52 protein-coding genes (2 of these 52 running past the window's edge) are annotated in these 55,423 nt (G+C 66.1%); 29 read left to right on the top strand and 23 right to left on the bottom strand.

Features of this window, described 5'->3' with window-relative positions:
* Together ccoN and ubiM are read right to left on the bottom strand one after the other, a co-directional pair.
* Positions 1-348, bottom strand: the 5' end (the start) of a protein-coding gene (gene ccoN / locus JLK41_RS17555) for a cytochrome-c oxidase, cbb3-type subunit I (RefSeq protein ID WP_210389466.1). Its footprint begins 1,086 nt before the window's first position; only the first 348 of its 1,434 coding nucleotides appear in the window; the start codon lies at positions 346-348; its stop codon lies off the left edge, out of view.
* 157 nt (positions 349-505) lie between these two features.
* A complete protein-coding gene (ubiM, locus tag JLK41_RS17550) occupies positions 506-1,678 on the bottom strand; it encodes a 5-demethoxyubiquinol-8 5-hydroxylase UbiM (protein WP_210389465.1) in 1,173 nt (390 codons plus the stop codon).
* Between the two features lie 353 nt (positions 1,679-2,031).
* On the opposite strand from ubiM, the gene JLK41_RS17545 reads away from it, so the two are divergent.
* From JLK41_RS17545 to JLK41_RS17505, 9 genes are all read left to right on the top strand, one after another.
* A complete protein-coding gene (locus JLK41_RS17545; RefSeq protein ID WP_210389464.1) occupies positions 2,032-2,994 on the top strand; it encodes a glucokinase in 963 nt (320 codons plus the stop codon).
* 41 nt (positions 2,995-3,035) lie between these two features.
* Entirely contained in the window at positions 3,036-3,770 is a 735-nt protein-coding gene (locus JLK41_RS17540) for a response regulator (RefSeq protein ID WP_037053646.1), read from the top strand.
* Positions 3,760-5,217 (top strand): ATP-binding protein, encoded by a 1,458-nt coding sequence (locus JLK41_RS17535; protein ID WP_280527654.1) that lies wholly within the window; start codon positions 3,760-3,762, stop codon positions 5,215-5,217. The genes JLK41_RS17540 and JLK41_RS17535 overlap by 11 nt, the downstream gene beginning before the upstream one ends.
* Before the next feature lie 254 nt (positions 5,218-5,471).
* Positions 5,472-6,716, top strand: coding sequence for a D-mannose isomerase (locus JLK41_RS17530; RefSeq protein WP_210389463.1), 1,245 nt, complete (start codon positions 5,472-5,474; stop codon positions 6,714-6,716).
* Positions 6,717-6,820: 104 nt separating this feature from the next.
* The gene (locus JLK41_RS17525; protein WP_210389462.1) at positions 6,821-8,089 is read left to right on the top strand and encodes an ABC transporter substrate-binding protein; all 1,269 of its coding nucleotides are present in this window, start codon (positions 6,821-6,823) and stop codon (positions 8,087-8,089) included.
* 117 nt (positions 8,090-8,206) lie between these two features.
* Entirely contained in the window at positions 8,207-9,115 is a 909-nt protein-coding gene (locus JLK41_RS17520; RefSeq protein WP_037053654.1) for a carbohydrate ABC transporter permease, read from the top strand.
* Positions 9,108-9,998, top strand: a complete 891-nt coding sequence (locus JLK41_RS17515; RefSeq protein WP_244976438.1) for a carbohydrate ABC transporter permease — start codon at positions 9,108-9,110, stop codon at positions 9,996-9,998. The genes JLK41_RS17520 and JLK41_RS17515 overlap by 8 nt, the downstream gene beginning before the upstream one ends.
* 24 nt (positions 9,999-10,022) lie before the next feature.
* Positions 10,023-11,189: an ABC transporter ATP-binding protein gene (locus JLK41_RS17510; protein ID WP_210389461.1), complete on the top strand. Its 1,167-nt coding sequence runs from the start codon at positions 10,023-10,025 to the stop codon at positions 11,187-11,189.
* 135 nt (positions 11,190-11,324) lie between these two features.
* The gene (locus JLK41_RS17505) at positions 11,325-12,563 is read left to right on the top strand and encodes a maltoporin (protein ID WP_037053659.1); all 1,239 of its coding nucleotides are present in this window, start codon (positions 11,325-11,327) and stop codon (positions 12,561-12,563) included.
* Between the two features lie 370 nt (positions 12,564-12,933).
* Here the strand turns inward: JLK41_RS17505 and mapR are convergent, their stop codons facing one another.
* Positions 12,934-14,346, bottom strand: a complete 1,413-nt coding sequence (gene mapR, locus JLK41_RS17500) for a GntR family transcriptional regulator MpaR (RefSeq protein ID WP_037053662.1) — start codon at positions 14,344-14,346, stop codon at positions 12,934-12,936.
* A gap of 213 nt (positions 14,347-14,559) precedes the next feature.
* Positions 14,560-15,963 carry a cytochrome c oxidase accessory protein CcoG gene (gene ccoG, locus JLK41_RS17495; RefSeq protein ID WP_210389460.1) on the bottom strand — a complete coding sequence of 468 codons (1,404 nt, stop codon included), beginning with the start codon at positions 15,961-15,963 and terminating at the stop codon, positions 14,560-14,562.
* A 341-nt stretch (positions 15,964-16,304) separates the two neighbouring features.
* Here ccoG and JLK41_RS17490 point away from each other — a divergent pair, with 341 nt between their 5' ends.
* From JLK41_RS17490 to JLK41_RS17475, 4 genes are read left to right on the top strand one after another with little or no spacing between them, the layout of a single operon-like run.
* Positions 16,305-17,972, top strand: a complete 1,668-nt coding sequence (locus JLK41_RS17490; RefSeq protein WP_210389459.1) for a nitrite/sulfite reductase — start codon at positions 16,305-16,307, stop codon at positions 17,970-17,972.
* On the top strand, positions 17,969-18,496 hold the full coding sequence (locus tag JLK41_RS17485; RefSeq protein WP_152489238.1) for a DUF934 domain-containing protein: 528 nt from the start codon (positions 17,969-17,971) through the stop codon (positions 18,494-18,496). The genes JLK41_RS17490 and JLK41_RS17485 overlap by 4 nt, the downstream gene beginning before the upstream one ends.
* The gene (locus tag JLK41_RS17480) at positions 18,493-18,846 is read left to right on the top strand and encodes a CidA/LrgA family protein (RefSeq protein WP_037053670.1); all 354 of its coding nucleotides are present in this window, start codon (positions 18,493-18,495) and stop codon (positions 18,844-18,846) included. The genes JLK41_RS17485 and JLK41_RS17480 overlap by 4 nt, the downstream gene beginning before the upstream one ends.
* Positions 18,843-19,526, top strand: coding sequence for an LrgB family protein (locus JLK41_RS17475; RefSeq protein WP_210389458.1), 684 nt, complete (start codon positions 18,843-18,845; stop codon positions 19,524-19,526). The genes JLK41_RS17480 and JLK41_RS17475 overlap by 4 nt, the downstream gene beginning before the upstream one ends.
* A 203-nt stretch (positions 19,527-19,729) precedes the next feature.
* Here JLK41_RS17475 and JLK41_RS17470 read toward each other — a convergent pair whose 3' ends face one another.
* The 3 genes from JLK41_RS17470 to JLK41_RS17460 all read right to left on the bottom strand — a co-directional run bounded on the left by JLK41_RS17470 (position 19,730) and on the right by JLK41_RS17460 (position 24,246).
* Positions 19,730-20,455, bottom strand: a complete 726-nt coding sequence (locus JLK41_RS17470; protein ID WP_037053673.1) for a S1 family peptidase — start codon at positions 20,453-20,455, stop codon at positions 19,730-19,732.
* A 135-nt stretch (positions 20,456-20,590) separates the two neighbouring features.
* Entirely contained in the window at positions 20,591-23,074 is a 2,484-nt protein-coding gene (gene plsB / locus JLK41_RS17465) for a glycerol-3-phosphate 1-O-acyltransferase PlsB (protein WP_210389457.1), read from the bottom strand.
* A 329-nt stretch (positions 23,075-23,403) separates the two neighbouring features.
* Positions 23,404-24,246: an EamA family transporter gene (locus JLK41_RS17460; protein ID WP_210389456.1), complete on the bottom strand. Its 843-nt coding sequence runs from the start codon at positions 24,244-24,246 to the stop codon at positions 23,404-23,406.
* A 263-nt stretch (positions 24,247-24,509) separates the two neighbouring features.
* Between JLK41_RS17460 and JLK41_RS17455 the strand changes: the two genes are divergently transcribed.
* The gene (locus JLK41_RS17455) at positions 24,510-26,414 is read left to right on the top strand and encodes a sensor domain-containing diguanylate cyclase (protein ID WP_244976437.1); all 1,905 of its coding nucleotides are present in this window, start codon (positions 24,510-24,512) and stop codon (positions 26,412-26,414) included.
* Positions 26,415-26,418: 4 nt separating this feature from the next.
* On the opposite strand, the gene JLK41_RS17450 is transcribed toward JLK41_RS17455, so the two are convergent.
* From JLK41_RS17450 to JLK41_RS17425, 6 genes are all read right to left on the bottom strand, one after another.
* A complete protein-coding gene (locus JLK41_RS17450) occupies positions 26,419-26,829 on the bottom strand; it encodes a hypothetical protein (protein ID WP_210389455.1) in 411 nt (136 codons plus the stop codon).
* Between the two features lie 19 nt (positions 26,830-26,848).
* Positions 26,849-27,481 carry a LysE family translocator gene (locus JLK41_RS17445; protein ID WP_210389454.1) on the bottom strand — a complete coding sequence of 211 codons (633 nt, stop codon included), beginning with the start codon at positions 27,479-27,481 and terminating at the stop codon, positions 26,849-26,851.
* Positions 27,482-27,570: 89 nt separating this feature from the next.
* Entirely contained in the window at positions 27,571-27,924 is a 354-nt protein-coding gene (locus JLK41_RS17440; protein ID WP_175254549.1) for a hypothetical protein, read from the bottom strand.
* Positions 27,925-27,961: 37 nt separating this feature from the next.
* Complete coding sequence (locus tag JLK41_RS17435) at positions 27,962-28,312, bottom strand: VOC family protein (protein WP_150605856.1); 351 nt, start codon at positions 28,310-28,312, stop codon at positions 27,962-27,964.
* Between the two features lie 82 nt (positions 28,313-28,394).
* Positions 28,395-28,649: a 30S ribosomal protein S21 gene (rpsU, locus tag JLK41_RS17430; protein ID WP_134677454.1), complete on the bottom strand. Its 255-nt coding sequence runs from the start codon at positions 28,647-28,649 to the stop codon at positions 28,395-28,397.
* A gap of 111 nt (positions 28,650-28,760) precedes the next feature.
* Complete coding sequence (locus tag JLK41_RS17425; RefSeq protein WP_134677455.1) at positions 28,761-29,036, bottom strand: hypothetical protein; 276 nt, start codon at positions 29,034-29,036, stop codon at positions 28,761-28,763.
* A gap of 347 nt (positions 29,037-29,383) precedes the next feature.
* Here JLK41_RS17425 and JLK41_RS17420 point away from each other — a divergent pair, with 347 nt between their 5' ends.
* The 7 genes from JLK41_RS17420 to JLK41_RS17390 all read left to right on the top strand — a co-directional run bounded on the left by JLK41_RS17420 (position 29,384) and on the right by JLK41_RS17390 (position 35,663).
* A complete protein-coding gene (locus JLK41_RS17420) occupies positions 29,384-30,307 on the top strand; it encodes an ABC transporter ATP-binding protein (RefSeq protein ID WP_037053680.1) in 924 nt (307 codons plus the stop codon).
* Positions 30,304-31,035 (top strand): ABC transporter permease subunit, encoded by a 732-nt coding sequence (locus tag JLK41_RS17415; protein ID WP_210389453.1) that lies wholly within the window; start codon positions 30,304-30,306, stop codon positions 31,033-31,035. The genes JLK41_RS17420 and JLK41_RS17415 overlap by 4 nt, the downstream gene beginning before the upstream one ends.
* 9 nt (positions 31,036-31,044) lie before the next feature.
* Positions 31,045-32,877 carry a GldG family protein gene (locus tag JLK41_RS17410; protein ID WP_210389452.1) on the top strand — a complete coding sequence of 611 codons (1,833 nt, stop codon included), beginning with the start codon at positions 31,045-31,047 and terminating at the stop codon, positions 32,875-32,877.
* A 497-nt stretch (positions 32,878-33,374) separates the two neighbouring features.
* A complete protein-coding gene (locus JLK41_RS17405) occupies positions 33,375-34,364 on the top strand; it encodes a DUF4340 domain-containing protein (RefSeq protein WP_210389451.1) in 990 nt (329 codons plus the stop codon).
* A gap of 234 nt (positions 34,365-34,598) precedes the next feature.
* A complete protein-coding gene (locus JLK41_RS17400; protein WP_024308925.1) occupies positions 34,599-34,808 on the top strand; it encodes a cold-shock protein in 210 nt (69 codons plus the stop codon).
* Positions 34,809-35,110: 302 nt separating this feature from the next.
* Positions 35,111-35,383 (top strand): type II toxin-antitoxin system Phd/YefM family antitoxin, encoded by a 273-nt coding sequence (locus tag JLK41_RS17395; protein WP_210389450.1) that lies wholly within the window; start codon positions 35,111-35,113, stop codon positions 35,381-35,383.
* Positions 35,349-35,663, top strand: coding sequence for a type II toxin-antitoxin system RelE family toxin (locus JLK41_RS17390; RefSeq protein ID WP_134677458.1), 315 nt, complete (start codon positions 35,349-35,351; stop codon positions 35,661-35,663). The genes JLK41_RS17395 and JLK41_RS17390 overlap by 35 nt, the downstream gene beginning before the upstream one ends.
* Positions 35,664-36,009: 346 nt before the next feature.
* On the opposite strand, the gene JLK41_RS17385 is transcribed toward JLK41_RS17390, so the two are convergent.
* Genes JLK41_RS17385 through dapE form a run of 3 tightly spaced genes read right to left on the bottom strand, consistent with a single transcriptional unit; the run spans position 36,010 to position 38,350 of the window.
* Positions 36,010-36,381: a hypothetical protein gene (locus tag JLK41_RS17385; protein ID WP_047592131.1), complete on the bottom strand. Its 372-nt coding sequence runs from the start codon at positions 36,379-36,381 to the stop codon at positions 36,010-36,012.
* Positions 36,382-36,386: 5 nt separating this feature from the next.
* Positions 36,387-37,211, bottom strand: coding sequence for a putative RNA methyltransferase (locus JLK41_RS17380; RefSeq protein ID WP_037053699.1), 825 nt, complete (start codon positions 37,209-37,211; stop codon positions 36,387-36,389).
* Positions 37,205-38,350, bottom strand: coding sequence for a succinyl-diaminopimelate desuccinylase (gene dapE / locus JLK41_RS17375; RefSeq protein WP_210389449.1), 1,146 nt, complete (start codon positions 38,348-38,350; stop codon positions 37,205-37,207). The genes JLK41_RS17380 and dapE overlap by 7 nt, the downstream gene beginning before the upstream one ends.
* A gap of 195 nt (positions 38,351-38,545) precedes the next feature.
* Here dapE and tcdA point away from each other — a divergent pair, with 195 nt between their 5' ends.
* The 3 genes from tcdA to JLK41_RS17360 all read left to right on the top strand — a co-directional run bounded on the left by tcdA (position 38,546) and on the right by JLK41_RS17360 (position 40,801).
* Positions 38,546-39,355 (top strand): tRNA cyclic N6-threonylcarbamoyladenosine(37) synthase TcdA, encoded by an 810-nt coding sequence (tcdA, locus tag JLK41_RS17370; RefSeq protein WP_037053705.1) that lies wholly within the window; start codon positions 38,546-38,548, stop codon positions 39,353-39,355.
* Positions 39,356-39,505: 150 nt separating this feature from the next.
* Complete coding sequence (locus JLK41_RS17365; RefSeq protein ID WP_179554644.1) at positions 39,506-40,300, top strand: substrate-binding periplasmic protein; 795 nt, start codon at positions 39,506-39,508, stop codon at positions 40,298-40,300.
* A gap of 33 nt (positions 40,301-40,333) precedes the next feature.
* Positions 40,334-40,801 (top strand): YehS family protein, encoded by a 468-nt coding sequence (locus JLK41_RS17360; RefSeq protein WP_210389448.1) that lies wholly within the window; start codon positions 40,334-40,336, stop codon positions 40,799-40,801.
* Between the two features lie 63 nt (positions 40,802-40,864).
* Here JLK41_RS17360 and JLK41_RS17355 read toward each other — a convergent pair whose 3' ends face one another.
* The 4 genes from JLK41_RS17355 to JLK41_RS17340 form a co-directional block, all read right to left on the bottom strand.
* A complete protein-coding gene (locus JLK41_RS17355) occupies positions 40,865-41,269 on the bottom strand; it encodes a SufE family protein (RefSeq protein ID WP_210389447.1) in 405 nt (134 codons plus the stop codon).
* Between the two features lie 97 nt (positions 41,270-41,366).
* Entirely contained in the window at positions 41,367-42,572 is a 1,206-nt protein-coding gene (locus JLK41_RS17350) for an aminotransferase class V-fold PLP-dependent enzyme (RefSeq protein WP_210389446.1), read from the bottom strand.
* Between the two features lie 168 nt (positions 42,573-42,740).
* Entirely contained in the window at positions 42,741-43,775 is a 1,035-nt protein-coding gene (dapD, locus tag JLK41_RS17345; RefSeq protein WP_210389445.1) for a 2,3,4,5-tetrahydropyridine-2,6-dicarboxylate N-succinyltransferase, read from the bottom strand.
* A gap of 35 nt (positions 43,776-43,810) precedes the next feature.
* Positions 43,811-44,158 carry an ArsC family reductase gene (locus JLK41_RS17340; RefSeq protein WP_037053721.1) on the bottom strand — a complete coding sequence of 116 codons (348 nt, stop codon included), beginning with the start codon at positions 44,156-44,158 and terminating at the stop codon, positions 43,811-43,813.
* Between the two features lie 152 nt (positions 44,159-44,310).
* On the opposite strand from JLK41_RS17340, the gene JLK41_RS17335 reads away from it, so the two are divergent.
* Positions 44,311-45,945 carry a Na+/H+ antiporter gene (locus JLK41_RS17335; protein WP_210389444.1) on the top strand — a complete coding sequence of 545 codons (1,635 nt, stop codon included), beginning with the start codon at positions 44,311-44,313 and terminating at the stop codon, positions 45,943-45,945.
* A gap of 138 nt (positions 45,946-46,083) precedes the next feature.
* Here the strand turns inward: JLK41_RS17335 and dapC are convergent, their stop codons facing one another.
* Complete coding sequence (dapC, locus tag JLK41_RS17330; protein WP_134677464.1) at positions 46,084-47,280, bottom strand: succinyldiaminopimelate transaminase; 1,197 nt, start codon at positions 47,278-47,280, stop codon at positions 46,084-46,086.
* A gap of 204 nt (positions 47,281-47,484) precedes the next feature.
* Here dapC and JLK41_RS17325 point away from each other — a divergent pair, with 204 nt between their 5' ends.
* Positions 47,485-49,377, top strand: a complete 1,893-nt coding sequence (locus tag JLK41_RS17325) for a methyl-accepting chemotaxis protein (RefSeq protein WP_210389443.1) — start codon at positions 47,485-47,487, stop codon at positions 49,375-49,377.
* 45 nt (positions 49,378-49,422) lie between these two features.
* Here JLK41_RS17325 and JLK41_RS17320 read toward each other — a convergent pair whose 3' ends face one another.
* Both JLK41_RS17320 and map read right to left on the bottom strand, forming a co-directional pair.
* On the bottom strand, positions 49,423-52,119 hold the full coding sequence (locus JLK41_RS17320) for a [protein-PII] uridylyltransferase (protein WP_037053731.1): 2,697 nt from the start codon (positions 52,117-52,119) through the stop codon (positions 49,423-49,425).
* Between the two features lie 70 nt (positions 52,120-52,189).
* Positions 52,190-52,972 (bottom strand): type I methionyl aminopeptidase, encoded by a 783-nt coding sequence (map, locus tag JLK41_RS17315; RefSeq protein WP_037053733.1) that lies wholly within the window; start codon positions 52,970-52,972, stop codon positions 52,190-52,192.
* A 250-nt stretch (positions 52,973-53,222) separates the two neighbouring features.
* On the opposite strand from map, the gene rpsB reads away from it, so the two are divergent.
* The 3 genes from rpsB to pyrH all read left to right on the top strand — a co-directional run.
* On the top strand, positions 53,223-53,963 hold the full coding sequence (gene rpsB, locus JLK41_RS17310) for a 30S ribosomal protein S2 (protein WP_024308911.1): 741 nt from the start codon (positions 53,223-53,225) through the stop codon (positions 53,961-53,963).
* A 129-nt stretch (positions 53,964-54,092) separates the two neighbouring features.
* Positions 54,093-54,956 carry a translation elongation factor Ts gene (tsf, locus tag JLK41_RS17305; protein ID WP_037053740.1) on the top strand — a complete coding sequence of 288 codons (864 nt, stop codon included), beginning with the start codon at positions 54,093-54,095 and terminating at the stop codon, positions 54,954-54,956.
* Positions 54,957-55,138: 182 nt separating this feature from the next.
* A protein-coding gene (pyrH, locus tag JLK41_RS17300) for a UMP kinase (protein WP_037053743.1) crosses the window boundary here: on the top strand, positions 55,139-55,423 show its 5' end (the start). The gene runs 459 nt beyond the window's last position; 285 of the gene's 744 nt are visible here — the first part of the coding sequence; the start codon lies at positions 55,139-55,141; the stop codon falls past the right edge of the window.

Below are 55,423 nucleotides of genomic sequence, written 5' to 3'. Positions count from 1 at the left end.
CATGGGCAGCGTCACCAGCATGATCAGGATGGTCAGCTGCCAGCCCCAGAAGGTGAAGGCGGCGAGGCCGTCGGAGAACAGGCGCGTCTGGCAGGTGCGCTGCAGCGCGTAGTAGCTGGCGGCGAACTGTGCGCTACCGGCGAAGCCGAAGATCACCAGGCTGGTGTGCAGGGGGCGCAGGCGGCCGAAGCTGAGCCAGGGGGTGTCGAAGTTGAGTTCCGGCCACACCAGTTGGGCGGCGATGAGCACGCCGGTGCACATGCCCACGACACCCCAGACGATGGTCATCAGGGTGAACTGGCGGACGACCTTGTAGTTGTAGGCCGGGTGGGAAGCAGCAGATTGCATCGCGGTAACCTTCCATACAGTAATGCGCGCGCAGCCGCGCGAATGGCGAAACTGTAGGGAGGCCGGGTAAAACAAAACAGACTCAGAAAGTGCTGTCTGATGCGTATCAGATGAGCCGGTCGAGGGCGCGCCGGGTGCGCCGCGCCCGCGGGGCGGCTCAGGCGCGGGCCGTGAGATGGCGGGCGATGCCCTTCTTCAGCGGCAGCAGGCCCTGGGCCATGCGCAGGCCGGCCCCACGCAGCAGGCGGGCGGGCAGATGGTCGTTGGTGTACAGCTCCACCAGCAGGTTGGTGGCCTGGTACAGCGGCCAGGTGGCCAGGCGCAACTGGCGCTCGTAACGGCTCAGCGTGGCTGGTGCAGCGATGTCCTGGTGCCTGGCGTGGGCCGCCAGCAGGGCCTCGCTCAGCAGCTGCACGCCGATCAGGCCGAAGTTGAAACCATGCGCGGTGACCGGGTGCATGCCCACCGCGGCATCGCCGAGCAGCGCGCAGCGCTTGCCGACCATGCGCCGCGCGTAGGCCCCCACCAGCGGGTAGGCATGGCGGCTGCCGAGCAGCTGCATGGCGCCCAGGCGGCGGTCGAAGCGCTGCTCCATCTCGCGGGCGAAGGTGGACTCGTCGAGCGCCAGCAGGCGTTCGATCTCGCGTGGCGGCAAGGTCAGCACCGTCGACGATTGCCGCCCGTTGAGTGGCAGCAGGGCGAGGGTCTGGCCGTAGCCGAACCACTCCCAGGCCACCTGCTGGTGCTCCAGATCGTGCTGCATGCGGCACACCAGCATGCTCTTGCCGAAGTCCTTGAGTTGCGCACCGATGCCGAGCTGACGCCGGGTGTCCGAGAAGCGGCTGTCGGCGGCGACCAGCAGGCGCGGCTGCAGCACCTGGCCGTCCTGCAGGACCAGCTTGATTTCGTGTTCGCCCGACTGGATGGCGCGCACCTGGGTGTCGCACAGCAGGTGCACGTCGCTGCATGCACGGACGGCCTCATAGGCGGCGCGGCGAATGGCCTGGTTGGCCACCAGGTGGCCGAGCCGTTCGGCGCCGGCCTGTTCGGCGCGGATCTTCAGGGCGAACAGCGAGGGGCCGTTGAACACCTGGGCATCGCGCAGCACGGCGACATCCTCGGCGGGCAGCCGCGACCACAATCCCAGACGGTCGAGCAGTGCCTGCGAGCCATGGGTGAGGGCGATCTCGCGGCCGTCGAAAGCGGGGGCGGCCAGGGCTTGCTCGGCCTGACGCTCCAGCAGCATGATCGACAGACCCTGCCCGGACAGGGCCCTGGCCAGGCACAGGCCGGCTGGGCCGGCGCCGACGATGACGATATCGGGTGACATGTTGCTTCTCCGTGCGGATTACCGGAAGGGCGGCGGATCGCGCCCGCCGTGCGCCCATGGACAGTGCGAGTCTAGGGGGCGGCCATGCCGCGGATATTGTCCGGGGTCATGCCGAGGCGTGAATGCGGCGGCGACCCGTCCGTTGCCGCAGGGGCTCGGGACGTGCGTCACGTGTTCTGTGAAATATTGTTGTTATCACTACTTTAATCCGATTGAAGGGCATGATTTTCCGGTTTACTGTGTCGTGCGTTGTCTGAACTACAAAAATAATTCCGCTTTGGAGTCGAAAGCATGCCCCCTCATGCCCCTGAGGTAGCCCTTCTGTGCAGCGCCCTGTTGCGGGAGTTGCGCCCGTGAAGCTGGCGCTGGTCGGTGATATCGGCGGCACCAACGCACGCTTCGCCCTGTGGCGTGACGAGCAACTGCAGGCGGTGCAGGTCCTGGCCACCGCCGATTTTCCCGGGCCCGAACAGGCCATTGCCGCTTACCTGCATGCCCAGGGCCTGCCCCTGGGCGCCGTGGATGCCGTGTGCCTGGCCTGTGCCGGGCCGGTCAGCGGTGATCTGTTCCGCTTCACCAACAATCACTGGCGCATCGAGCGAGCCGCCTTCTGCGCGGCGCTGCAGATCGAGCACCTGCTGATGATCAACGATTTCTCCGCCATGGCCCTGGGCATGACCCGCCTGCGTGACGGCGAGCGCCTCCAGGTCTGCCCCGGCGAAGCCCAGGCCGGACGTCCGGCGCTGGTGATCGGCGCTGGCACCGGGCTTGGCGTCGGCACCCTGCTGGGGCTGGAGGACGGTCGCTGGCTGGTGTTGCCGGGGGAGGGCGGCCATGTCGACCTGCCCATCGGCAGTCCGCGCGAGGCCGAGCTGTGGCAGGTCCTGCACCAGCAGCTGGGTCACGTGCGCGCCGAGGACGTGCTCAGCGGCAACGGCCTGCTGGCGCTGTACCGGGCGATCTGCACGCTGGACGGGCAGCCGCAGGTGCATTCGACGCCTGCCGCGATCAGCGTCGCCGGTCTGGCGGGCGAGCCGCTCGCCGGCCAGGTGCTGGAGCAGTTCAGCCGCTGGCTGGGACGGGTTGCCGGCAACAACGTGCTGACCCTTGGCGCGCGTGGCGGCGTGTACATCGCCGGCGGCGTCGTGCCGCGTTTCGCCGAGCGTTTTCTCGCCAGTGGATTTGCCAAGAGTTTCAGCGACAAGGGCTGCATGAGCCATTACCTTGACGGCATTCCGGTGTGGCTGGTGACGGCCGAGTACCCGGGGCTGACCGGTGCCGGCGTGGCCTTGCAGCAGGCGTACGGCGCCGACTAGCGCGGCGCGTGGCGGCATGAATACAACAAGGAGGGTGGACCATGAGCCAGCCCGGCAAGTCGATACTGCTGGTCGATGACGACCAGGAAATTCGCGAACTGCTCGAAACCTACCTGAGCCGTGTCGGCTTCGCGGTGCGCGCCGTGCCCGACGGCAGCGCATTCCGCCAGAGCCTGTGCGCGCAGCCGGCCGACCTGGTCATCTTCGACGTGATGCTGCCCGACGAGGACGGCTTCAGCCTGTGTCGCTGGGTGCGTGGCCACCAGCGCTTCGCCCAGGTGCCGATCATCATGCTGACCGCCAGCTCCGACGAGGCCGACCGCGTGATCGGCCTCGAACTGGGGGCGGACGACTACCTCGGCAAGCCGTTCAGCCCGCGCGAGCTGCTGGCGCGGATCAAGGCGCTGCTGCGTCGCGCGCAGTTCACCCAGGAGCGCAGCGGCGAGGTGCTGGCATTCGAGGACTGGCGCCTGGACATGGTCAGCCACCGGCTGTTCCACCGCGACGGCGAGGAGGTGATTCTCTCCGGTGCCGATTTCGCCCTGCTCAAGCTGTTCCTCGATCACCCGCAGCAGATTCTCGACCGCGACACCATCGGCAATGCCACCCGTGGCCGTGAGGTGATGCCGCTGGAGCGCATCGTCGACATGGCCGTCAGCCGCCTGCGTCAGCGCCTGCGTGATACCGACAAGCCGCCACGGCTGATCCGCACCGTGCGCGGCAGCGGCTATCAGCTGGCGGCGATGGTCAGCGTGCAGGCCGGCGATGGGCGCTGAGCCACGGCGCTGGTTGCCGCTGCCACGCTCGCTGCTGGGGCGCATGCTGCTGCTCACGCTGCTGGCGATACTCGCGGCGCAGACCTTGTCCAGCGTCATCTGGCTGTCGCAGTTGCGCGCCACCCAGCTCGAAGGGCTGGTCACCACGGCCCGCAGCCTGGGCCATTCGATGTCCGCCAGCGTGCGCTACTTCCGCTCGTTGCCGGTCGCCTACCGGCCACTGGTTCTCGACCAGCTGCGCAGCATGGGCGGCACGCGCTTCGTGGTCAGCCTCAACGACCGCCCCTTGCAGATGAAGCTGCTGCCGAACACGCCACGCACGCAGGCGGTGACCGAGGCGGTGACCGCGGTGCTGCACAAGTCCCTGGGTAGCACCGCGGACATCTCGGTGACCTTCGTCAGCCCGGAGGACCTGCGCATCTTCAATGGCGGCCTCAAGCTCGACGAACTGCCGCGCTCCTGGGCGCACTACGCCCTGACCCTGGAACCGGTCAATCCGCCAGTGCTGGTGACCCAGATCCAGCTGGCGCCGGGCGAGTGGCTGTACATCGCCTCGCTGCTGCCCGAGCCCTACACCAGCCTGGAAGAACCCATCCTGCCCGCGCAGCAGCTGTGGTTCATCCTGCTGACCAGCGTCTTCCTGCTGCTGTTCATCGGCTTGCTGGTGCACCTGCAGAGCCGTCCGCTCAAGCGCCTGGCCCGCACTGCGCGGCATATGTCGCTGGGCGCGGAGGTGGAGCCGGTGGCCGAAGGCGGCGGGCGCGAGGTGGTGGAAGTGGCCCGTGCGTTCAATGCCATGCGCGAGCGCATCAGCCGTTACCTGACCGAACGCAGCCAGCTGTTCAGCGCCATTTCCCATGACCTGCGCACGCCGATCACGCGCCTGCGCCTGCGTGTCGAACTGCTCGACGACGAGAGCCTGCAGACCAAGTTCGGCCGCGACCTGGACGACCTGGAGCTGCTGGTCAAAGGCGCGCTGCAATGCGTGAAGGACACCGACATTCACGAGAACATCGAGCCGGTGGATCTCAACCACCTGCTGCACTGCCTGGTGGAGCCCTACCTGGCGCCAGCGGGCAACGGCAGCGTGACCCTCGATGGCCAGGCCAGCAGCACTTATCCGGGCAAGCCTCTGGCGCTGCGGCGCTGCATCGGCAACCTGATCGACAATGCCCGCAAGTACGGCAGCAATGCCCACCTGCACATCGAGGACGACGGCGTGGCCTTCGTCCTGCATGTCGATGACGAAGGGCCGGGCGTGCCTGAGCAGCGCCTGGAGCAGGTGTTCGAACCGCACTACCGCCTGGCCGGCCAGCAGCAGGGCTATGGCCTGGGCCTGGGTATCGCCCGCAACATCGCCCATAGCCATGGCGGCGAAGTGAGCCTGCGCAACCTGCGGGAGGGCGGCCTGCGCGTCACCCTGCGCCTGCCGCGCACGCCGGACTGAATGTCACCGTTCGGTGACAAAGGCAGGCCCGTTCGTTACCTGGCGCTGATGGGGCGCTCGTTAGAATCCGCTGCGGGGACGAGTGGCTGCTGGGCGTTTCGCAGCGCGCCTTTCGGGTGGATGGGTGAAGCGGCATCCGGCTGTTCATCGAGCCGGGGCCGCGCGGCCGAATGCGCCGTCGTCTGTCCTGTCTCGTCGCCGTTGCCGCGCCGCTGTGCGGCGCTCGGCCCCCCCATCTGCAGGGAACCAGAACAATGAGCGGAGCCGCATTGAATCCAGACAGCTGGCTGAGCCAGCCCGCCCACCTCACCTGGCTGGCCGACGAAGGCCTGCGCCTGTTGCCGTTCGCGCGGCAGGCGCAGGTCGAGCAGGGCTTCGCCGCGCTCGATGCCGAGGGGCGCATCGCCGAGGGGGCGGTGGCCGAACTGATCCATACCACGCGCATGACCCACTGTTTCGCCCTGGCTCACATCCAGGGCCTGCCTGGTTACGCTGCGCTGGTCGACCATGGCCTCGCCGCGTTGCGCGGTGCGCTGTGGGACGAGACGCATGGCGGCTGGTTCAGCGATGCGACGCGCAGCGGCGGCAAGTCCGCGTACCTGCATGCCTTCGTCGCGTTGGCGGCCAGCTCCGCCAGGGTCGCGGGGCGTCCCGCCGCGCAGGCGCTGCTCGATGACGCCATCGGGATCATCGAACGGCACTTCTGGAGCGAGGAGGAGGGCGCTTTACGCGAAAGCTTCAGCGCTGACTGGCATGACGAGGAGGCCTACCGCGGGGCGAACAGCAACATGCACGCCACCGAGGCCTTTCTCGCCCTGGCCGATGTCAGCGGCGATAGGCGCTGGTTGCAGCGTGCGCTGCGCATCGCCGAACGCCTGATCCATCGGCACGCCGCCGCGCGCGGGCATGTGGTGCTCGAGCATTTCGATGCGCAGTGGCAGGCGCTGCCGGAGTACAACGCCGAGCGCCGCGCCGACCCGTTTCGCCCCTACGGCAGTACGCCTGGCCACGCCTTCGAGTGGGCGCGCCTGCTGCTGCATCTGCAGGCCGCGCTGACACAGGCCGGGTGCGCCGCCCCGGACTGGCTGCTGGCCGACGCCCGGGGTCTGTTCGCCCGCGCCTGCGCGCAGGCCTGGCAGGCCGACGGCGCGCCGGGGCTGGTCTACAGCCTCGACTGGAGGCAGCAGCCGGTGGTTCGCGCACGCCTGCACTGGGTGCACGCCGAGGCCGTCGCGGCAGCGGCGGCACTGTTGCAGCGCACCGGCGAGACGCTCTACGAGCAGTGGTACCGGCAGTTCTGGGCCTTCATCGACGCGCACTTCATCGACCTGCGTGGTGGCAGCTGGCACCACGAACTCGACAGCGACAACCGGCCGGCTGCCAGCATCTGGCCGGGCAAACCCGACCTCTACCACGCCTACCAGGCGCTGCTGCTGCCGCGTCTGGCGCTGGCACCGAGCCTGGCCACGGCGCTCGCCGCCGATGTAACGAGGCAGTGACATTCATGCATCCTTTCGTTACCCGAGCCGCCGGCGACCCTGAGTACACTCCCTGACAACGCAAGCACCACGACTTGCCCGATAACAACAAGAAAGGTATTCCGATGAACGCTATTACTCGCATCGCCACTGCCGTCTCTCTCGCGTCCCTGTTCCCTTTCGCCGCCCTGGCCGCCGACTCCAAAGGTACGGTGGAAGTGGTGCACTGGTGGACGTCCGGTGGCGAGGCCGCCGCGGTGAAGGTCCTGCGTGACCTGGTCGAGAAGGATGGTTTCACCTGGAAGGACGGCGCAGTGGCCGGGGGCGCCGGTTCCGCCGCGATGACCGTGCTGAAGACCCGCGTGGTCTCCGGCAACCCGCCGGGTGCGGCGCAGATCAAGGGGCCCGACCTGCAGGAGTGGGGGGCGCTGGACCTGCTCGCGCCGCTGGACGAGGTGGCCAAGGCCAACGACTGGGATGGCCTGCTGTCGAAGACCGTTGCCAACACCATGCAGTACGACGGTCACTACGTCGCGGTGCCGGTGAACATCCACCGGGTCAACTGGCTGTGGATCAACCCGCAGGTATTCGCCAAGGCCGGCATCGACAAGGCGCCGACCACCCTCGACGAACTCTACGCCGCCGGTGACAAGCTCAAGGCCGCCGGTTTCGTCGCCCTGGCCCACGGTGGCCAGCCCTGGCAGGACAGCACCGTGTTCGAAGGCCTGGTGCTGAGCATCATGGGCGCCGACGGTTTCCACAAGGCGTTCGTCGAGAACGACGAGGCGACCCTGACCAGCCCGCAGATGACCGAGGTGTTCACCGCGCTGAAGAAGCTCTCCACCTACATGGACGAGAACCGCGCCGGACGTGACTGGAACCTGGCCACCGCCGAGGTGATCGACGGCAAGGCCGGCATGCAGATCATGGGCGACTGGGCCAAGAGCGAGTGGACCGCCGCCGGCAAGGTGGCGGGCAAGGACTACCAGTGCGTGCCGATGCCCGGCACGGCCGGCAGCTACACCTACAACATCGACTCCATGGCCATGTTCCGGCTCAAGGACGCAGGCGACATCGCCGCCCAGCACGCCCTGGCGCGCATCGCCCTGGAGCCCGAGTTCCAGTACGTGTTCAACCGGAACAAGGGCTCGATCCCGGTGCGCGCCGACCTGGACATGAGCCAGTTCGACAGCTGCGCCCAGGCCTCGATGAAGGATTTCCTCGACGCGGACAAGCACGGCAAGCTGGAGCCGAGCATGGCCCACAGCATGGCCACCAACCTCGCCGTGCAGGGCGCCATCTTCGATGTGGTGACCAACTTCATGAGCGAGAAGGACGCCGACCCGAGCAAGGCCGGCGCGCAGATCTACGCGGCGATCAAGGCCGCCCAGTAGCACCAGCGGGCCGGCACGCCCGGCCCCCTCTCCTGAACCCTGCCTCGCACGACCGGGCCCTGGCCTGGTCGGGGCAGCGTTCGGCCCGAATTTCACTGCGCTGACTGGTACTGCCCGATGAGTCTCACCCCGGTAATGACCAAGGCCTCGCCCCTCGACATGCTGCAACGCTGGCTGCCCAAGCTGGTGCTGGCGCCCAGCATGCTGGTGGTGCTGGTCGGTTTCTACGGCTACATCCTCTGGACCCTGGTGTTGTCGTTCAGCAACTCCAGCTTCATGCCCAGCTACAAGTGGGTCGGGCTGCAGCAGTACATGCGCCTGATGGACAACGACCGCTGGTGGGTGGCGAGCCAGAACCTGCTGGTGTTCGGTGGCCTGTTCATCGGCATCAGCCTGCTGATCGGCGTGTTCCTCGCGGTGCTGCTGGACCAGCGCATCCGCCGCGAAGGCTTCATCCGCACCATCTACCTGTATCCCATGGCGCTGTCGATGATCGTCACCGGCACCGCCTGGAAGTGGCTGCTCAATCCCGGTCTGGGCCTGGACAAGATGCTGCGTGACTGGGGCTGGGAAGGCTTTCGCCTGGACTGGCTGGTGGATCAGGACCGGGTCATCTACTGCCTGGTGATCGCCGCCGTATGGCAGGCCTCGGGCTTCGTGATGGCGCTGTTCCTGGCCGGCCTGCGCAGCGTCGATCAGTCGATCATCCGCGCTGCCCAGGTGGACGGCGCGGGATTGCCGACCATCTACCTGCGCATCGTCCTGCCGAGCCTGCGCCCGGTGTTCTTCAGCGCGGTGATGATCCTCGCGCACATCGCCATCAAGAGTTTCGACCTGGTGGCGGCGATGACCGCGGGTGGGCCGGGCTACTCCTCCGATCTGCCGGCGATGTTCATGTACTCCTTCACTTTCAGCCGCGGCCAGATGGGCATCGGTTCGGCCAGCGCGATGCTGATGCTGGCCGCGATCCTCTCGCTGCTGGTGCCCTATCTCTATTCCGAACTGCGGGGCAAACGCCATGACTGATGCGAGCGTCGCGCCGCGACCTACCAGCAATGACCACCTGGGGGCGAAGCGCCGGACGCGGGCGCTCAGCCCCAGCCGTCTGGCCATCCACGCCACCCTGCTGTTCGCCGCCGCGCTGTACCTGGTGCCGCTGGTGGTGATGCTGCTGACCAGCCTCAAGACGCCCGAGGACATCCGCAGCGGCAACCTGCTGTCCTGGCCCGAGACCCTGACGTTGATCGGCTGGGTCAAGGCCTGGGGCGTGGTCGACGGTTACTTCTGGAATTCGGTGAAGATCGCCGTGCCAGGCGTGCTGATCTCCACCGCGATCGGTGCGCTGAACGGCTACGTGCTGTCGATGTGGCGTTTCCGTGGCTCGCAGCTGTTCTTCGGCCTGCTGCTGTTCGGTTGCTTCCTGCCGTTCCAGACCGTGCTGCTGCCGGCCTCGTTCACCCTCGGCAAGCTGGGCCTGGCCAACACCACCGCGGGCCTGGTGCTGGTCCACGTGGTCTACGGCATCGCCTTCACCACGCTGTTCTTCCGCAACTACTACGTCACCGTGCCCGACGCCCTGGTGCGTGCGGCGCGGCTCGATGGCGCCGGCTTCTTCACCATCTTCGGACGCATCCTGCTGCCCATGTCGGTGCCGATCATCATGGTCTGCATGATCTGGCAGTTCACCCAGATCTGGAACGACTTCCTCTTCGGTGTGGTGTTCGCCAGCGGTGACGCGCAGCCGATCACCGTGGCCCTCAACAACCTGGTCAACACCAGTACGGGCGCCAAGGAATACAACGTCGACATGGCCGCGGCAATGATCGCCGGGCTGCCGACGCTGCTGGTTTACATCGTGGCCGGAAAGTATTTCCTGCGCGGCCTGACGGCCGGCGCGGTGAAGGGCTGACGCCTCGGCGATTGGAGAAAAGAAATGGCTACCCTCGAACTGCGCAACGTCAACAAGTCCTACGGCAGCGGTCTGCCGGACACCCTGAGGAACATCGAGCTGTCGATCGACTCCGGTGAGTTCCTGATCCTGGTCGGCCCGTCCGGCTGCGGCAAATCCACCCTGATGAACTGCATCGCCGGGCTGGAGGACATCAGCGGCGGCGCGATCGAGGTCGATGGCGCCGATATCAGCGGCATGAGCCCGAAGGATCGCGACATCGCCATGGTGTTCCAGTCCTACGCGCTGTACCCGACCATGAGCGTGCGCGACAACATCGCCTTCGGTCTGAAGATGCGCAAGCTGGCGCCGGCCGCCATCGACGAGGAGGTGGCCCGGGTGGCCCGGCTGCTGCAGGTCGAACATCTGCTGCAGCGCAAGCCCGGCCAGCTTTCCGGCGGCCAGCAGCAGCGCGTGGCCATGGGCCGGGCGCTGGCGCGGCGGCCGAAGATCTACCTGTTCGACGAGCCGCTGTCGAACCTCGACGCCAAGCTGCGCGTGGAGATGCGCACCGAAATCAAGCTGATGCACCAGCGCCTGAAGACCACCACGGTGTACGTCACCCATGACCAGATCGAGGCCATGACCCTGGGTGACAAGGTGGCGGTGATGAAGGACGGCATCATCCAGCAGTTCGGCACGCCGCAGCAGATCTACAACGACCCGGCCAACCTGTTCGTCGCCAGCTTCATCGGCTCGCCGCCGATGAACTTCATCCCCGTGCGCCTGCAACGCCGTGATGGCCAGTGCTGGGCCGCACTCGACTCGGCGCTCGGGGTCGCCGGCCAGGCACGCTGCGAACTGCCGCTGGGGGATCTGGCGCAGGGCCTGGAGAACCGCGACCTGATCCTCGGCATTCGCCCCGAGCAGATCCAGCTGGCCGCTGAAGGCGCCGCCGAGGCACCGAGCATCTGCGCCGAGGTGGAGGTGACCGAGCCCACCGGGCCGGACACCCTGGTGTTCGTCACCCTCAACCAGACCAAGGTCTGCTGCCGCCTCGCGCCGGACCAGGTGCCGCAGGTCGGCGCCAGCCTGGCGCTGCGCTTCGAGCCGAGCCGGGTGCTGCTGTTCGACGCGCAGAGCGGCGAGCGCCTGCTGGCAAAGCAGCGCCAGGCCGGTGACGGCAAGGTCGCGCACTTGAAGAGAGGTTGATCGTCCAGCCCGGATGCAATCCGGGACTGCCCAGCCGCCCGGGAGTGCATCCGGGCCACGCTGCAGTAGGGCAACGAAACCGCCGCTGCGGCGGTAATCCGCAGCATCGCTCAATAACAACAATCAGGAGCAACGATGAAGACCACACAGCAACGCCTCACCTGTTCACTCGGCGTCCCCTGCGTGCTGGCGCTGGCCATGACCACGCCGCAGGTACAGGCCGTCGAATTCAGCGGTTACGTGCGCAGCGGCATCGGTGGCGCGGATACCGGCGGCACCCAGCAATGCTTCCAGCTGCCGGGGGCGCAATCGAAGTACCGCCTGGGCAACGAGTGCGAGCAGTACGCCGAGCTGGACCTGCGCCAGGACCTGCTGCGACTCGATGATGGTTCGGTGATCAGCGTCGAGGGCATGGCGCAGCTCTACAACCAGTACGGGCACACGCCCAAGTTCACCGGTGACTACGGCTTCGCGCGGATGAACCAGATGTACGCGGAATGGAGCAACATGCCGGCCCTCAATGGCGGTTCGCTGTGGGCCGGGCGACGTTTCTACAAGCGTAACGACATCCACATCTCCGACTTCTACTACTGGAACCAGAGTGCCACCGGCTTCGGTATCGACGAGATGGTCATCGGTGATCTCAAGTACAGCTACGTGTTCTCGCGCAAGGACAACTACGATCAGGAGCCCTACATCAACCGCCACGACTTCAACGTCGGTGGTTTCAAGGTCAATCCGGGTGGCGAGCTGGAAGTCGGCGTCAGCTACATCGACAAGCCGGACAGCACCGACGGCCACAGCGGCTGGGCGGTGACCGCGCAGCACAAGCAGCAGGACGTCCTCGGCGGCGTCAATACCTTCGCCCTGCAGTACGGACGCGGGCCGGGCACCGGCCTGGGATACACCGGCGACCCGACCCTGGACAACAGCAGTAGCAGCTGGCGGCTGGTGGAGTTCTTCGACTTTCAGGTGACCCCGCGTCTTGGTGGCCAGGTGCAGCTGGTGTATCAGAAGGACAAGCGCCCGGATGGCGCGGACCAGAACTGGCTGTCCGTCGGTGGCCGTACCAGCTATGCCTTCACCGAGCAGTTCAAGCTGGTGGGCGAGCTCGGCCGCGATCAGGTCGAGGCTCCCGGTGGTACGCGCAAACTGACCAAGTTCACCATCGCGCCGACCTGGTCGCCGGCCGGCCCGGGCTTCTGGCAGCGCCCGGAAATTCGCCTGTACTACACCTACGCCAGCTGGAACAAGGCGGCGCAACGGGCCGCCAACCTGCTGGCCGACGGCTCGGCACTGTCCGAGAACGGCGCCTTCGGCAGCGCCCGCAACGGCTCCAACTTCGGGGTGCAGGTGGAGTACTGGTGGAAGTAGGGCCCGCCCCCTGGTTGCCTGGGTGGTGGATGAAAAAGGCGTCATCCACCCTACGGCATGGATGGGATTTGATGGCAAGGCGTAGGGTGGATCACGCTTCACCGATCCACCGTGGCTGCCTGTGTGGTGGATGAAAAGAGCGTCATCCACCCTACGGCATGGATGGGGGGATGGCGAGGCGTAGGGTGGATCGCGCTTCATCGATCCACCGTGGTTGCCTGCTCGGTGGATGAAAAGAGCGTCATCCACCCTACGGGCATGGATGGGTGGATGGCGAAGCGTAGGGTGGATCGCGCTTCATCGATCCACCGTGATGGCCTGGGTGGTGGATGAAAAAGCGTCATCCACCCTACGGGACACGTGTGCGGCGTCAGAGCAGCCCCGCCACCAGGCGTCCGAGCACTTCCATGGCCTGCTCGCTGCGTGCGTTCCAGGCATGGCCGTAGTTCAGCCGCGCACAGTGGCGGAAGCCCTGGCTGGCGGAGAAGATCGGTCCCGGCGCCAGGCTGATGCCCTGGGCCAAGGCCAGGCGCAACAGCTGCAGCGAATCCAGCCGTTCGGGAAACTCGAACCAGAGGAAGTAGCCACCGGCCGGGCGGGTGACTCGTGTGCTGGCGGGAAAGTGCCGGGCGGCCGAGGCGAGCATCGCGCTCTGCTGCATCTCCAGGGCATGGCGCAGCTTGCGCAGGTGGCGGTCGTAACCACCGTGCTGCAGGTAGTCGGCCAGCGCCGCCTGGGCCGGTACGGAGGGCGAGATGGTGGTCATCAGCTTGAGCCGGGCGATCTGTTCGGCATAGCGCCCGCCGGCGACCCAGCCGATGCGGTAACCCGGCGCCAGGCTCTTGGAGAAGGAGCTGCAGTGCATCACCAGGCCTTCGCGGTCGAAGCTCTTCACCGGCTTGGGCGGGTGGCTGCCGAAATACAGCTCGGCGTACACATCGTCCTCGATCAGCGGCACCTGGTGCTTGACCAGCAGTTCGTACAGCGCCTGCTTCTTGGCTTCGCTCATGCTGGCGCCGAGCGGGTTCTGCAGGCTGCTCATGAACCAGCAGGCCTTGATCGGCAACTGCTCCAGGCTCTGTTCGAGGGCGCTCAGGTCGATGCCCTCGCGTGGGTGCACGGGAATCTCAACGGCCTTGAGCTGCAGCCGTTCCAGCACCTGCAGGCAGGCGTAGAAGGTCGGCGATTCGATGGCCACCAGATCGCCGGGCTGGGTCACGCACTGCAGGCATAGGTTGAGCGCCTCCATGGCGCCGTTGCCGATCACCAGTTCCTCCATCGGCAGCATCACGCCGCTGACCATGTAGCGCAGGGCGATCTGCCGGCGCAGGTCGGCGTTGCCGGCGGTCATGTCGGCGATGATCTCGTGCGGCGAGAGCATGCGCAGGGCATGCGCCATGCTCTTGGCCAGGCGCGGCAGGGGGAACAGGTCGGGGCTGGGGAAGGCCGAGCCGAAGGGCACGGTGTGCGGGTCCTTCAGCGAGGCCAGCACGGAGAACACCAGCTCGCTGACGTCCACGTCGGTGGTGTGGGCCGCGTGGCTGGTCAGCTCGGGTTCGTGCAGGGGGCGCTTGGCGTGTTCGCGAACGAAGTAGCCGGAGCGCGCCCGCGCCTGGATCAGGCCGCGATCCTCCAGCAGGTAGTAGGCCTGGAACACAGTCGACGGGCTGACCCCGTAGGTCCGGCTGGCGTGGCGCACCGAGGGCACCTTCTCGCCGGGGCCGAGCACGCCGGTGCGGATCAGTTCGGCGATCTCGTCGGCGAATTTTTCGTAGCGCTTCATCCTGTCCTGGTTCACCGCAGCAAAGGGTATGGGCGAACACTTTACGGGGTGAGCGGCAGACATGGCAGTGCCTCGTGAATCGGTGAAGAGGGGGCGCGGGTGCGAGCGTGCTGTCGCCACCCGGCGATGGAGCAAGGTGAGGCGTGCCTGCACCCTCTCCCCGTGGGGAGAGAGGGGCGCTCCGGTTGAGGAGGCAGCACGCCGTGCCAGGCCTCAACGCAGCGGCGCGAGGAAGGTGCTCTGGGTGCTGACGCGACTGTCCGGGTTGGCCTGGTCGCGGACCTCGAACTCCAGGGTGCGTGTGCTGGCAGCGTTTTCGGCGGAGGTGAGTGCCACGTTCAGCGGCAGGTCACGAATTTCCCCCGGTGCCAGGTTCAGCGTACGCGGGCCGTGCAGTTCGAAGTCGCCGGGTTCGACCAGGGCGATGGCATAGCTGCGCGGTTGCTGGGTCTTGTTGATGATCTTCAGGCTGTAGATGTTCTCGATCTGGCCCAGGGCGTTCTCGCGGAACAGCCCCCGGTCGCGGGTCACGTCCAGGGAGATCAGCGGCCGCTCGTTCAGCGCCCAGACGAAGGCGCCGATCATCACCGCCAGCATCGCCGCGTAGCCGACCAGGCGCGGGCGCAGCCAGTGGGTCTTGCCGCCGGCCAGTTCGTGTTCGGAGCTGTAGCGCACCAGGCCACGGGCATAGCCGAGCTTGTCCATCACACTGTCGCAGGCGTCGATGCAGGCGCCGCAGCCGATGCATTCCAGCTGCAGGCCATCGCGGATGTCGATGCCGGTGGGGCAGACCTGCACGCACATCGTGCAGTCGATGCAATCGCCCAGGCCTTCGGCCTTGTAGTCGGCGTCCTTGCGGCGCGGGCCGCGGTTCTCGCCACGGGCGGCGTCGTAGGAGATGACCAGCGTATCGCTGTCGAACATCACGCTCTGGAAGCGCGAGTAGGGGCACATGTCGCGGCACACCTTCTCGCGCAGCCAGCCGGCGTTGATGTAGGTGGCGGCGGTGAAGAACAGCACCCAGAACGCGGTGGTGGCGCCGACCTGCAGCGTCGCCAGCTCCAGGGTCAGCGTGCGGATCGGCGTGAAGTAGCCGATGAAGGCCAGCGCGGTGACCAGGCTCACCGCCAGCCACAGGGCGTGCTTGGCGCCACGGCGTGCCAGCTTCTGCAGCGACCAGGGCGCGGCGTCGAGCTTGATGCGCTGGCCGCGATCGCCCTCGGTGATCTGTTCCACGCGCATGAAGATCCAGGTCCACACGCTTTGCGGGCAGGCATAGCCGCACCAGACGCGGCCGGCCAGCACGGTGATGAAGAACAGGCCGAAGGCGGCGATGATCAGGATGGCCGAGAGGAGGATGAAATCCTGCGGCCAGAAGGTCGCGCCGAAGATGTGGAACTGGCGGTTGTCCAGGTCCCAGAGCACGGCCTGGCGGCCGTTCCAGTTGATCCAGGCGGTACCCAAGAACAGCAGGAACAGCAGCCCGGCACCGAGCAGGCGCAGGTTGCGGTAGCGCCCGCTGAAACTGCGGGTGTGAATCGGGCCGCCGGCCTGGGCCGGGGTCAGGCGGATGGGTTTGGCGGTGTCGAGGTTCCGCGCGGGAATCAGGTCGGTCATGTGCGTTGCCCTCATCAGGCGTTTATCAGGCTGGCGCCATGATCCGAGCGGGGCTGTTCGCAAAACAGGCTCAGGTTTTCGTTAAAAAAGCAGATCAGATGCGCCCGGTCGGCGCCCCGGAAACGCCTTCGGCTGGCTGCAGGTCGCGTCGATCAAGGCGTCCAGCGTTGCGGTCAGGCGCCCAGCGGCGCGCCCCCTGCGACATCGCGCCGCGCTGATCAGAGCCGGTTGCCGGTCGTTCCCCGGTCCGTCTGATCCGGTTTTTTTAGGCTTTTCTGGCGCTGTTTTCGGTGCACGGCCGGCAGGCATAGTCGACACCCCGTGATCAGGAGGCAGCCGGCATGTACCAATACGACGACTACGACCGCGCGCTGGTGCGCGAGCGCGTCGCCCAGTTCCGCGACCAGATTCAGCGGCGCCTGAGTGGCGAGCTGAGCGAGGAGGAGTTCCTGCCGCTGCGCCTGCAGAATGGCCTGTACCTGCAGAAGCATGCCTACATGCTGCGCGTGGCGATTCCCTACGGCACCCTGTCGGCACGGCAGATGCGCGCCCTGGCGCATATCGCCCGCGAATACGACCGGGGCTACGGGCACTTCACCACGCGGCAGAACATCCAGTTCAACTGGATCGAGCTGGAGCGCGTGGCGGACATCCTCGACTGGCTGGCCGAGCACGACATGCACGCCATCCAGACCTCCGGCAACTGCGTGCGCAATATCACCACCGAGGCCTTCGCCGGGGTCGCCGCCGACGAGTACCTCGACCCGCGCCCGCTGGCCGAAATCCTGCGCCAGTGGTCGACGGTCAACCCGGAATTCCTGTTCCTGCCGCGTAAGTTCAAGATCGCCCTGTGCGCTGCCGAGGAGGATCGCGCGGCGGTGCAGGTGCATGACATCGGCCTGCAGCTCTACCGCGACGAGGTAGACGAGCTGCGCCTGCGCGTGCTGGTCGGCGGAGGCCTGGGACGTACGCCGATCATCGCCCAGATGCTGCGCGAGGGCCTGGCCTGGCGTGACCTGCTGTCCTACGTCGAGGCCATCCTGCGCGTGTACAACCGCCATGGCCGGCGCGACAACAAGTACAAGGCGCGCATCAAGATCCTGGTCAAGGCGCTGGGCATCGAGGCGTTCGCCGCCGAGGTGGAGCGCGAATGGCAGATGATCAAGGATGGCCCGGCACAGCTCACCGACGACGAGTACCAGCGCGTTGCGGCCTCCTTCCGCAAGCCGGCCTACGTGCCGCTGGATGCCATCGATCTCGACTTCGGCACCCACCTGGCACACGACGAGGCCTTCGCCCGCTGGGTCTCGCGCAATGTCATGGCGCATCAGGTTCCCGGCTACGTCAGCGTGCTGCTGTCGACCAAACCCGGCATCAGCGCGCCGCCCGGCGATGTCAGCGCCGAGCAGATGGAGGCCCTGGCCGACTGGAGCGAACGCTACGGTTTCGGCGAGATTCGCGTCGCTCATGAGCAGAACCTGGTGCTGCCCGACGTGCGCAAGACCGACCTCCACGCGCTGTGGACGCAGGCCCAGGCGGCCGGCCTGGGGACCGCCAACGCCGGCCTGCTCACCGACATCATCGCCTGTCCGGGGGGCGACTTCTGCGCGCTGGCCAACGCCAAGTCGATTCCCGTTGCACAGGCCATCCAGCAGCGCTTCGACGACCTCGACTACCTGCATGACCTGGGCGAGATCAGCCTGAACATCTCCGGCTGCATGAACGCCTGCGGTCACCACCATATCGGCAACATCGGCATTCTCGGCGTCGACAAGAACGGCAGCGAGTGGTACCAGCTCACCCTCGGCGGCAGCCAGGGCCGGCAGGCGGCGCTGGGCAAGGTGATCGGCCCGTCCTTCGCCGCCGAACAGGTGCCCCAGGTGATCGAGCGCATCGTGCGCACCTACGTGGACTACCGCGAGGTCAACGAAGGCTTTCTCGACACCTTCCAGCGCATCGGCCTGGAGCCCTTCAAGGAGCGCGTGTACAGCCGGGAGGTGGCGGCATGAACAACCTGATCCGTCTGGTCGAGGGCCAGGCCCGTATCGTCGATGACGATCCCTGGCAGCTGCACGACGGCGACGACGCCCCGTCGGCGCCGCTGATCCTGCCGCTGGCGGCCTGGCGCGCACGGCAGCCTGCGGCGGTGCTGGAGGGCAGGGCGATGAGCGCCGATGGCCTGTTGCTGCAGGTGGATGACGAGCCGGAAGCGCTGCAGCCGTTGCTCGCCAGCCTGACGCTGATCGCCATCGACTTTCCCAGCTTCCGCGATGGCCGTGGCTACAGCCAGGCCTACCTGTTGCGCACGCGCCTGGGCTGGCGTGGGGAGCTGCGGGCCGTGGGCGACGTGCTGCGCGATCAGTTGGCGCACATGCGCCAGTGTGGCTTCGATGCCTTCGCCGTGCGTGCCGACAAGTCGCTGGCCGATGCACTCAAGGGCCTCGACGGGCTCAGTGTGTTGTATGGTCGCTCGGTCATTGAACCGCGCCCGCTGTTCCGTCGCGGGCGCCATAAGGAGGAATCGAGATCATGATGGTGCGTGGCCTGTTCTGGCTGGTCCTGCTGCAACTGTTTGGCGTGGCCCTCAACCACTGGCTGTTGCCGATGCTGCCGGCGTCCATCATCGGCCTGCTGCTGCTCTCGGTCTGGCTGATGTGGCGCGGCGCCGTGCCCGAGCCCCTGCAACAGGCCGCCGGCGGCCTGCTGCCCTACCTGCCGCTGCTGCTCGCGGTACCGGCCTCGGGGATCATGACCAGCACTGACCTGCTGCTCGGCGAGCTGCCGGTGATCGCCACGGCGCTGGTGCTGTCGCTGCTGGTCACGGTGCCATTCTGCGGCTGGTTGCTGCAGACCCTGATTCGCCGCCAGGAGCGCAAGGGATGACGCTGCTGACTCACCACCCGCTGTTTGCCATCGCCCTGACGCTCGCCGCTTTCCTGATCGCTGCCTGGCTGTATCGCCGCAGTGGCTGGCTGGTGTTGCAGCCGGTACTGGTCTCGGTGACGCTGATCGTCACCACCCTGCTGCTGTGCGGGGTGGACTACGCGACCTACCGCGCCGGTGCGGAGCCGGTGGCCTGGCTGCTCGGTCCGGCCACCGTGGCGCTGGCGGTCCCCCTGCAACACAACATCAAGCGCATCCGCCAGCTGTTCTGGCCGATCATGATCACCCTGTTCGCCGGGGGCGTGCTCTCGGTCAGTCTGACCCTGGCCATCGGCTGGGCCCTGGGCGCCGACTGGAGCGTGGTGATGAGCCTGGCGCCGAAGTCGGTGACCATGCCGATCGCCATGCCGGTGGCCGAGCAGATCGGCGGGGTCGCGTCGCTGGCCGCGGTCATGGTGATGCTCACCGGGGTGATCGGCACGGCGCTGGGGCCGTTGCTGTTGCGCTGGGCCGGTGTCGATCATCCGGCGGCGCGCGGCGTGAGCTATGGCATCAACGCCCACGCCATCGGCACCGCCCATGCCTTGCAGGAGGGCGAGGAGTGCGGCGCGTTCGCCGCCCTGGGCATGAGCCTGCTGGGTATCGGCACCGCGTTGCTCCTGCCGCTGCTGCTGGCCTGAGGCCGGCGTGCGCTGCGGCGAAGCGTTCGCGGCTGAAGCCGCTCCTACGGCTCTGTACGAAAAGTCGTCGAGCGAAGGTCAGGCCAGGCCGATGGCGGCCCCACGAAATCGCTCGAAGAAGCGCAGTTTACGTGCTGTAAATGAGCATTCTGAGAGCGATTTCAACGCAGCATCACCGAGCGCAGGCACTTTTCGTACAAAGCCTACGGGGCGGGTGATTCGGTCAGCGTTAACAGGATATCGGCATACCAGGTGCAGTTGAGGCCCAGGGCTTCGTCCTGATCCTCGTCGCGGTTGCCGAGCAGGCGCGTGGAGTGGATGCCGAGCAGGCGCCAGGGCAGTTCGCTGTCCAGCTCGGCGCGCTTGACCACCGGTGCACCGCTGATGCCGCGATGGGTGCGGCCATCGGTGAGGAAGTAGCCGAGCCCCTGAAAGCGCAGGCCGAACGAGGAGGCCAGGCCGGCATGCCGGGCGACCGGCATGCGGTGCAGGCTGTCCTGGAAGCCGAGCGGGAAGCCCACCACCAGCAGCGTCGAGCCGATTTCGACATCTTCGTCAGGCTGCAGCAGGTGTTGCGGGGTGAAGGCGTGGTAGGCGCCGTCATGGGGAAGGGCTGCCTGATCCAGTTCGATCACCGCCACATCGATCTCGCCGGCGCTGTCCATGCCTTGCCGCCACAGATGCTGCTCGCCGTCATACAGCGGGATGGAGAAACTGACGGTGCTGGCCAGGTTGCTGGCGTCGGTATGCAGTTCGATCTGCAGGCTGTCGGGTTGATGGCCACTGGGTTCGTCGAGCACGACGTGGCGGCTGGTGACGAGAAACAGCCGCTGCTCGCGGCGGAAGAAGAAACCACTGGCGTTGGTCAGTATCTGCCCAGCCGCCAGGGTGGTGATGCGTGCAGCGCTCAACATCAGGGAGTCGATCATGGCCGGGCCTCCTGCCGGTGTGTGGCTTGACGACTGACTGCCAGACGCCTGCCAGGTTCGCCTTGGTTCACGCTTGGCGTATCGAGCCATGCGGGTGGATGGGGAAAACGACATCCACCCGGTGCGGCAGCGGCGTCAGACGCTGGCCGGCTCGTCCTCGTTGCGGTCCAGCGCCACCTGGCGGATCGACAGGCGAATCTCGGCCGGCAGCACGCGCTTGGCGGCGCCTTCGGCCAGCTCGCTGAGCAGCGGGTGGTGGCTGAGCTTGCCGGCTTCGTCCTGGCGCAGCACGCCCTGATCCAGCAGGCTCTGGATGAAGTGGCGGAACAGGCTCTTGTCGAAGAACTCCGGCGCATTCAGGCCGTGCAGGATCGACAGGCGCTGGGCCATCACCGTGCACAGGTCCTCCAGTTCCTCGGCGCTGATCGCGTTCTGCCCGGCATTGAGCAGCAGGGCGATGGCCATGTAGAAGCGTTGCAGGGTCTGCGCCACCGAGCGCGACAGCAGCGTCAGCAGGACGAACTGGCGGGAGCTGGGCGCCGGGCGCACGTAGACGTCGCCCTCGACCTTGAGCAGGCCCTGCTCGACGAACGCGGCCAGCCACTGGTCGACCACGCCTTCCAGCTCGCTCTGCTCCCAGCGGATGAACAGTTCGGACTGCAGGTAGGGATAGAGTGCGCCGGTGAAGCGCAGGATCTGCTCGCGGCTGATGCGTGCGCTGCTCTGGAAGAAGCTCGCCAGCAGCGCCGGCAGGGCGAAGATGTGCAGCACGTTGTTGCGGTAGTAGGTCATCAGGACGGCGTTCTGCTCGTCCAGGTAGAGAATCTTGCCCAGGGCGTCCTTCTGCTCGGCCAGCAGGTCCATGCCCTTGGCGTGCTCGATCAGCGCCGCGCCGTCGCCTTCCGGCAGGGTGGTGTGGGGCGAGTAGGGCACGGCCCGCAGCAGCGCCAGGTACAGGTCGAGCACGCGCGCCAGGGCGCGGTCGTCCAGCGCCAGCTTGCTGGTGGAGAGCAGTGCCAGGGCGACGAGGTTGACCGGGTTGATCGCCGCCGCCTCGTTGAGGTGGCGCGCCACGTGTTCGCCCAGGCGGTTGGTGGTCTCGTTGAGCCAGCTCGGCCGGTACTGCGGGCCCAGCTCCTGCTGGCGCCAGCCGGGTTGCTGCTGGTCGAGGAATTCGCCGAGCTTGATCGGCTCGCCGAAGTTGACCGACACCTGGCCGAAACGCTGCTTGAGCGCGCCGAGCACCTTGAACAGGTCGAAGATCGATTCCTTCTTCTTGCTCGCGCCGCGCAGCTCGCCCAGGTAGGTGCGGCCTTCGAGCACGCGCTCGTAGCCGATGTACACCGGCACGAAGACGATGGGCAGGCGATGCGAACGGAGGAAGCTGCGCAGGGTGATGGCCAGCATGCCGGTCTTCGGTCGCAGCATGCGCCCGGTACGCGAACGGCCGCCCTCGACGAAGTACTCCACCGGGAAGCCCTTGCTGAACAGGGTGTGCAGGTACTCGTTGAACACTGCGGTGTACAGCGGGTTGCCCTTGAAGGTGCGGCGCATGAAGAAGGCGCCGCCACGGCGCAGCAGACCGCCGATCACCGGCATGTTGAGGTTGATGCCGGCTGCGATGTGCGGGGGCGTCAGGCCGTTGCGGAACAGCAGGTAGGAGAGCAGCAGGTAGTCGATGTGGCTGCGGTGGCAGGGCACGTAGATCACCTCGTGGCCCTGGGCGATGTCACGCACGCCCTCGATGTTGTGCACCTTGATGCCGTCGTAGATCTTGTTCCAGAACCAGGACAGCACCAGCTCGAGGAAGCGGATCACCGTATAGGTGTAGTCCGAGGCGATCTCGTTGCCGTAGCGCAGCGCCTGGGCTTCGGCCTTTTCCAGGCTGATCTTCTCGCGCTCGGCCTCGTCGACGATGGCCTGGCGTACCAGCGGGTCGTGGACCAGGCCCTTGACCAGGTTGCGCCGGTGCGACACGTCCGGGCCGATCACGGCGGCCTTCTGGTTGCGGAAGTGCACGCGCAGGATGCGGTGCACCATGCGCAGGGTGCGCTCCTGGCCCTTGTCCTGCTCGACCAGTTCGCGCAGGTGGATCGGCGTGGAGAACTGCACGCGGGTCTTGCGCCCGAGGATCAGGATGCTGACCAGGCGGCGCAGGCGGCCGGTGACGGCCCAGCTGTCGGCGAACAGCAGTTTCCAGGCGCTGGTCTCGCGATCCGGCGACTGCCCCCAGAACACGCTGACCGGGACGATCTGCGCGTCATCCACGGCATGCTGGCCGAGGGCGCTGACGACGCGAACCAGGGTGGGTGAAATCCCGCGTTTGTCCTGGCGGCCGAACCAGTCCGGCTCCGGGGTCAGGTAGAAGAAGGCCGCCGGCTCGACATGTTCCCCGACGGCCACCGGCAGCACCGGGCGCGGCAGGCCGGCCTTGGTGCACTCGCGGTCGACCACGGCCAGGTCGCTCACCGAGGGCTGCTGCAGCACGTAGAACACCGGCTTGCTGCGATCGAGCTTGAGGGTGAAGGCGGACTGGTTGATGGTTTCCGAGCGTACCCAGAGGTACAGCAGGCGGCGCAGCGCGCTGAAGGCCATGCGGCGCAAGGGAGAACGGGTCATACGGACTCTTGAGCAGATAAACGAGCGGATGCTCGGGAAGGGCGCTAGTGTGCCGCAAGCCTGCCTGGCGGGCAAAAAACTTCCGGGACCAGCCGCTGGCGCCGCGGCCTGACGAGGCTGCCACGGCCGACAGGGCTGGCACCACGTCGGTGTCCGTGCAGTCAGCCTGGCCAGCATGCCGCCGGCACATGACGAAAAAACGGTCGACGCCTCGGCCCCCGTTGTTCAACAGAACCGCAAAGGCGGCTTCGGGTTCCCGAGCGGAATGCCGGGTCAGCCTCTGCAGCGTGCCGCGCGAGGGGTATCGGCCATGTCGCTCCTCGAATCGGCTACGCCAGCTTCATCAGCACCACGCCGAGCGCGATCACCCCGCACGCCAGCAGCCGGATCGGTCGCAGGGGCTCCTTGAGCAACAGCACCCCGAGCAGCACGGCAAACACCACGCTGGTTTCGCGCAGCGCCGACACCAGGGCCACCGGTGCCTGGGTCATGGCCCAGATGACGATGGTGTAGGCCGCCATCGACATCGCTCCGCCGGCCAGCCCGCCGCGCCAGTGCGGGCCCAGCTGGAGAAAGGCGCGCGGCCCGCGGCTGACGGCGAGCACCGCCGCCATCACCGCGCCGTTGACGCTGAACAGCCACAGCGAATAACTCAGCGCATCGCCGTTGGCGCGGGCGCCCATGGCATCGCTGAGGGTGTAGCCGGCGATGAACAGGGCGGTCATCAGGGCGCAGAACAGCATCGCCCGCTGCGGGGCCTGGTGGTGGCCGCCGCGCAGCGCCATCAACCAGATGCCGATCACCAGCACCAGCAGGCCCAGCAGCTGCTGGGTGCCGAGCCCGTCATGCAACAGCAGCAGCGAGAGCAGGGCGACCATCAGCGGCGAGCTGCCGCGCGCGATGGGGTAGACCTGGCCCAGGTCGCCGTACTGGTAGGCGCGGGCCAGGAAGAAGTTGTAGCCGATGTGCAGCACGGCCGACAGCGCGATCCAGGGCCAGGCTGCGCCCTGCGGTACGGCGACCAGCGGCAGTGCGCAGAGCGCCACCAGGCCGGCGCCGACCTGGATCAGGGTGGCGGTCAGGAAACGATCGAGACCGATCTTGAGCAGGGCGTTCCAGCCGGCATGCAGGGCAGCGGCGGCGATGACGGCGAGAAAGACCGTGGTGTCCAAGACGGGCCTCGAGGGTAGCGATTGTCGAAGAAAATCAGCAGGATCGGCGCCGATGTCGCTCGGCTTGCCATGATGGGTCAAGCAGGGGTGTCAGTCTGCCGCACGCCGCATTATCGGGCAAAATCCGTTGCAGACTGATGGCAGCACAGTGGCGCGGCAGTGCCTATGATTCAACGCAAGGCGCTGGATCAAGCCCCGTGACGCTGAACAATAGCGGGTTTCAGGGGCGTGCTCCTCGCCCAACGACTAGCAGGATACAGCCCGTGGATGCCCTGGAGAACAAGGCGATGACCCCGCCCAGACAGCCGAGTGACGCACCTGAGCGCGTCGCCAGAGGCCCCCGAACCGCAACGCCCCTGAACCTGCTGGTCGTACTGGCGAGCGTTTTCATTCTGGTTGTCTGGCTGATCACCCTGCAGCGCATCGCCTTCGAGCGTGAGCAGGCACTGGCGGCGGAAATGAAGGCCAACGCCAGTCTGGCCATCGCCTTCGAGCAGCAGGTGTCCCGCGCGCTGAAGGCGGCCGAGCAGGTGGCGGCGTTCGTGCGCGAGCAGTACCGCCTGCAGGGCAGGGCGATCGACCTGCGGCGCTGGGTCGAGGAGGGGGTGATCCGCGAGGAGATGTTCACCATCATCAGCGTGGTGGACGAGCATGGCGACATCGTCAGCAGCAGCCGGAGCACCGGCCCGGTCAACTACGCCGATCGCGAATTCTTCACTGCGCAACGCGCTGCGCGCATCGACCACCTGTTCATCAGCCAGCCGGTCTTCGGGCGTGTGTCCAAGCGCTGGCTGATCCCCATGTCGCTGCGTATCGAGCACGCGGACGGCCGTTTCGCCGGGGTGGTGGTGATGGCCCTCAGTCCGCAGGACGTCACGCACTTCTTTCAACAGGTCGACCTGGGCGCGCAGGGGCTGCTCGAACTCGGCGGTCTGGATGGCGTGGTGCGTGCGCGCAAGATCGGCGCACGCAGCGAGTTCGGCCTGAGCGGCGAGGCGCTGGCCTGGTTTCAGCGGCAGAAACAGCGCCGCACCGATGACTTCTACGACAGCGGCCAGGGGCTCGATGGCGTCGCCCGTATCGTCAGCTACCGCAGCATGGCCGACTATCCGCTGATGGTCACCGTGGCCACGGCCTACGACGAGGAAATGGCCACGACCCTGCAGCGCCGCACCACCTATCTGCTGGCGGCCGTCGGTGTCTCCCTGGTGGTGATGCTGTTCGTCGGCGTGCTGGCGCTGATGCTGGTCCGCCAGCGTGCGGCGACCGATGCCCTGCAAGGCAGCGAAGCGCTGTTTCGCGCGACCTTCCACCAGGCGGCCATGGGCATTGCCCATATCAGCCCCGAAGGCCGGATCCTGCGTGTCAACGAGACCTTCTCGCGCATGCTCGGACGCCCGCCCGAGCGCTTGCAGGGCGGCAACATCTTCGACCTGAGCGACCCCGAGGTGGCCAGCGCCGCCCGGACTTTCCTGCGCGAGCAGCTGGCCAGCGACGGCGGCGCGCTTTCCCCGGAGATCGAGAAGACCTACCGCCGCGAGGATGGCTCGCTGCTCTGGGTGTGCGAGGCCGTGAGCGTCGTGCGCAAGCGCCAGGGCCACCCGGCGTTCCTGGTGCTGGTCGCGCAGGACGTCACCGAGCGCAAGCGCCTGGAGGCACGTCTGTCCCACGAGGCGCAGCACGATGCGCTGACCGGCCTGGCCAACCGGGTCCGCTTCCGCCAGCGGCTCGACCAGGCGCTCGACGCGGTGCGCGGTCAGGAGCAGCTGTGCGCCGTGCTGTATATCGACCTGGACGGCTTCAAGGCGATCAACGACCGCCACGGTCATACGGCAGGCGACTGCCTGTTGCAGATGGCCGCCAGGCGCCTGGAAGGCTGTGTGCGCAGCAGCGATATGGTCGCGCGCTTCGGCGGTGACGAATTCGGCATCCTGCTCGCCAGCCTGCACAGCCGCCAGGATTGCGCGGCGGTGGCGCTCAAGGTGCTGGATGTCCTGGCGCAGCCGTTCGACCTGGACGGCCATCCGGCACGCATATCGGCGAGCGTGGGTGCCGCCCTGTATCCGCTGCAGGCCGACAATGGCGCGGACCTGCTGAAACAGGCGGACCAGGCCATGTACGTGGCCAAGCACGCCGGCAAGAACCGCTTTCACTGCGCGCCGGAGTAGGGCGCTACTGCCCGGTGCTGGAAGCCGTCGAGGGCCTGGGGCCGTCGGCCACCAGAAGCTGCCGACGCCAGCGCCACTCCAGCAGGCCCAGACCACCGACGAACACGGCCTCGCCGAGCAGGTGGACGACGCCCGGTAGCGCCATGCTCTGGGCAAGGGCGGCCGTGATGCCCAGGCAGAGCGCTGCCCATGCGCCGTTGGCCAGCGCCAGCAACTTGATCAGGCCTTCGCGGCGCCGGGTACGGATGGCCAGGGAGAAGGAAAAGCAGGCATAGGCGATGTTGACCACGCCGATGCTGTGCAGCAGTGCCGGCGGCAGTGCGTACCAGGCGCTCAGCCAGGTGGCGAACAGCAGCACGAGCAGGCCGGCGAGTGCGGCGGCGGTGCAGTCCAGCCAGAGGATGTGCCTGCCCAATGCGCTCAGGGCCCTGGTCCTAACGCCGCAGCGCAAGGAGCGCTGCGCCGAAGGCAATGAACACGCTGCCGAATACCCGGTTCACCCAGGTCACGAACGAGGGGCGCTGCAATGCCTGCCTGGCCCGTGCCGCCAGCGAGGCATAGGCGACCAGGGTGATGAACGACAGCAGCATGAAAATCCCGGTGAGGATGAAGAACTGCGGCAGCAACGACTCACGGGTGTCGACGAACTGTGGAAACAGCGCCGTGAAGAACAGGATCGGCTTGGGGTTGAACGCGGCGATGAACAGCGCCTCGCGATAGAGCCGAAAGGGCCTGTAGGCGCGGCGCTCGGCGGCTTGGCTGGCCTCCACCTGGAGCAGCGAGGCACGCCCCAGCAGATGGCGCAGGCCGATGTAGAACAGGTACATGGCGCCCAGCACCTTGACGACACTGAACAGCAGGGCCGAGGACTTGAGCAGCAGCCCCAGGCCCAGCATCGCCGCGGCGGACAGGCAGAACAGGCCCATGATGTTGCCCAGCGACGACCACACCACCGCCCGCACGCCGAAGCTCAGCCCATTGCGTAACGCCAGCAGGATCGCCGGTCCGGGGCTGACGACTGCGATGCCGGCCACGGCGGAAAAGGCAACGGCTGTTTCGAGATTCATGGGGTGCCTGCTGATTGGCTGGAACGGGGCTGTCCACGCGGCCGCCCGGCGAATCCGCAGAGGCTCCGCCAGGGCCGCGAGCAGCCACATTAGAGCGCCGGATCAGGAAATGGAAGCAGGTCCTGGGAGACGCTTGGCTGAGCCTGCCATGCGTCGTCGATCTTGTAGAAGTCCGCTTGTGATTCCGAGCTGCCTGCACCGACTTTCAGGGCGAAGGTGCAGGCGATCTGCCCAGGGTGTTGCGCCTCGAGTGCAGGCACGCAGGTGCCGAGCGTCACGGTCATCTCCGCACGCATCTGTTCGAGGCCGGTCAGCGCCGCGATCACGTCCGCGGCTTCCTCGGCATTGGGTCTGAGCAGCCCGTCAGGCGGGTTCGAGTCGTCAGCATGGGCCAGGGGCGTCGCCAGGCCGAGCAGTACCGCAGTGGCTAGGGGTATGAACATGTTCAGGGTCTCGATCGTCGACGCGCGCAGAGGCGCTTCAGACATGCTGGAGGATGTTGATCAGGTTGCCGAGCGGGTCCCTGACGTAGAAACGGCGAACGCCCCAGGGCTCATGCGACGGCCCGTACTCGATGGGAATCCGCTGTTTCGCGACACGCCGCAACGCCTCGTCGAGATCATCCACCTCGATGGACAGGTCGGGCACTGGCGTGCCCGAGCCGCCCTCGCTGGCGAAGCTGACCTGCACCGCCATCCTCTCGGAACCGGCATAGGTGCGAATCCAGCCATGGTCCATGGCCAGTTCGAGGCCCAGGATCAGCCGATAGAACTCATCCACCTCCGCTGGTTGCGCTGCGTGAAGATTGGCAATGATCCGTTTGACGTTCATGTGGCTTCCTTGGGGGTAAGCGAGCGTGCGCTATCGAGGTTAGGCCAAGTCACCGGGTTGAGCGAGTGCGCCTGCACCGACGTCAGCGGCCGACGCCACTGCCTGCATGTCTGCAGAACTGCTCCTTCAGCCCGATTTTCAGGCACAGGCCGCCGCCGGAGGCGATGGCCAGTTTGTCCATCTGCTTGCGCTTGCGGCGCAGCGCCGAAGGCTTCTCGAAGTAGCCGAACCGCCGCTTGTACCAGCGGCGGCCCAGTTCGGTGCTTACCTGGCGGTTCAATCTTGCGAGTGCTACTTCCAGTGAGTCAGCGGATGTCACGTCGACGGTTACGGGCATGTCTGGCGTTTTACGGACTGACGCCTGTCCATTCAGTAGCGCTGATGCGCTGGAAGGGAGTTGCCTTGCCGGGTTCCGGCGCGGCGGGTGATTCCGGTCGTGCTCCGGCGGCTAGCTGAACAGGCCGGAGACGGCGCTGATCATCCCCTCGATGAGGGCCAGAAGTCCATCGATGATCGCCTCGACCGTCCCGGTTACCACCTCCAGAATGCCGCCGTCGCCCCAGGTGAGCGGGACAGCCACCGCGGCGATGGAAACCAGCATGGCGGCCACGGCAACGGCGTGCACGCCCATCGTCAGCAGATAGATCAGCGCGCCGATCAGGCAGGTGGCGCACAGGGCATTGAAGGCTCGCAGCCCTTTCGAACGAGGCGTCTGATTATTCATCCGTGAATGCTTTCCGAAGTAGGTCTGGGCGCTGAGCCTAGCAGGTTCTCTGCGCAGGGGGATGGGGCGGGGCGTTTCGTCTGCCCGGCAATCACGGTGCTGGACCGCTCGCAGGCAGGCTTCGGAGCGGCTGCAACGACCGTCACGAGCACTCGCCCGGGCCTTGTCGGGCGAGCCGGCTGAACCTCGCCTGACGCATTTTGCCGAGGTGTGCGGGGTTGCTGAACTTTCCCGGACGAGGGTTGTCATGCCTTCGTCCGGGCGTGCGCTTTTGCCCGGCATTCTTGCGGCCTGCGTTCTCGCGGTGGTTACGCGGGACTCGGGCGTTTTCGCGACGGTGAGAGGCCATGATCGAAATAAGAAACCTGACCAGGCGTTTTGCGCAGTACACGGCAGTCGATGACCTGTCGTTCAGTGTCCAGCCAGGTGAAGTGCTGGGCTTTCTCGGCCCCAACGGGGCTGGCAAATCCACCACGATGAAGATGCTCACAGGGTTTCTCGCGCCGACCTCCGGCACGGCGAGCATTCTCGGCTGCGATATCCAGACGCAGACGCTCAAGGCCCAGCGGCAGATCGGCTACCTCCCCGAAGGCGCGCCGTGCTACGGCGACATGAGCGTGCGCGGCTTCCTCTCCTTCATCGCCGAGGTGCGCGGTTTTCGTGGTGCCGAGAAGGCGCTGCGGGTCGAGCATGCCGTGGCCCAGGTGGAGTTGCAGGCGGTGCTGGAGCAGAGCATCGAAACGCTGTCCAAGGGCTTCAAGCGCCGTGTCGGCCTGGCCCAGGCGATCCTGCACGATCCGCGCGTGCTGATTCTCGATGAGCCCACCGACGGCCTCGATCCGAACCAGAAACATCAGGTGCGCCAGCTCATCCAGGGCCTGGCCCGCGACAAGATCGTGATCATTTCCACCCACATCCTCGAAGAAGTCACGGCGCTCTGCACCCGCGCCGTGGTCATCGCCCAGGGCCGCCTGCTGGCCGATGGCACGCCGCTGGAACTGGAGAGCCGCTCGCGCTACCACCAGGCGGTGACGCTGGTGGCCGATGAGGCCCTGGACCTGGCCGCGCTGGCGGCGCTGCCCGGTGTCGCCGGGGTCGAGGAGAACCCGCGCGAGCACAGCCTGAGCGTGCTGGCGCAGCCGGGCGAGGTGATCTTCCCGCAGGTCAATGCACTGATCGCCCAGCGCGGCTGGAGGGTCAGGGAGCTCAACGTGGAACGCGGTCGGCTCGATGAAGTATTCCGCAGCCTGACCCGAGGAGAGCAGCCATGACCCAGTTGCCCGTGATCTTCAAGCGCGAGCTGACGAGCTACTTCGCCACGCCGCTGGCCTATGTGTTCATCGTGATCTTCCTGGTGCTGTCCGGGGTGTTCACCTTCTACCTGGGCGGTTTCTTCGAGAGCGGCCAGGCCAACCTCTCGGCCTTCTTCAACTTCCACCCCTGGCTGTACCTGTTCCTGGTGCCGGCGATCGCGATGCGCCTGTGGGCGGAGGAGCGCAAGTCCGGCTCCATCGAGCTGCTGATGACCCTGCCGATCACCCGCTTCGAGGCGGTCACCGGCAAGTTCCTGGCGGCCTGGGTGTTCGCCGGCATCGCGCTGCTGCTGACCTTCCCGATGATCATCACCGTCAACTACCTGGGCGAGCCGGACAACGGCGCGATCATCACCGGCTACCTCGGCAGCTGGCTGCTGGCCGGGGCCTACCTGGCCATCGGCTCGTGCATGTCGGCGCTGAGCAAGAACCAGGTGATCGCCTTCATCCTCGCGGTCAGCGCCTGCTTCCTGTTCATCGTCAGCGGCTTTCCGATGGTGCTCGATGCCTTCGCCTGGGCGCCGCAATGGTGGGTGGACGCCGTCGCCTCGCTGAGTTTCCTGGTGCGCTTCGATGCCATCAGCAAGGGCGTGATCGACCTGCGCGACCTGCTGTATTTCCTCTCGCTGATCGCTGCCTGGCTGACCGCCACCGCCGTGGTCATCGATCTGAAGAAAGCCGACTGAGGAGCGCCCATGAAAAAGCTGATCTATTCCGGCGCCGGGCTGCTGCTGATCGCGGTGGCGTTCGTTGCCTTCAATCTGCTGGCTGGTATCGGCCTGGGCGGTGCGCGCCTGGACCTCACCGAGCAGAAGCTCTACACCATCTCCGACGGCACCCGGCAGATCCTCGGTGAGCTGGACGAGCCGATCAACCTGTACTTCTTCTACTCGGACAAGGTGGCCAAGGACCTGCCGGCGCTGCGCACCTACGCCCAGCGCGTGGAGGAGATGCTCAAGGCCTACCAGGCGCAGGCGAACGGCAAGATCCGCCTGCACATCATCGACCCCCAGCCCTTCTCCGAGGACGAGGACAAGGCGGCCGAGTACGGCCTGCAGGGGATTCCGCTGCAGCAGGGTGGCGACTCGGTCTACTTCGGCCTGGCGGGCACCAATTCGCTGGACGATACCCAGGTCATTCCGTTCTTCGCCCTGGATCAGGAGGAACACCTGGAGTACGAGCTGAGCCGCCTGGTGCAGACCCTGGCGAAACCCGAACTGCCGGTGGTCGGGGTGCTGTCCGGGCTGCCGATGACCGGTGGCTTCGACATGATGGCGCGCCAGCCGACGCCGCCATGGATGGTGCTGGAGCAGGTGCGCCAGTTGTTCAAGATCGAGAACCTCAAGGTCGATGTCGACCAGATTCCCGAGCAGGTCTCGGTGCTCTGGCTGGTGCATCCGAAGAACCTGCCGCAGCAGACCCTCTATGCCATCGACCAGTTCGTGCTGCGCGGCGGCAAGCTGATGGTGTTCGTCGACCCCTACGCGGAGGCCGACAGCGGCGAGATGCCCGGTGAGGTGGCGGTGGACAAGGCGTCGAACCTTGAGCCGCTGTTCAAGGCCTGGGGCCTGCGCATGGTCCCGGACAAGGTACTGGGCGATGGTGCCTATGCCATGTCGGTGAACATGGGCCAGGGCCAGCGCCCGGTGCGTCATGCCGCCTGGCTGAGCCTGCCGCGCAAGGCGCTGGACCAGACCGATATCGCCACGGCCGGGCTGGAGAGCATCACCGTCGCCACGGCCGGCATCCTCGAACCGCTGGAGGGGGCGAAGAGCCACTTCACGCCGCTGATGCAGAGCTCCGAGTACGCCATGCCCTTCGATGCCCAGCGTTTCGCCATGCTCAGCAACCCGGAGGAGCTGATCCGTGAGCTGGAGCCGACCGGTGAGCGCTACACCATTGCGGCGCGGGTCGATGGCCCGGCGCAGAGTGCCTTCCCCGATGGCATCGAGGGGCGCAAGGATGGCCTCAGGCAGGCCGACAACATCAACGTCATCGCGGTGGCCGATACCGACATCCTCAGCGATCGCCTGTGGGTGCAGGTGCAGGACTTCTTCGGCCAGCGCATGCCGCAACCCTGGGCTGACAACGGCAGCTTCGTCATCAACGCGCTGGACAACCTGAGCGGTTCCGAGGCGCTGATCAGCGTGCGTTCGCGTGGCCGCTTCAGCCGTCCGTTCGTGGTGGTGGAGGAGCTGCAGCGGGCGGCCGAGCAGCGCTTGCGTGACAAGGAGCAGGCACTGCAGGCGCGCCTGACCGAGACCGAGCAGCAACTGGCCGCGCTGCAACGCAGCGATGATCCGAACAAGGCGCTGGAGCTGACCCCGGAGCAGCAGACCGCGCTGCAGCGCTTCATCCAGCAGAAGCTGGAGCTGCGCAAGGAGCTGCGCGACGTGCGCTATCAGCTCAACGCCGATATCGAGGCGCTGGGACGCACCCTGAAGGTGCTCAACATCGCCCTGGTGCCGGCGCTGCTGACCTTGCTGGTGCTGGCCCTGTGGCTGTGGCGCCGGCGTCGTCAGGCCTGACGGCCAGCGCGACCCTAGGCGCTGCAACGCGTGTGCGTAGGGTTTCGTATCCCGGCTGCGATCCGGGGTGGTGCGTAGGGTGGATCACGCTTTACCGATCTACCGCCGTGGTGGATGCAAGAAACGGCATCCACCCTACGTCGAGGGTTTCGTATCCCGGCTGCAGTCCGGGGTGGTGCGTAGGGTGGATCACGCTTCACCGATCCACCGCTGTGGTGGATGCAGGAAGCGGCATCCACCCTGCACCGAGGGTTTCGTGACCCGGTTGCGATCCGGGGTGATACGTAGGGTGGATCACGCTTCACCGATCCACCGCTGTGGTGGATGCAGGAAGCGGCATCCACCCTACGTCGAGGGTTTCGTAGCCCGGCTGCGATCCGGCGGGTAGCAGCGCCGCCAGCAAACGACAGGTTTCCGCAAGGGCGCGGCGGGCGCACCGCCTCTGAGGCATCGGTGCGCTCCACGCGGCTCCATCTCACTCAAGGGGGAAGGGTTTCATGGGCAAGAAAGGTCTGAGCGCATTGCTCGTCATCGCGCTGCTCTGCGCGCTGGGCTATCTGGCGCTGCGGCATGACCAGCAGCAGGCCGCCGCGCCGGTCGAACAGGCGCCATGGCTGGCCGCGCAGCAGGACTACCTGGGCAGCCTGCAGGCGCTGGACATCGAGGCGCCGGGCCAGCCTCCGGTGCGCATCGAGCGTCACGGCGAGGACTGGGTGGTGCCGGCGAAGGCCGACTACCCGGCGGCAAGGCAGGTACTGGCCGACCTGCTGCGGGCGCTGCGCGAGGCGCGGAAGGTGGAGGCCAAGACCGCCAATGCGCAGTGGCACGCGCGTCTGGGCCTGGCCGAGCAAGGCGCGGAGGGTGAGCAGGCACTGCGCCTGAAGCTGCAGTTCGACGGCCACCCCGATCTCGGCCTGCGCCTGGGCAAGGCAGCCCAGCAAGGCACCGGGCAACTGGTGCGCCTGGCTGGAGAGGACCAGGTCTGGTTGATCGATCGCCAGCTGAACGTACCGCCGCGCGAGCTGGACTGGCTGGACCGGCGCATCAGTGACATTCCCTACACCGATATCCAGCGCATCGAGCTGCGCCATGCCGACGGCGAGGTGCTCACCCTGAACCGGGCCGATGCCAAGCAGTACAACTTTGCCGTCGAGCAACTGGCCGGAACGCAGAAGCTCGCTTTCGAGGGCGCTGCCAACAGCGTGGCGACGCTGTTCTCCAGCCTGCAGTTCTCTGATGCCGCGCCGCTCGACCAGGTGGGCTTCAAACAGCCGCCGGTGCTGCGCTTCAGCCTCAGTGGCTTCGGAGGGCAGAAGCTCGCCGGCGCCCTGTACCGGCAGGGAGAACAGTACTGGCTGACGCTGGGGGCGCGGGAAGGTTTCAAGGTGGAGGAAGTCAGCGCGCGGCCTGACTGGGCCTATCGCCTCGACGCCGACCAGGCGCAGCGGTTGATGAAGAAGTTGCGCGATCTGCTGGCCAAAAGCTGACAAAAACGCTCTGAACAGCGCATTTTTCCAGGTGGCGGGGCGGTTCCAAAAAAGTACTTTTCAGTCACAGTTCATGCTTTATACTCGGCCTTCGGCTGCAGCAAGAACGCTACTCGCTTGACCTGCTCCATGCTCGAATTGCCGGGGTTGGCGAACGCTGAGAAGAACGTTTTTACCGAGCCGTCAAAGCGCCTTCGGGACAATAAAAACATAGCGAGTTTGGAGAAGTTGGTAATGGCAGATCGTGAGACCGGAACCGTCAAATGGTTCAATGATTCCAAGGGTTACGGGTTCATTCAGCGCGAAAGCGGCCCGGACGTGTTCGTTCACTACCGCGCCATCCGTGGCGAAGGTCACCGCACCCTGGTCGAAGGCCAGAAGGTCGAATTCGGTGTGACCCAGGGCCAGAAAGGCCTGCAAGCGGAAGATGTCTCTGCGGTCTGAGCCCCAGACTCCAATGCAAAGGCCCGTCATCGACGGGCCTTTTCGTTTCTGGGGTAGACCGGATTCCCGCCAGCCTGAGCTCGACTCGGGAAATAGCACCACCTCCCTTGGTCGAGACTGGAAGCCAGTAGATACGAGGGCTCCAGTGCCACACGCCAGCGACCTGCCATGGCCAATCGTAACAAGTGCCTCATCTGGGGATAGCGACTCTTGCAGGGCGGGTCAGCCATAAGAGTGCTTTTAAAAGCACTCTAAAAAGAGCTATGCTCTGCCGTGCTTTCCAGGAAAGCAGGGAGAGACCCATGACTTATGCCGTATTGGCCGATGTTGCAGCATCGGTGACCGACCTCAAGAAAGACCCGATGGGCACCATCCGCGAAGGCGGTGGTGAAACCGTCGTGATCCTCAATCGCAATGAACCAGCCTTCTATGCTGTGCCTCCAGCGCTATACGAAGCCATGCTGGAGATGATCGACGATGTCCGCCTGGCCGAAGTGGTGCGCGAGCGACGTGGTGAACCCACTGTGCGAGTAGATATCGATGACCTCATCGCGCAAGCCGGCGGAGCCGACTGAGTACGCCCTGGAGTTCAACGCCCAGGCACTGAAGGAGTGGGGCAAGCTGGGCAGCACCATCCAATTGCAGTTCGCCAGGAAGCTCAAGGAGCGCCTTGAGAATCCCCGAGTCGAGGCGGACAAGCTCCGGGATATGCCCAACTGCTACAAGATCAAGCTGCGCTCCATCGGTTATCGCCTGGTCTATGAAGTGATCGACAGCCGCTTGGTTGTGACGGTGATCGCTGTGGGCAAGCGAGAGCGCAGCAAGGTTTATGGCAGCGCCGCCAACCGCTTGTAAGTGGCCTCGCTATGGGTGACGGTCCACTGATCTACGTAGTAATAGTCGTGGCGGGGATGGTTCGTCGGGAGCGAGTTGCGGGGTGCGCTACAGCAAGCACCTGCGTGGTCACTCCGAAACGACAAAGGGCTAGCCGAATCTAACCCTTTGATCTTTATCGTGGCCGCAGCGAAACTTGAACGCTGTATATGCGCTTTGTGAATGCCTCGCTCTGGTCCCGGATTGCATCCGGGCTACGGGGGTGATGCAAGGTCCCATAGCGTGGGGCGCCTGAGCCTATCCCGCCCTTCGGGCACCCTCTCCCATGAATGGGGGAGGGCATCAGCAGGCCGCCGGGCGGCCGCGTTCATTCGGTGCGCCAGACGATCTCGGTCTCGCCATCGGCATCGACCTTGATCCAGCGGTCGGCCTCTTCATCGCTTTCATCTTCGACCCAGGTGCCGGGTGCGCAGCGAACCTGCACGCCAAGGGCGGCGTAGGCGGCGCGGGCGCAGGCGAGGTCGTCGGCCCAGGGCGTGGCGTCGCTTTCCAGGTACAGGCTGTGCCATTTGCCCACCGCCTTGGGCAGCCAGGTCACCGGTACCTCGCCGGCCTTGCACTTGAAGGTCTGGCCTTTCTGCTGCCAGTCGCTGCAAGGCCCCAGGGCTGCACCCAGCCACTGGGCCACGGCGTCGCGCTCGGCGTCTTTCAGGTAGATCTCGATATCGGGTTGGCGCATGGCTTCTAGTCCTGAGAGCTGATGCTCGGGGTTTTGACGATCCAATCGTAGCGGATGGAGACGGTCACTTCGAAGGGCGTGGCGATCACTGCTTCGCGGCGTTCGGCACTGGCGCGCCAACCGTGCGGGGTCATGGCCAGCAGATCGGCGCGGGCCTGGGCCTCGGCCAGGTGCAGGGGGAACTGCAGGGTCTCGCTGTGCGCCAGGTGCATGCCCGCCGGGATCAGCGCCAGGTGTTTCTCGTCGTCGTAGTCGCGCACTTCGTCATACAGCTTCTGCCGCAGCTCCATCAGGTGGCCGCGGGTCGGGCCCATGCGCAGCAGGCCGCCACCGGGGGCGAGCAGGCGCTCGGCCTCGCTCCAGTCGAGCGGGCTGAACACGCTGGCCAGCAGGTTGCAGCTGGCGTCGGCCAGCGGCACGCGGGCCATGCTCGCCACCAGCCAGCTCAGCTGCGGGGCGCGCTTGCAGGCGCGCTTGACCGCCTCGCGGGAGATGTCCAGGGCGTAGCCGTCGGCGTCCGGCAGGGCGTGGCCGATCTGCTGCGTGTAGTAGCCCTCGCCGCAGCCGATATCCAGCCAGCGAGCCGGCGCGCGTTCGGCCGCGAGCTGGGCCAGGCGTGCGGCCAGCGGTGCGTAGTGGCCGCCGTCGAGAAAGCGTCGGCGTGCTTCGACCATGGCCTGGTTGTCGCCCGGATCGCGGCTGTTCTTGTGCTGCACCGGCAACAGGTTGAAGTAGCCCTGGCGGGCGCGGTCGAAGCTGTGCCGGTTGGCGCAGGCCAGGCCGCTGGCGCTGGGCTCGAGCGCGGTCTGGCAGAGGGGGCAGATCAGCATGCGAGGAGCTTGACCATGGTCTGGTAGTAGACCTCGGTGAGCAGGTCCAGATCACTGGCCAGTACGCGTTCGTTGATCTGGTGGATGGTGGCGTTGACCGGGCCGAGCTCGACCACCTGGGTGCCGAGGGTGGCGATGAAGCGCCCGTCCGAGGTACCGCCGCTAGTCGACGGGGTGGTCTCGCGACCGGTCACGCTGCGGATGCTGGCGGCCACGGCGTCGAGCAGGTCCCCCGGCTGGGTGAGGAACGGCAGGCCGGACAGCGCCCACTCCAGGTGGTAGTCCAGGCCATGCTTGTCGAGGATGGCGCTGACGCGCTGCTGCAGGTCTTCGACGCTGGATTCGGTGGAGAAGCGGAAGTTGAACACCGCCTTCAGCTCCCCCGGAATGACGTTGGTGGCGCCGGTGCCGGCGTTGAGGTTGGAGACCTGGAAGCTGGTCGGCGGGAAGTAGTCGTTGCCGTGGTCCCAGTGCTCGGCGGCCAGCTCGGCCAGTGCCGGGGCGGCCAGGTGAATCGGGTTCTTCGCCAGGTGCGGGTAGGCCACGTGGCCCTGCTTGCCGTACACGGTGAGGGTGCAGCCGAGCGAGCCGCGACGGCCATTCTTGACCACGTCGCCGAGCAGGGTGGTGCTCGAGGGTTCACCGACGATGCACCAGTCCAGACGCTCCTCGCGCTCGCGCAGGCGCTCGACCACCGCCTTGGTACCGTGTTGCGCCGGGCCTTCCTCGTCGCTGGTGATGAGGAAGCTGATGGCGCCCTTGTGTTGCGGATGGTCGGCGACGAAACGCTCGACGGCGATGATCATGCTGGCCAGGCTGCCCTTCATGTCGGCGGCGCCACGGCCGCAGAGCATGCCGTCCTCATCCACGCGCACGTCGAACGGCTGGTACTGCCAGGCGTCCAGCGGGCCGGTGGGCACCACGTCGGTATGCCCGGCGAAGCACAGCACGGGGCCGTCGCCACCACGCCGGGCCCAGAAGTTCTCCACCTCTTCGATGCGCATGCGCTCCACCTCGAAGCCGCAGGCGGCGAGGCGGCGCATCATCAGTTCCTGGCAGCCTTCGTCGACCGGGGTGACGGACGGACGGCGGATCAGGTCGAAGGCGAGTTCCAGAGTCGGGGTGAGGGGGGCGGTCATTGCGGCTCCGATGCGGCGGCTGGCGTGAAGGCTGGCCATCTTAAAGCAAAAGTCGTTACCAATCAGGTCATCCGGCGCCTGGGCGGATGCATTCACGCGCCGGCCGCATGGCACCGACCGACGGCTGACCTGCCTTTCGGGGTTGGGTGGGCAAGGTGCTATCTCTATAATGCGCGCCGTCCAGCAGGGGGATAGATGAATACAGACGATCAGCGCTTTGGCGGAATAGCCCGGCTTTATGGCCAGGAGGGTTACCAGCGCCTGGCTGCGGCGCATGTGGCCGTGGTCGGCATCGGTGGCGTCGGCTCCTGGGCTGCGGAAGCCCTGGCGCGCTCCGGCGTGGGCGAGATTTCCCTGTTCGACCTGGATGATGTGTGCATCACCAACACCAATCGTCAGGTGCACGCCCTCGAGGGCGCGGTGGGCAAGGCCAAGGTCGACGAGATGGCCGCGCGCATCCGTGCCATCAACCCGGCGTGCGTGGTGCATGCGGTGGCCGACTTCGTCACCCGCGAGACCATGGCCGAGTACATCACCGAGCAGCTCGATGGCGTGATCGACTGCATCGACAGCGTGCCGGCCAAGGCCGCGCTGATCGCCTGGTGCAAGCGGCGCAAGATCCAGATCGTCACCACCGGCGGTGCGGGTGGCCAGGTCGACCCGACGCAGATCCAGGTCACCGACCTGAACAAGACCTTCAACGACCCGCTGGCGGCCAAGGTGCGCAGCATGCTGCGTCGTGACTACGGCTTCTCCCGTACGCCGGGGCGCACCTACAGCGTGCCGTGCGTGTTCTCCACCGAGCAGCTGCGCTATCCCAAGCCGGACGGCAGCGTCTGCCAGGCCAAGGGCTTCGTCGGTGAGGGGGTAAGGCTGGACTGCGCGGGCGGTTTCGGTGCGGTGATGATGGTCACCGCCAGTTTCGGCATGGCCGCCGCCGCCAGGCTGGTGGACAAGCTGGTCGCCGGCGCCCGGCGCCCGGCAGAGCGCAAGGCTGCTGGTTGAGGGCGTTGCGCGTTGCGCATTTGACTATGCTGGATAAACGGAAAAGGTGCAGCAAACGAACACAGGGAAGCATCGAACGTCATTCGTAGTAGAGGTGATTTTGTGTCTTACCGGTTTGAGCGCGTCTTTCGCAAAGGGCGCAGGGCACGGATGCTCGCCTCCCTGACGCTGCCTGTCTGGCTCCTGCTGCTGGCCCCGGTGCAGGCCGAGCCGCAGACCCTGCGCATCGGCACCGGTGACTGGGCGCCCTATGTCGATCAGCAGCGCGCCGATGGCGGGGCCCTGGCGCGGCTGGTCAGTGCGGTGTTCGCCGAGGCCGGCTATCGGGTCGAATACATCTTTCATCCCTGGGACCGCAATGTGCTGATGTTGCAGCAGGGGCAGCTGAGCGCGATCATGCCCTACAGCTGCAGCCCCAGCCGTCTCAATTACGGTGTTTGCAGCGATCCGCTGGTGCGCGGCGAGGTGGTCCTGTTCCATCGCGCCGACCAGGCGTTCGACTGGCAGAAGGTCGACGACCTGTTCAACTATCGCATCGGCACGACCCTGGGTTACTCCTACGGGCCGGAGTTCGACGAGGCGCTGGCCGGCGGTCGCCTGATGGTGCAGCAGAGCGGCAAGGAAGACACCAGCTTCCGCCTGCTGGAGCTGGGGCGCATCGACCTGCACCCGCAGGATCGTGCGGTAGGCTATGCCATGTTGCGCCAGCTGTTCCCCAAGGACGCCAGTCATATCACGCACCATCCGCGCTACCTGAACAAGGAGCCGCTGCGCCTGCTGTTTCGCAAGGATGACGCCGAAGCGGCGGAGCTGTTGCGCCTGTTCAACGCCGGGCTGCGAGCTTTTGCCAAGCGCGGTGACCTGGAGCGTCTGCAGCAGGCCTTGAACTCGGGCAATGCCGACAGCTGGCAGCCCAGTACCTCACATCACGTTGCGCAGGACTGAGCGACGCTCGTCCTGCGCCTGCCAAGGATTTTCATGCTCAACAACGATGTGCTGCGCAGCTTGCGCTATCTGCTGAACGTCAACGACAGCAAGCTGGAGGCCTTGTGCCGGCTGGCCGATTACCCGGTGGAGCCCGGGCTGATCTCGGCCTGCCTGCTGCGCGAGGACGAAGCCGGGTACCGCGCCTGCAGCGACGTGCTGCTCGCCCATGTCCTCGAAGAGCTGGTGTTCCACAAGCGGGGTCGGGATGACAGCCGTCCGCGCCAGGCGGTGGAGAAGCGCCTGAGCAACAACATCGTGCTGAAGAAACTGCGCGTCGCCTTCGAGCTGCGCGACGACGACATCCAGGCCATCCTGCAGGCCGCCGACCTGCCGATGACCAAGGCCGAGCTCGGGGCGCTGTTTCGCGCGCCGGGGCACCGGCACTACCGCGAGTGTGGCGACCAGATCCAGCGTAACTTCCTGCGTGGGCTGACCCAGCGCGAGCGCGCTCAGGCCTGAGCCAGGGCTGGCCTGGCAGGGGGCAAGCAGTTCGTAGCCCGGATGCAGTCCGGGGCAACAGGCTCAGCTCGTCAATTCGGCCATGCGCCGCAACACGGCATGCAGGCCGTTGCTGCGCGAGGGCGACAGCTGGCGCTGCAGGCCCAGCTGGTTGAACCAGTCGTTCAGATCGAGCTGCGCCAACTCGTTGCTGCTCAAGCCTTCGACGCGCGCCAGCAGCACCGCGAGCAAGCCGCGCAGCAGACGTGCATCGCTGGTCGCGCGGAAGCGCCAGCGGCCTTCATGCTGCTCGGCGAGCAGCCAGACCAGGCTCTCGCAGCCGTGCACGCGGTTGGCCTCGCTGCGCTCGGCGTCGCTCAGCGGCGCCAGACGCTCGCCCCATTGCATCAGCAGGCGGGCACGCTGTTCCCAGCCGTGGCAGGTGGTAAAGGCGTCGAAAGCTTCCTGAGCGGCGCCGGGCAGGCTCATTCCCGATCTCCCCCTGAACCCGTAGGAGCGGCTTCAGCCGCGATCGCGGCTGCAGCGGCGTGCAGCCCAGCCGCTCCTGCGGAAAACCGGGGCACGCTCATCGCAACAGCTCCAGGGCGTTGTCCAGTGCGGCGAAGAAGCGCTGCAGGTCGTCGCCGTCGCTGTACAGGCCGAGCGATACGCGGATCGCGCCGCCGAGGCCGAGCTGTTTCATCAGCGGCATGGCGCAGTGATGGCCGGCGCGCACGGCGATGCCCTGTTCGCTGAGCAGGTGGGCCAGGTCGGCGTTGTGCACGCCGTCGATGCAGAAGCTGGCCAGCGCCGTCTGCGGCGCGCCGAGCAGGCGCATGCCGGAGCGTGCCTGCAGGCCGCTCAGCAGGGCGCTGTGCAGGGCGCTCTCGTGGGCCGCCACGGCGTTCGTATCCAGGGCGCCAAGCCAGCGCAGCACGGCGCCGAAGGCGATCACCGCGCTGACCGCCGGGGTGCCTGCTTCGAAACCCAGCGGCGCCGGACGGAAGCTGGCCTGCTGGTAGTCGGCGTCCTGCACCATCTCGCCGCCGAACTGCCAGTGCTGCAGCCGGGCCAGGGCTTCGCCGCGGCCGTAGAGCAGGCCGACGCCATCCGGGCCGTACAGCTTGTGCGCCGAGCAGACGTAGAAGTCACAGCCCAGCGCCTGCACGTCGGGGCGCTGATGCACCGCGCCCTGGGCGCCGTCGACCACGCTCAGCGCGCCCTGGGCGCGGGCCATGGCCAGCAGCTGCGGCAGCGGTTGCCAGCGGCCGAGCACGTTGGACAGCTGGGTCACGGCCAGCAGGCGGGTGCGCGGGCCGATGCGCGCGGCGGCCTGTTCCAGGTCGACGCTGCCACTGGCGTCCAGCGGCAGCACGACCAGCTCCAGGTTGCGACGCCGGGCCAGTTGTTGCCAGGGCAGCAGATTGGCGTGGTGTTCGGCGGCGCTGATGACGATCTGCCCGTCGCCCGGCAACTGCGACTCGAGGCCATAGGCGAGCAGGTTGAGTGATTCGGTGGTGCCGCGGGTGAAGATGATCTGCTCCGCGCTGGCGGCGTTGAGCCACTGCGCGGCGTCCTGGCGGCTGGCCTCGAAGGCGCGGGTGGCGCGTTCGCCGGGCAGATGCTGGGCACGGTGCACGTTGGCTGCGCCTGTGCCGTAGTAGCCGAGCAGGGCGTCGAGCAGTACCTGCGGCTTCTGCGCGGTAGCGGCGCTGTCGAGGTAGGTCTGGCCTTCGGCTTCGAGGGCGAGAATGCCGGGGAAGTCGGCGCGCCAGGGGGAAATCAGTGACATGGATGCTTCCAGAGATCATCTGGCAGTTAAAAGTTGGGTTTAACGTGTTGCGAGCGACGGCCAGACAAGGCGCGATAAGGCTCGGACGCGGAGTTTACTGGTGTAAATGAGCGTTCGAGCCTTATTGCAACGCAGTATGGGCTAGCGCAGCAGCGTTAAACCAACTTTTCAGTTGTGAGCGTGCAGGGCTTCGTTCAGCTCGATGGCCGACTTGTGGGTCTTGCACTCCACGGCGCCGGTCAGCGAGTTGCGGCGGAACAGCAGGTCGCCCTGGCCGGCCAGCTCACGCGCCTTGACCACCTTGACCAGGGCATTGCCCTCGTCGAGCAGGTTCACCTTGGTCCCGGCGGTAATGTACAGGCCGGCTTCCACGGTGTTGCGGTCACCCAGCGGGATGCCGATACCGGCGTTGGCACCGATCAGGCAGCCTTCGCCGACGCTGATGATGATGTTGCCGCCGCCGGACAGGGTACCCATGGTCGAGCAGCCGCCGCCCAGGTCCGAACCCTTGCCGACGAATACGCCCGCGGAGACGCGACCTTCGATCATGCCCGGGCCTTCGGTGCCGGCGTTGAAGTTGACGAAGCCTTCGTGCATCACGGTGGTGCCTTCGCCGATGTAGGCGCCCAGGCGCACGCGGGCGCTGTCGGCGATACGCACGCCGGCCGGTACCACGTAGTCGGTCATTTTCGGGAACTTGTCCACGGAGAACACTTCCAGCAGCTCGCCCTTCAGGCGTGCTTCCAGCTGACGCTCGGCCAGCTCGCCGAGGTCGACGGCGCCCTGGCTGGTCCAGGCCACGTTTGGCAGCAGCGGGAAGATGCCGGCCAGGCTCAGGCCGTGCGGCTTGACCAGGCGGTGCGACAGCAGGTGCAGCTTGAGGTAGGCCTCCGGCGTGCTGCTCGGTGCGCCGTCTTCGGCGAGGAAGGTGGCGACCAGCGGGTTGTGGCTTTCGGCCAGGCGGGTCAGCAGCGCGGCCTGGGCGCTGTCCACGCCTTTCAGGGCCTCGGCCAGGTCGGCCGCCTGGGCGGTGGTGAAGGCGATGGCCTGGTTGCCGCCCTGGTAGCCGAGCTTCTCGGCGGCCTTGGCGACCAGTTCGGCTGCCGGGTTGAGCAGGGGCTGTGCGTAGAAGACTTCCAGCCAGTTGCCCTGGCGATTCTGGGTACCGACGCCAAAGGCGATGCTGAAGAGGGTGGTGCTCATGATATGGGTTCCTTGCAACGAAATCGGGTGAGGTATCAGGCCAACGCGGCTTGGTAGTTATCCGGTTTGAAGCCGACCAGGGTCTTGTCGCCCAGGTCGAGCACCGGGCGCTTGATCATCGAGGGCTGGGCCAGCATCAGCTCGATGGCCCTGGCCTGGTCGAGGTCGCTTTTCTGGGTGTCGTCCAGCTTGCGGAAGGTGGTGCCGGCGCGGTTGAGGATGGTTTGCCAGCCATGCTCGTTGCACCACTTCTCCAGGCTCGCACGGTCGATTCCGGCGCTCTTGTAGTCATGAAAGGCATAGTCGACCTGGTGCTCTTCGAGCCAGGTTCTGGCCTTTTTCATCGTGTCACAGGCCTTGATGCCATACAGGACGTAACTCATTGATCTTCCTCTGATGAGTGGCGTGCCGGAAGCTCCGGGAAATACGGCGGGCCATTATGCCACGTCATGTCGCGGCTGGGCGGTGGCTGTCGCTGCGAAGTGTTACGGCGCTAGAATCGCAGCCTCCCGCCCGTTCCCGCCGGTTTCGCGCCATGCAATTGCTCTACACCATTCTGACCATGCTGCTGGTGGTCAGTGGCACCCGTATTACCGCCCAGTTCATCCCCTTGCCGCTGCCGTTACTGCAGATCCTGATCGGTGCGCTGCTGGCCATTCCGGTCCTGGGCATGCACGTGCGCCTCGATCCCGAGCTGTTCCTGCTGCTGTTCATCCCGCCCTTGCTGTTCGTCGACGGCTGGCGCATGCCCAAGGGGCAGTTCCGGGAGCTGCGTACGCCGATCCTGCTGCTGGCGTTCGCCCTGGTGTTCTTCACCATCCTGGGGGCCGGGCAGGTCATCCACTGGCTGTTGCCGCAGGTGCCGCTGGCGGCCTGTTTCGCCCTGGCCGCAGTGCTCTCGCCGACCGATGCGGTGGCCGTCTCGGCGATCACCCATGGGCGTTTGCCCAACACCCTGAACAACCTGTTGCAGGGCGAGGCGCTGATGAACGACGCCTCCGGCCTGGTGGCGTTCAAGTTCGCCGTGGCGGCGACGCTCACCGGGGTGTTCTCGATCACCGATGCCGGCCTGCAGTTTCTCCTGGTGGCGTTTGGCGGGCTGGCCATCGGCGTGGCGCTCAGCTACCTGCTGGGGCGGCTGCGTGCCTGGATGATCGGCCGAGGCTGGGAAGACCCCGCCCCGCATGTGCTGCTCCTGCTGCTGTTGCCATTCGCCGCCTACGTGGCCGCCGAGCACCTGGGGCTCTCCGGGATTCTCTCCGCCGTCGCGGCGGGGATGATGCAGAGCCGTCTCGATCTGCTGCCCAGGCAGACCTCGACGCGGATGCTCAACCGCAGCGTCTGGGCGTTGCTGGAGTTCACCTTCAACGGCCTGATCTTCCTGCTGCTCGGCTTGCAGCTGCCGGACATCCTCGGCGCCGCGCTGGGCGAGCATGCGATGCCCTGGCGCTTCGCGCTGCAGGCCCTGGCCATGGTGGTGGTGATCTACGCCGTGCTGATGCTGCTGCGCTTCGTCTGGGTCTACAGCTACTGGCGCATGTCCGGGGCGCTGCGCCGGTTGCGCGGCGAGCCCACGCGGTTCGCCGGGCAGTCACGCATCGCCCTCAGCGCGGTGCTGACGCTCGGTGGTGTGCGTGGGGCGGTGACCCTGGCCGGCGTGATGTCGTTGCCGTTGCTGCTCAACAGCGGCGAGGCCTTCCCCGAGCGTGACCTGCTGATCCTGATCGCTGCCGGGGTGATCCTGTTGTCATTGCTGGTCGCCAGCGTCGCCTTGCCACGCATCCTGCCGCGTCTGCCGCAGGACAACGCCGCCGTGCACGAGCGTGAGCTCAACCGCCATCGCGCGCTGATGCTGGAGTCGGCCATTCGCTACCTGGAGTCCGAGGACGAACGCGCCGCCGATGCCGAGGGCGCAATCGCTTCGGTCGAGGTGAAGGCGAGGCTGATGAGTGAGTACCGCGATCTGCTCGAGCGTGCCCGTGGTGGCGAGGAGGCGCGTGAGCATCAGCGCGAGGTCGACCGCCTGGAGTACCGCCTGCGCCTGCAGGCGCTGCGTACCCAGCGCCTGGAGCTGTATCGCATGCGCAAGGACAACGAGCTGGATGACGACATGCTGGCCGAGATCCTGCGCGACCTGGATATCGCCGAGGCGCGCCTGCACAAGAGCTGAGCCCCGGAAGCGCGTAGCCCGGAGCTCGTCCGGGGCGCCATCGCCGGCAGTCCGCGGATTGTCTCCGGGCTACACAACCGAAATTCCAGGCCCAGGCCCCTGTGGCAGGGGCTTGGGCCGCGACGGTTTCGACGTCGTTCAGGCGCCGCGAATGAAGCGGGCGATACGCTCGGCGGCCTCGATGCACTCGGCCAGCGGCGCGACCAGGGCCATGCGCACGCGGCCGGCGCCGGGATTGACGCCGTTCACTTCGCGCGACAGGTAGGAGCCCGGCACCACGGTGACGTGTTCGCTGGCGAACAGGTCGCGGGTGAAGGTGGCATCGTCACCCGGCGTGCGTGCCCACAGGTAGAAGCCGCCGTCCGGGCGCTGCACGTCCATCACCGGAGCGAGGATCTCCAGCACGGCGGCGAACTTCTCGCGGTACATGTCGCGGTTGGTGCGCACGTGGGCCTCGTCGTTCCAGGCGGCAACGCTGGCCAGCTGGGTCTGTACCGGCATGGCGCAGCCATGGTAGGTGCGGTACAGCAGGAAGTGCTTGAGGATGCTGGCGTCGCCGGCCACGAAGCCGGAGCGCAGGCCGGGCAGGTTGGAGCGCTTGGACAGGCTGTGGAACACCACGCAGCGTGCGAAATCGCTGCGGCCCAGCTCGGCACAGGCGCTGAGCAGGCCGGGCGGTGGCGCGGCCTCGTCGAAGTACAGCTCGCTGTAGCATTCGTCGGCGGCAATCACGAAGTCATGCTGGTCGGCCAGGGCGATCAGCTTCTTCAGGGTCTCGACCGGGATCAGTGCGCCGGTGGGGTTGCCCGGCGAGCAGAGGAAGAGGATCTGGCAGCGTTGCCAGACCTCGGTCGGCACCGCATCGAAGTCCGGGTTGAAGCCGTGGGCCTCCAGGCAGGGCAGGTAGTGCGGCTCTGCGCCGGCGAGAAACGCCGCGCCTTCGTAGATCTGGTAGAAGGGGTTGGGGCTGACCACCAGGCCCTTGGCGTTGCGGTCGACCACGGCCTGGGTGAAGGCGAACAGGGCCTCGCGGGTGCCATTGACCGGCAGCACATGGCGCGCGGCATCCAGCCAGCCAGCCGGCACGGCGAAGCGCCGTTCGCACCAGTTGGCGATGCTCTGGCGCAGCTCCGGCAGGCCCAGGGTGGTCGGATAGACGGCGAGCTTGTCGAGGTTGGCGGTCAGCGCCTGGGCGACGAAGTCGGGCGAGCGGTGCTTGGGCTCACCGATGGACAGCGCGATGGGCGAGCGGTCGCTGGCAGGCTGCACGTCGGCGAGCAGGGCGCGGAGCTTCTCGAACGGGTAGGGCTGCAGCTGGGCGAGGGCGTGGTTCATGATGATCCGACGGGTCCTTTGTGAGGCGGTGACAAAGCTGGCGACACTAGCACGGCAGGCCTTGCGGGGAAATTCCCTTCGTCCGTCCGATTTTCGTCCGTTTAGGTCGCGTCTGCGACGCACGCAGCGCTCAAGGCCCGGCGTCGCGTGCCGATAGCGTCAGGCCAACCCGTTCTCTCCCCCTTTTCATGGCGAACTCTGCCCATGCGCACCCTGAAATTCAGTCACAAGATCATGCTGGCTGCTTCCCTTGTGGTCATCGCGGCCTTCGCATCGTTCGCGCTGTACAACGACTACCTGCAGCGCACGGCGATCCGCGAAAGCCTGTCCAACTACCTCAATGATGTCGGCCTGGTCTCAACCGGCAACATCCAGCACTGGCTGGATGGACGCATGCAGCTGCTGGACAACCTCGCCGAGTCGGTGCAGGACGACAGCTCGCCGGCGTCCCTGCGCAGGAACCTGCAGCATCGCAGCATCGCTTCCGCCTTCCTCTATGCCTATTTTGGCCAGGCTGATGGCACCTACACCCAGTTCCCCGCCAGCGAGCTGCCCGCCGGTTACGATCCTCGCCAGCGGCCCTGGTACAAGAGCGCGCAGGGCAATGGTGGGCCAGGGCTGACAGCGCCCTATCTGGCCGCCGACCCGCGTGACGGCCTGCTGATCACCATCACGCGCCCGGTCAGCGCGGGTGGCAACCTGCTGGGGGTGGTCGGTGGCGACCTGAAACTGCAGACGGTCGATGACATTCTCAACTCCTTCGACCTGGGCGGGATGGGCTATGCCTTCCTGGTCGACGAAAAGGGCGCGGTGCTGGTGCACCCTGACAAGAGCCTGGTGCTCAAGACCCTGGCGGAGCTGTTCCCGGGCGGGGCGCCTCGCCTGGAGTCCACCCTGCAGAGCGCTTCGGCGGTCGATGGCAGCGCCCGCCTGGTCACCTTCCTGCCGGTGCAGGGGCTGGCCGGCGTGCGCTGGTACGTCGGCCTGTCGGTCGACGAAGGCAAGGCCTTCGCTGCGCTCAGCGAGTTCCGCGTCTCCGCGCTGATGGTGACGATCATCGGTGTGGTGGCCATTCTGCTGCTGCTGGGCGCGCTGATCCGCATCCTGCTGCGCCCGCTGCACGTGATGAGCCATGCCATGGGCGGCATCGCCGAGGGCGAGGGGGACCTGACGCAGCGCCTCACGATCGCTTCCGGCGACGAGTTCGGTGAGCTGGCTGGCGCCTTCAATCGCTTCGTCGAGCGAATCCACGAGTCGATCCGCGAGGTGGCCTCGGCCACTCGTGAAGTGCATGCCCGGGTGAGCACGGTGGTGCAGGCGTCCAACGCGTCCATGGATAACTCCAGCGAGCAGGCATCGCGCACCGACAGCGTCGCGGCGGCGATCAACGAGCTGGGCGCCGCAGCCCAGGAGATCGCGCGCAATGCCGCCGACGCCTCCGTGCAGGCCAGCGATGCGCGCCGCGATGCCGAGGAGGGCCAGGGCATGGTCGACCGCACGCTGGGCTCGATGAGCGAACTGTCGGAGAAGATTCAGGCCTCCGGTCGGCACATCGAGGTGCTCAGCGAGAAGAGCAGCGACATCGGCCAGATCCTCGACGTGATCAAGGGTATCTCCGAGCAGACCAACCTGCTGGCGCTCAACGCCGCCATCGAGGCGGCGCGTGCCGGCGAGGCCGGGCGAGGTTTCGCCGTGGTGGCCGATGAGGTGCGCAACCTGGCGCAGCGCACGCAGAGTTCGGCCCTGGAAATCCAGCAGATGATCGAGCAACTGCAAGCCGGCGCGCGTGATGCGGTGGCGACCATGGGCGAGAGTCGCCGCTTCAGTGATGACAGTGTGCGCATCGGTGGTCAGGCGGGCGAGAAGCTGGATGGCGTGACTCGCCGCATCGGCGAAATCGACGGCATGAACCAGTCGGTGGCCACTGCCACCGAGGAACAGACCTCGGTGATCGAGAGCCTGAACATGGACATTACCGAGATCAACATGCTCAACCAGGACGGCGTGCGCAACCTGCAGGCCAGCCTGAGCGCCTGTACCGAGCTGGATCAGCAGGTCGGCCGGCTCAAGCAGCTGGTGGACAGCTTCAGGATCTGATCCTGGCTCATGATGTGGCGTCCGGCGCCACATCATGAGCCGGGGTCAGAAGGTGATCTGCGCCGGGGTAGGGCTGCTAGGCTCGGACAGACGGCGGACGATGGTCTCCTGCAGGCGTGCGCAGAGCTCCGGGTCGGACAGCGGCTGGTTGTTGGCGTCGGTGACGAAGAACACGTCCTCGACGCGCTCGCCGAGCGTGGCGATCTTGGCGTTCTGCAGCGACAGGTCGTATTCGAGGAAGATGCGCCCGATGCGTGCCAGCAGGCCGGGGCGATCCGGCGCGGTCAGCTCGAGGATGGTCACCGGGCGCTGCGCGTCATTGTGGATGGTCACCTGCGGCGCGAAGGCGAAGTGCTTGAGCTGGCGCGGTACCCGGCGCTGGATGATGGTCGGGTAGTCGTCCGGGTTCTTCAGGGCCTCGATCAGGCCCTCGCGGATCTGCTGGATGCGCGCCGGGTTGTTGCCGATCGAGCCGCCGTCGGCATCCAGCACCACATAGGTGTCGAGGGTGAACTGGCTGGTGGAGGTGATGATCCGCGCATCGTGAATGTTCAGGTTGAGCTGGCTCATCGCGGCCACGGTCACGGCGAAGAAGTCGTGCTGGTCCGGCGCGTAGATGAAGATCTGCGTGCCACCTTCGAACTCGCGCTGGGTGGTTTCCTTCATCAGCACCAGCGGCCCGCCATCGTCGGGGTGCTGGAGGATGGCGTCGGTGTGCCAGGCCACGTCGCTGGCGGTATGCCGCAGGAAGTAGTCATCCCCCAGCTGGCTCCACAGCTGCTCGGCGTCGTCCGGGTCGATGCCGCCGCGCACCAGCAGGTCCAGGGCCGCGCTCTGCGTCTGGCGAATCTGCTCTTCGCGGTCCAGCGGGTTCTCCAGGCCGCGGCGCAGGGCGCGCTTGGTCTCGGTGTAGAGCTGGCGCAGCAGGCTGGCGCGCCAGGAATTCCACAGGCTGGGGTTGGTGGCGTTGATGTCGGCCACGGTCAGCACGTAGAGGTATTCCAGGTGGGTCTGGTCGCCGACGAACTGGGCGAAGTCGTGGATCACCTGCGGGTCGGAAAGGTCCTTGCGCTGGGCGGTGGTGGACATCACCAGGTGGTGCTGCACCAGCCAGACGATCAGGGCACTGTCCCAGGCGGGCAGGTGGTGGCGACGGGCGAAGGCTTCGGCATCCACCGCGCCCAGTTCCGAGTGGTCGCCGCCACGGCCCTTGCCGATGTCGTGGTAGAGGCCGGCGAGGTAGATCAGCTCCGGCTTGGGCAGGCGCTCGATGAGCTTGCTGGCCAGCGGGAATTTCTCCGCCAGCTCCGGCCAGCGGAACTTGCGCAGGTGCTTGATCAGGTTGAGGGTGTGCGCGTCGACTGTATAGATGTGGAACAGGTCGTGCTGCATCTGCCCGACGATATGGCCGAATTCCGGCAGGTAGCGGCCGAGAATGCCGTAGCGGTTCATGCGTCGCAGGTTGCGGTGGATGCCCTCGCGGCACTTGAACAGCTCGATGAACAGGCTGGTGTTGCGGATGTCCTTGCGGAAGTCGTCGTCGATCAGGTGCCTGCTGTCGCGCAGCAGGCGAATGCTGTCGGCGCGCACGCCCTTGATCTCGGGGTGCTGGGCCATCAGCACGAAGATCTCGATGATGGCGAAGGGGGTGCGCTTGAAAACGTTGGGGTGGGTGACCTCGATATAGCGGTCACGCACCTGGAAGCGACTGTTCAGCGGCGTGGCCTGGCTGGTCTCGCCGGCACGCAGGATGACTTCCTCGAAGTGCTGGTTGATCAGGTCCGACAGCTCGGAGATGGCCATCACCACCCGGTAGTACTTCTGCATGAAGTGTTCGATGCTGCGCTTGCCGTCGCCGTCCTTGTAGCCGAACAGCGCGGCGATGCGCGCCTGGTAGTCGAACAGCAGGCGGTCTTCGGCGCGGCCCGCGAACATGTGCAGGGCGTAGCGCACCTTCCAGAGAAATTCCTGGCTGGAGGAGAGCAGGGCGTATTCGCTCTCCAGCAGGAAGCCCTGGCCGACCAGCGCCTGCAGGTTGAGCGTGCCGAACTGGCGGCGGGCGACCCAGAGCACCGTCTGGATATCGCGCAGGCCGCCGGGCGAACCCTTGACGTTGGGCTCCAGGTTGTATTCGGTGTCGTTGTACTTGCCGTGACGCGCCTTGCGCTCTTCACGCTTGGCCAGATAGAAGTGCTTGCTCGGCCACATCTCGTCCGTGCTGGTGACCTGCTGCATGCGCTGACGCAGGTGCTCGGGGCCGGCGATGGTGCGGCTTTCCATCAGGTTGGTGATCACCGTCAGGTCGGCGCGCGCCTCCTCGGCGCACTCATCGACCGAGCGCACGCTCTGACCGACTTCCAGGCCGATGTCCCAGAGCAGGGTGAGGAAGCCTTCGATCGATTCGCGAAAGATCTCGTGGTCGCTGCTGTCGAGCAGGATCAGCAGGTCGATGTCCGAGTAGGGGTGCAGCTCGCCACGGCCGTAGCCGCCCACGGCGAGCAGGGCGATGTCGGCTTCGTCGCTCCAGGCGAAGCGTTTCCAGGCTTCCTGGAGGATCTGGTCGACGAACCAGGCGCGGTCTTCGACCAGGCGGCGGATGTCGCGGCCGGCATGGAAGCGCGCATCCAGTACTTCATGCGCGCGGCGGATGGCTTTCTTGAATGCGGCGATGGGGCTGGACTTGAGCGCCAGCTCGGCCTGGAACTGACCACGGTCAAACAGTTCGGGGTCCATCTGCGGCATGCAGTGCCTTCCTTAAATACGAGTGGTGGGGTGCGCCCCGCGCGGCGTTGCGCTCGGGGCGTACTCGGGCTCAGGCCGAGGTGCGGGCGATGGTGTCGTCAGCGCGCAGGGTGAAGATCTCGTAGCCGTCGGCGGTGACCAGTATGGTGTGTTCCCACTGCGCAGACAGCTTGCGGTCCTTGGTGATGGCGGTCCAGCCGTCGCCGAGCAGGCGGGTTTCCGGGCGGCCCTGATTGATCATCGGCTCGATGGTGAAGGTCATGCCTTCCTTGAGCTCCATGCCGGTGCCGGCCTTGCCGTAGTGCAGCACCTGCGGCTCTTCGTGGAACACGGCGCCGATGCCGTGGCCGCAGTATTCGCGAACCACGGAAAAGCCGTTCTTCTCGGCATGCTTCTGGATCACTTCGCCGATATCGCCCAGGCGGGTGCCCGGCTTGACCAGTTCGATGCCTTTATACATGCACTCCTGGGTGATCTTGGCCAGGCGCTCGGCCCACTCGGGAACCTTGCCGACCATGAACATCTTGCTGGTATCGCCGTGGTAGCCGTCCTTGATCACGGTGACGTCGATGTTCAGCACGTCGCCGTCCTTCAGCGGCTTGTCGTTGGGGATACCGTGGCACACCACGTGGTTGATCGAGGTGCAGATCGACTTGGGGAAGCCCTTGTAGTTGAGCGGGGCGGGGATGGCCTTCTGCACGTTGACGATATAGTCGTGGCACAGGCGATCCAGTTCGTCGGTGGTGACGCCGGGCTTGACGTGCTCGCCGATCATTTCCAGCACTTCGGCGGCCAGGCGGCCGGCCACGCGCATTTTCTCGATTTCTTCGGCGGATTTGATGGTGACGGTCATGGCAGGCTCTCGGAAGGCATACAGATAAAGGCGGCTATATTAACAGCTACGGGCCGCAAGCCCCAAAAGGCAGCTTGCTGCTCCAAGCTTGTAGCTTGCGGCTGCTTTGTGTGGTATAAAACGCGCCGCTTTACGGGCACTGAGTCCGAAAGCTCAAACCCACACACGTATCGACACGGTTTCCTGGGTGCCCGCAAGGGTTGGAAACTGGGATGCGTGGAGGCCTAACCCGACTTATCAAGGAACTATCATGTCCCAAGTCAACATGCGCGATATGCTGAAGGCCGGTGTGCACTTCGGCCACCAGACCCGTTACTGGAACCCGAAAATGGGCAAGTACATTTTCGGCGCGCGTAACAAGATTCACATCATCAACCTCGAAAAAACCCTGCCGATGTTCAACGACGCGCTGTCGTTCGTTGAAAAGCTGGCTGCTGGCAAGAACAAGATTCTGTTCGTTGGCACCAAGCGTTCCGCTGGCAAGATCGTTCGCGAAGAAGCTGCTCGTTGCGGCTCGCCGTTCGTCGATCACCGCTGGCTGGGCGGCATGCTGACCAACTACAAGACCATCCGTGCTTCGATCAAGCGCCTGCGCGAGCTGGAAACCCAGTCCCAGGACGGCACCTTCGCCAAGCTGACCAAGAAAGAAGCCCTGATGCGTTCCCGTGATCTGGAAAAACTGGATCGCAGCCTGGGTGGTATCAAGGACATGGGCGGTCTGCCGGACGCTCTGTTCGTGATCGACGTCGATCACGAGCGCATCGCCATCACCGAAGCTAACAAGCTGGGCATCCCGGTCATCGGCGTTGTCGATACCAACAGCAGCCCGGAAGGCGTTGACTACATCATCCCGGGTAACGACGACGCCATCCGCGCCATCCAGCTGTACATGGGTGCCATGGCCGACGCCGTGATTCGTGGTCGCAGCAACGCTGGCGGCGCAACCGAAGAGTTCGTCGAAGAAGCGGCTGCCGAGAGCGCCGAAGGCTAAGCGGTAACGCAAAGCATCTAGCGTTATGCGCTGTGCAAGAAGGGGGCTAGGCCCCCTTTTTGCCACTCAAAGATTTGATCGCCTGCCTGGCAGGTGAATGGTTGAAGACCTACCGAGAGGATTTTCAAGATGGCAGAAATTACTGCAGCCCTGGTTAAAGAACTGCGCGAGCGTACCGGCCAAGGCATGATGGAGTGCAAGAAGGCGCTGGTTGCCGCTGGTGGCGATATCGAGAAGGCCATTGACGACATGCGCGCTTCCGGTGCCATCAAGGCTGCCAAGAAGGCTGGCAACATCGCCGCCGAAGGTTCCATCGCCGTTCGCGTCGAAGGTGGCCGTGGCCTGATCATCGAAGTCAACTCGCAGACCGACTTCCTGGCTCTGCAGGACGACTTCAAGGCCTTCGTCAAGGACAGCCTGGACGAAGCCTTCGCACAGAACCTGACTGAAGCCGCTCCGCTGATCGCTTCCCGCGAATCCGCTCGTGAAGCGCTGGTCGCCAAGTGCGGCGAGAACGTCAACATCCGTCGTCTGACCGCTGTCTCCGGTGACACCGTTGGTGCCTACCTGCACGGCCACCGCATCGGTGTTCTGGTTGTCCTGAAAGGCGGCAACGACGAACTGGCCAAGCACGTTGCCATGCACGTTGCTGCTTCCAACCCGGCCGTCGTTTCGCCGGACCAGGTTTCCGAAGAGCTGGTTGCCAAGGAAAAGGAAATCTTCCTGCAGCTGAACGCCGAGAAAATCGCCGGCAAGCCGGAGAACATCGTCGAGAACATGGTCAAAGGCCGTATCGCCAAGTTCCTGGCCGAAGCCAGCCTGGTCGAGCAAGCCTTCATCATGGACCCGGAAGTCAAGGTCGGTGACCTGGTGAAGAAAGCCGGTGCTGAAGTCGTTTCCTTCGTGCGTTACGAAGTGGGCGAAGGCATCGAGAAGGCCGAGACCGACTTCGCTGCCGAAGTTGCCGCCCAGGTTGCTGCCAGCAAGCAGTAATCAGCGGTTTCGGTGAGTGCCCCAAAGAGGCTGCCCGCTTGCGCGTGCGGCCTCTTTGCCGACTAGGGGGCGGCAAAGTAGTAGGGTTGCCGTGAAAGGTGACCATCGACGCCCTGGGGGTGTCGGACAATTGCAGCCCTGTGCTGCATACAGCATTCAATTCGCCGCAGGAGAGACTTGCAATGGCTCAGCAGACGACTGGTCGCCAACCTCGCTACAAACGCATTCTGCTCAAACTTAGCGGCGAAGCCCTGATGGGCTCGGAAGACTTCGGCATCGATCCCAAGGTGCTCGATCGCATGGCGCTGGAAGTCGGCCAGCTGGTCGGCATCGGCGTGCAGGTCGGCCTGGTGATCGGTGGTGGCAACCTGTTCCGCGGCGCCGCACTGTCCGCAGCCGGCATGGACCGGGTCACCGGTGACCACATGGGCATGCTGGCCACGGTGATGAACGCCCTGGCCATGCGC

It is taken from the genome of Ectopseudomonas khazarica (genome assembly GCF_017915135.1).
Lineage (GTDB): Bacteria > Pseudomonadota > Gammaproteobacteria > Pseudomonadales > Pseudomonadaceae > Aquipseudomonas > Aquipseudomonas khazarica.
Note: the sequence above shows the minus strand (reverse complement) of the source record. Positions and strands in the feature narration are given on the sequence as shown.

What these genes read in the sequence shown, in the direction of transcription:
- ubiM (WP_210389465.1), bottom strand. Translation starts at nt 1,678, where the DNA reads ATGTCACCCGATATCGTCATCGTCGGCGCCGGCCCAGCCGGCCTGTGC.
- JLK41_RS17540 (WP_037053646.1), top strand. Translation starts at nt 3,036, where the DNA reads ATGAGCCAGCCCGGCAAGTCGATACTGCTGGTCGATGACGACCAGGAA.
- JLK41_RS17535 (WP_280527654.1), top strand. Translation starts at nt 3,760, where the DNA reads ATGGGCGCTGAGCCACGGCGCTGGTTGCCGCTGCCACGCTCGCTGCTG.
- JLK41_RS17530 (WP_210389463.1), top strand. Translation starts at nt 5,472, where the DNA reads ATGAGCGGAGCCGCATTGAATCCAGACAGCTGGCTGAGCCAGCCCGCC.
- JLK41_RS17525 (WP_210389462.1), top strand. Translation starts at nt 6,821, where the DNA reads ATGAACGCTATTACTCGCATCGCCACTGCCGTCTCTCTCGCGTCCCTG.
- JLK41_RS17520 (WP_037053654.1), top strand. Translation starts at nt 8,207, where the DNA reads ATGAGTCTCACCCCGGTAATGACCAAGGCCTCGCCCCTCGACATGCTG.
- JLK41_RS17515 (WP_244976438.1), top strand. Translation starts at nt 9,108, where the DNA reads ATGACTGATGCGAGCGTCGCGCCGCGACCTACCAGCAATGACCACCTG.
- JLK41_RS17510 (WP_210389461.1), top strand. Translation starts at nt 10,023, where the DNA reads ATGGCTACCCTCGAACTGCGCAACGTCAACAAGTCCTACGGCAGCGGT.
- JLK41_RS17505 (WP_037053659.1), top strand. Translation starts at nt 11,325, where the DNA reads ATGAAGACCACACAGCAACGCCTCACCTGTTCACTCGGCGTCCCCTGC.
- mapR (WP_037053662.1), bottom strand. Translation starts at nt 14,346, where the DNA reads ATGAAGCGCTACGAAAAATTCGCCGACGAGATCGCCGAACTGATCCGC.
- ccoG (WP_210389460.1), bottom strand. Translation starts at nt 15,963, where the DNA reads ATGACCGACCTGATTCCCGCGCGGAACCTCGACACCGCCAAACCCATC.
- JLK41_RS17490 (WP_210389459.1), top strand. Translation starts at nt 16,305, where the DNA reads ATGTACCAATACGACGACTACGACCGCGCGCTGGTGCGCGAGCGCGTC.
- JLK41_RS17485 (WP_152489238.1), top strand. Translation starts at nt 17,969, where the DNA reads ATGAACAACCTGATCCGTCTGGTCGAGGGCCAGGCCCGTATCGTCGAT.
- JLK41_RS17480 (WP_037053670.1), top strand. Translation starts at nt 18,493, where the DNA reads ATGATGGTGCGTGGCCTGTTCTGGCTGGTCCTGCTGCAACTGTTTGGC.
- JLK41_RS17475 (WP_210389458.1), top strand. Translation starts at nt 18,843, where the DNA reads ATGACGCTGCTGACTCACCACCCGCTGTTTGCCATCGCCCTGACGCTC.
- JLK41_RS17470 (WP_037053673.1), bottom strand. Translation starts at nt 20,455, where the DNA reads ATGATCGACTCCCTGATGTTGAGCGCTGCACGCATCACCACCCTGGCG.
- plsB (WP_210389457.1), bottom strand. Translation starts at nt 23,074, where the DNA reads ATGACCCGTTCTCCCTTGCGCCGCATGGCCTTCAGCGCGCTGCGCCGC.
- JLK41_RS17445 (WP_210389454.1), bottom strand. Translation starts at nt 27,481, where the DNA reads ATGAATCTCGAAACAGCCGTTGCCTTTTCCGCCGTGGCCGGCATCGCA.
- JLK41_RS17440 (WP_175254549.1), bottom strand. Translation starts at nt 27,924, where the DNA reads ATGTTCATACCCCTAGCCACTGCGGTACTGCTCGGCCTGGCGACGCCC.
- JLK41_RS17435 (WP_150605856.1), bottom strand. Translation starts at nt 28,312, where the DNA reads ATGAACGTCAAACGGATCATTGCCAATCTTCACGCAGCGCAACCAGCG.
- rpsU (WP_134677454.1), bottom strand. Translation starts at nt 28,649, where the DNA reads ATGCCCGTAACCGTCGACGTGACATCCGCTGACTCACTGGAAGTAGCA.
- JLK41_RS17425 (WP_134677455.1), bottom strand. Translation starts at nt 29,036, where the DNA reads ATGAATAATCAGACGCCTCGTTCGAAAGGGCTGCGAGCCTTCAATGCC.
- JLK41_RS17420 (WP_037053680.1), top strand. Translation starts at nt 29,384, where the DNA reads ATGATCGAAATAAGAAACCTGACCAGGCGTTTTGCGCAGTACACGGCA.
- JLK41_RS17415 (WP_210389453.1), top strand. Translation starts at nt 30,304, where the DNA reads ATGACCCAGTTGCCCGTGATCTTCAAGCGCGAGCTGACGAGCTACTTC.
- JLK41_RS17410 (WP_210389452.1), top strand. Translation starts at nt 31,045, where the DNA reads ATGAAAAAGCTGATCTATTCCGGCGCCGGGCTGCTGCTGATCGCGGTG.
- JLK41_RS17405 (WP_210389451.1), top strand. Translation starts at nt 33,375, where the DNA reads ATGGGCAAGAAAGGTCTGAGCGCATTGCTCGTCATCGCGCTGCTCTGC.
- JLK41_RS17400 (WP_024308925.1), top strand. Translation starts at nt 34,599, where the DNA reads ATGGCAGATCGTGAGACCGGAACCGTCAAATGGTTCAATGATTCCAAG.
- JLK41_RS17395 (WP_210389450.1), top strand. Translation starts at nt 35,111, where the DNA reads ATGACTTATGCCGTATTGGCCGATGTTGCAGCATCGGTGACCGACCTC.
- JLK41_RS17390 (WP_134677458.1), top strand. Translation starts at nt 35,349, where the DNA reads ATGACCTCATCGCGCAAGCCGGCGGAGCCGACTGAGTACGCCCTGGAG.
- JLK41_RS17385 (WP_047592131.1), bottom strand. Translation starts at nt 36,381, where the DNA reads ATGCGCCAACCCGATATCGAGATCTACCTGAAAGACGCCGAGCGCGAC.
- JLK41_RS17380 (WP_037053699.1), bottom strand. Translation starts at nt 37,211, where the DNA reads ATGCTGATCTGCCCCCTCTGCCAGACCGCGCTCGAGCCCAGCGCCAGC.
- dapE (WP_210389449.1), bottom strand. Translation starts at nt 38,350, where the DNA reads ATGACCGCCCCCCTCACCCCGACTCTGGAACTCGCCTTCGACCTGATC.
- tcdA (WP_037053705.1), top strand. Translation starts at nt 38,546, where the DNA reads ATGAATACAGACGATCAGCGCTTTGGCGGAATAGCCCGGCTTTATGGC.
- JLK41_RS17365 (WP_179554644.1), top strand. Translation starts at nt 39,506, where the DNA reads ATGCTCGCCTCCCTGACGCTGCCTGTCTGGCTCCTGCTGCTGGCCCCG.
- JLK41_RS17360 (WP_210389448.1), top strand. Translation starts at nt 40,334, where the DNA reads ATGCTCAACAACGATGTGCTGCGCAGCTTGCGCTATCTGCTGAACGTC.
- JLK41_RS17355 (WP_210389447.1), bottom strand. Translation starts at nt 41,269, where the DNA reads ATGAGCCTGCCCGGCGCCGCTCAGGAAGCTTTCGACGCCTTTACCACC.
- JLK41_RS17350 (WP_210389446.1), bottom strand. Translation starts at nt 42,572, where the DNA reads ATGTCACTGATTTCCCCCTGGCGCGCCGACTTCCCCGGCATTCTCGCC.
- dapD (WP_210389445.1), bottom strand. Translation starts at nt 43,775, where the DNA reads ATGAGCACCACCCTCTTCAGCATCGCCTTTGGCGTCGGTACCCAGAAT.
- JLK41_RS17340 (WP_037053721.1), bottom strand. Translation starts at nt 44,158, where the DNA reads ATGAGTTACGTCCTGTATGGCATCAAGGCCTGTGACACGATGAAAAAG.
- JLK41_RS17335 (WP_210389444.1), top strand. Translation starts at nt 44,311, where the DNA reads ATGCAATTGCTCTACACCATTCTGACCATGCTGCTGGTGGTCAGTGGC.
- dapC (WP_134677464.1), bottom strand. Translation starts at nt 47,280, where the DNA reads ATGAACCACGCCCTCGCCCAGCTGCAGCCCTACCCGTTCGAGAAGCTC.
- JLK41_RS17325 (WP_210389443.1), top strand. Translation starts at nt 47,485, where the DNA reads ATGCGCACCCTGAAATTCAGTCACAAGATCATGCTGGCTGCTTCCCTT.
- JLK41_RS17320 (WP_037053731.1), bottom strand. Translation starts at nt 52,119, where the DNA reads ATGCCGCAGATGGACCCCGAACTGTTTGACCGTGGTCAGTTCCAGGCC.
- map (WP_037053733.1), bottom strand. Translation starts at nt 52,972, where the DNA reads ATGACCGTCACCATCAAATCCGCCGAAGAAATCGAGAAAATGCGCGTG.
- rpsB (WP_024308911.1), top strand. Translation starts at nt 53,223, where the DNA reads ATGTCCCAAGTCAACATGCGCGATATGCTGAAGGCCGGTGTGCACTTC.
- tsf (WP_037053740.1), top strand. Translation starts at nt 54,093, where the DNA reads ATGGCAGAAATTACTGCAGCCCTGGTTAAAGAACTGCGCGAGCGTACC.